The 56,843-nt window shown below is 63.6% G+C and carries 51 protein-coding genes, 1 other RNA gene and 1 pseudogene (1 of these 53 running past the window's edge); 36 read left to right on the forward strand and 17 right to left on the reverse strand.

The features are described from left to right. Window positions 1-280: 280 nt before the first annotated feature. The 3 genes from NKJ78_RS14005 to NKJ78_RS14015 form a co-directional block, all read right to left on the reverse strand. Window positions 281-1,930 carry a thiamine pyrophosphate-binding protein gene (locus NKJ78_RS14005; RefSeq protein WP_023739886.1) on the reverse strand — a complete coding sequence of 550 codons (1,650 nt, stop codon included), beginning with the start codon at window positions 1,928-1,930 and terminating at the stop codon, window positions 281-283. Further along, window positions 1,927-3,102, reverse strand: coding sequence for a CaiB/BaiF CoA transferase family protein (locus NKJ78_RS14010; protein ID WP_023739885.1), 1,176 nt, complete (start codon window positions 3,100-3,102; stop codon window positions 1,927-1,929). The genes NKJ78_RS14005 and NKJ78_RS14010 overlap by 4 nt, the downstream gene beginning before the upstream one ends. 82 nt (window positions 3,103-3,184) lie before the next feature. After that, complete coding sequence (locus tag NKJ78_RS14015) at window positions 3,185-4,117, reverse strand: alpha/beta fold hydrolase (protein WP_023739884.1); 933 nt, start codon at window positions 4,115-4,117, stop codon at window positions 3,185-3,187. 245 nt (window positions 4,118-4,362) lie between these two features. Here NKJ78_RS14015 and NKJ78_RS14020 point away from each other — a divergent pair, with 245 nt between their 5' ends. From NKJ78_RS14020 to NKJ78_RS14035, 4 genes are all read left to right on the forward strand, one after another. After that, entirely contained in the window at window positions 4,363-5,148 is a 786-nt protein-coding gene (locus tag NKJ78_RS14020; protein ID WP_198018659.1) for an alpha/beta fold hydrolase, read from the forward strand. Beyond that, window positions 5,145-5,594 (forward strand): MarR family winged helix-turn-helix transcriptional regulator, encoded by a 450-nt coding sequence (locus NKJ78_RS14025; protein ID WP_023739882.1) that lies wholly within the window; start codon window positions 5,145-5,147, stop codon window positions 5,592-5,594. The genes NKJ78_RS14020 and NKJ78_RS14025 overlap by 4 nt, the downstream gene beginning before the upstream one ends. A gap of 98 nt (window positions 5,595-5,692) precedes the next feature. Beyond that, on the forward strand, window positions 5,693-6,700 hold the full coding sequence (locus tag NKJ78_RS14030) for a ribonuclease T2 family protein (protein ID WP_023739881.1): 1,008 nt from the start codon (window positions 5,693-5,695) through the stop codon (window positions 6,698-6,700). Between the two features lie 70 nt (window positions 6,701-6,770). Beyond that, entirely contained in the window at window positions 6,771-7,385 is a 615-nt protein-coding gene (locus tag NKJ78_RS14035; RefSeq protein WP_156929749.1) for a hypothetical protein, read from the forward strand. A 5-nt stretch (window positions 7,386-7,390) separates the two neighbouring features. Here NKJ78_RS14035 and NKJ78_RS14040 read toward each other — a convergent pair whose 3' ends face one another. After that, entirely contained in the window at window positions 7,391-8,677 is a 1,287-nt protein-coding gene (locus tag NKJ78_RS14040; protein WP_023739879.1) for a GGDEF domain-containing protein, read from the reverse strand. 234 nt (window positions 8,678-8,911) lie between these two features. Between NKJ78_RS14040 and ettA the strand changes: the two genes are divergently transcribed. The 3 genes from ettA to NKJ78_RS14055 all read left to right on the forward strand — a co-directional run bounded on the left by ettA (window position 8,912) and on the right by NKJ78_RS14055 (window position 12,634). Beyond that, window positions 8,912-10,561 (forward strand): energy-dependent translational throttle protein EttA, encoded by a 1,650-nt coding sequence (gene ettA / locus NKJ78_RS14045; protein ID WP_023688009.1) that lies wholly within the window; start codon window positions 8,912-8,914, stop codon window positions 10,559-10,561. A gap of 49 nt (window positions 10,562-10,610) precedes the next feature. Continuing rightward, a complete protein-coding gene (gene tam, locus NKJ78_RS14050; protein ID WP_352562480.1) occupies window positions 10,611-11,381 on the forward strand; it encodes a trans-aconitate 2-methyltransferase in 771 nt (256 codons plus the stop codon). Window positions 11,382-11,512: 131 nt separating this feature from the next. Continuing rightward, on the forward strand, window positions 11,513-12,634 hold the full coding sequence (locus NKJ78_RS14055; RefSeq protein ID WP_023668239.1) for a beta-ketoacyl-ACP synthase III: 1,122 nt from the start codon (window positions 11,513-11,515) through the stop codon (window positions 12,632-12,634). Here NKJ78_RS14055 and NKJ78_RS14060 read toward each other — a convergent pair whose 3' ends face one another. Continuing rightward, window positions 12,635-12,784: a hypothetical protein gene (locus NKJ78_RS14060; RefSeq protein WP_245260485.1), complete on the reverse strand. Its 150-nt coding sequence runs from the start codon at window positions 12,782-12,784 to the stop codon at window positions 12,635-12,637. A gap of 68 nt (window positions 12,785-12,852) precedes the next feature. On the opposite strand from NKJ78_RS14060, the gene NKJ78_RS14065 reads away from it, so the two are divergent. Continuing rightward, window positions 12,853-13,470 (forward strand): MOSC domain-containing protein, encoded by a 618-nt coding sequence (locus NKJ78_RS14065; RefSeq protein ID WP_023739877.1) that lies wholly within the window; start codon window positions 12,853-12,855, stop codon window positions 13,468-13,470. Between the two features lie 59 nt (window positions 13,471-13,529). On the opposite strand, the gene NKJ78_RS14070 is transcribed toward NKJ78_RS14065, so the two are convergent. Together NKJ78_RS14070 and NKJ78_RS14075 are read right to left on the reverse strand one after the other, a co-directional pair. Continuing rightward, on the reverse strand, window positions 13,530-14,372 hold the full coding sequence (locus NKJ78_RS14070) for an SDR family oxidoreductase (protein ID WP_352460221.1): 843 nt from the start codon (window positions 14,370-14,372) through the stop codon (window positions 13,530-13,532). A gap of 145 nt (window positions 14,373-14,517) precedes the next feature. Continuing rightward, window positions 14,518-15,480 carry a D-amino acid aminotransferase gene (locus NKJ78_RS14075; RefSeq protein WP_023668243.1) on the reverse strand — a complete coding sequence of 321 codons (963 nt, stop codon included), beginning with the start codon at window positions 15,478-15,480 and terminating at the stop codon, window positions 14,518-14,520. Window positions 15,481-15,632: 152 nt separating this feature from the next. On the opposite strand from NKJ78_RS14075, the gene NKJ78_RS14080 reads away from it, so the two are divergent. Next, the gene (locus tag NKJ78_RS14080; RefSeq protein WP_352460222.1) at window positions 15,633-16,139 is read left to right on the forward strand and encodes a hypothetical protein; all 507 of its coding nucleotides are present in this window, start codon (window positions 15,633-15,635) and stop codon (window positions 16,137-16,139) included. 6 nt (window positions 16,140-16,145) lie between these two features. On the opposite strand, the gene NKJ78_RS14085 is transcribed toward NKJ78_RS14080, so the two are convergent. Continuing rightward, a complete protein-coding gene (locus NKJ78_RS14085; RefSeq protein ID WP_352460223.1) occupies window positions 16,146-16,460 on the reverse strand; it encodes a DUF2293 domain-containing protein in 315 nt (104 codons plus the stop codon). Then, window positions 16,457-16,963 carry a tRNA (N6-threonylcarbamoyladenosine(37)-N6)-methyltransferase TrmO gene (tsaA, locus tag NKJ78_RS14090; protein ID WP_352460224.1) on the reverse strand — a complete coding sequence of 169 codons (507 nt, stop codon included), beginning with the start codon at window positions 16,961-16,963 and terminating at the stop codon, window positions 16,457-16,459. Before tsaA ends, NKJ78_RS14085 begins: the two co-directional genes overlap by 4 nt. Before the next feature lie 167 nt (window positions 16,964-17,130). Here tsaA and NKJ78_RS14095 point away from each other — a divergent pair, with 167 nt between their 5' ends. After that, window positions 17,131-18,153: an ArsR/SmtB family transcription factor gene (locus tag NKJ78_RS14095; protein WP_352460225.1), complete on the forward strand. Its 1,023-nt coding sequence runs from the start codon at window positions 17,131-17,133 to the stop codon at window positions 18,151-18,153. Then, window positions 18,153-19,070, forward strand: a complete 918-nt coding sequence (gene metF / locus NKJ78_RS14100) for a methylenetetrahydrofolate reductase [NAD(P)H] (protein ID WP_352460226.1) — start codon at window positions 18,153-18,155, stop codon at window positions 19,068-19,070. The genes NKJ78_RS14095 and metF overlap by 1 nt, the downstream gene beginning before the upstream one ends. Window positions 19,071-19,519: 449 nt before the next feature. On the opposite strand, the gene NKJ78_RS14105 is transcribed toward metF, so the two are convergent. Continuing rightward, entirely contained in the window at window positions 19,520-20,437 is a 918-nt protein-coding gene (locus NKJ78_RS14105) for a DMT family transporter (RefSeq protein WP_023682155.1), read from the reverse strand. 211 nt (window positions 20,438-20,648) lie between these two features. Here NKJ78_RS14105 and NKJ78_RS14110 point away from each other — a divergent pair, with 211 nt between their 5' ends. Beyond that, window positions 20,649-21,869: an alanine racemase gene (locus NKJ78_RS14110; RefSeq protein WP_023668250.1), complete on the forward strand. Its 1,221-nt coding sequence runs from the start codon at window positions 20,649-20,651 to the stop codon at window positions 21,867-21,869. Window positions 21,870-22,082: 213 nt separating this feature from the next. On the opposite strand, the gene NKJ78_RS14115 is transcribed toward NKJ78_RS14110, so the two are convergent. The 3 genes from NKJ78_RS14115 to NKJ78_RS14125 are packed head-to-tail and all read right to left on the reverse strand — an operon-like array spanning window position 22,083 to window position 24,447. After that, window positions 22,083-23,312 (reverse strand): lytic murein transglycosylase, encoded by a 1,230-nt coding sequence (locus NKJ78_RS14115; protein WP_352460227.1) that lies wholly within the window; start codon window positions 23,310-23,312, stop codon window positions 22,083-22,085. Window positions 23,313-23,344: 32 nt separating this feature from the next. After that, window positions 23,345-24,142, reverse strand: a complete 798-nt coding sequence (locus NKJ78_RS14120; RefSeq protein WP_023682151.1) for a glycoside hydrolase family 25 protein — start codon at window positions 24,140-24,142, stop codon at window positions 23,345-23,347. Beyond that, window positions 24,112-24,447, reverse strand: coding sequence for a hypothetical protein (locus NKJ78_RS14125; RefSeq protein WP_352460228.1), 336 nt, complete (start codon window positions 24,445-24,447; stop codon window positions 24,112-24,114). The genes NKJ78_RS14120 and NKJ78_RS14125 overlap by 31 nt, the downstream gene beginning before the upstream one ends. Between NKJ78_RS14125 and NKJ78_RS14130 the strand changes: the two genes are divergently transcribed. Then, window positions 24,425-25,804, forward strand: a complete 1,380-nt coding sequence (locus tag NKJ78_RS14130; protein WP_352460229.1) for a serine hydrolase domain-containing protein — start codon at window positions 24,425-24,427, stop codon at window positions 25,802-25,804. The two genes, NKJ78_RS14125 and NKJ78_RS14130, sit on opposite strands and share 23 nt — an antisense overlap. A 6-nt stretch (window positions 25,805-25,810) precedes the next feature. On the opposite strand, the gene NKJ78_RS14135 is transcribed toward NKJ78_RS14130, so the two are convergent. From NKJ78_RS14135 to NKJ78_RS14145, 3 genes are all read right to left on the reverse strand, one after another. Further along, window positions 25,811-26,575 (reverse strand): class I SAM-dependent methyltransferase, encoded by a 765-nt coding sequence (locus NKJ78_RS14135; RefSeq protein WP_023817942.1) that lies wholly within the window; start codon window positions 26,573-26,575, stop codon window positions 25,811-25,813. After that, a complete protein-coding gene (locus NKJ78_RS14140; RefSeq protein ID WP_023817943.1) occupies window positions 26,572-27,819 on the reverse strand; it encodes a BtaA family protein in 1,248 nt (415 codons plus the stop codon). Before NKJ78_RS14140 ends, NKJ78_RS14135 begins: the two co-directional genes overlap by 4 nt. An 81-nt stretch (window positions 27,820-27,900) precedes the next feature. After that, complete coding sequence (locus NKJ78_RS14145; RefSeq protein WP_352460230.1) at window positions 27,901-31,860, reverse strand: hydantoinase B/oxoprolinase family protein; 3,960 nt, start codon at window positions 31,858-31,860, stop codon at window positions 27,901-27,903. 177 nt (window positions 31,861-32,037) lie between these two features. On the opposite strand from NKJ78_RS14145, the gene NKJ78_RS14150 reads away from it, so the two are divergent. From NKJ78_RS14150 to NKJ78_RS14175, 6 genes and pseudogenes are all read left to right on the forward strand, one after another. Next, the gene (locus NKJ78_RS14150) at window positions 32,038-32,235 is read left to right on the forward strand and encodes a hypothetical protein (protein WP_023729355.1); all 198 of its coding nucleotides are present in this window, start codon (window positions 32,038-32,040) and stop codon (window positions 32,233-32,235) included. Between the two features lie 207 nt (window positions 32,236-32,442). After that, entirely contained in the window at window positions 32,443-33,162 is a 720-nt protein-coding gene (locus NKJ78_RS14155) for a J domain-containing protein (protein WP_023739868.1), read from the forward strand. Then, a complete protein-coding gene (locus NKJ78_RS14160; RefSeq protein ID WP_023739867.1) occupies window positions 33,159-33,926 on the forward strand; it encodes an N-acetylmuramoyl-L-alanine amidase in 768 nt (255 codons plus the stop codon). Before NKJ78_RS14155 ends, NKJ78_RS14160 begins: the two co-directional genes overlap by 4 nt. 184 nt (window positions 33,927-34,110) lie before the next feature. Further along, window positions 34,111-34,815, forward strand: a complete 705-nt coding sequence (locus NKJ78_RS14165) for a lytic transglycosylase domain-containing protein (RefSeq protein WP_023739866.1) — start codon at window positions 34,111-34,113, stop codon at window positions 34,813-34,815. Between the two features lie 50 nt (window positions 34,816-34,865). Continuing rightward, window positions 34,866-35,262: RNase P RNA component class A (gene rnpB / locus NKJ78_RS14170), an RNA gene on the forward strand. Between the two features lie 178 nt (window positions 35,263-35,440). Next, window positions 35,441-35,800 (forward strand): annotated as a pseudogene (locus NKJ78_RS14175) (type II toxin-antitoxin system ParD family antitoxin). Window positions 35,801-35,885: 85 nt separating this feature from the next. Here the strand turns inward: NKJ78_RS14175 and NKJ78_RS14180 are convergent. Further along, complete coding sequence (locus NKJ78_RS14180) at window positions 35,886-37,001, reverse strand: cystathionine gamma-lyase (RefSeq protein ID WP_352460231.1); 1,116 nt, start codon at window positions 36,999-37,001, stop codon at window positions 35,886-35,888. 402 nt (window positions 37,002-37,403) lie between these two features. Here NKJ78_RS14180 and mraZ point away from each other — a divergent pair, with 402 nt between their 5' ends. The 17 genes from mraZ to lpxC all read left to right on the forward strand — a co-directional run. Continuing rightward, window positions 37,404-37,877, forward strand: coding sequence for a division/cell wall cluster transcriptional repressor MraZ (gene mraZ / locus NKJ78_RS14185; RefSeq protein ID WP_023682144.1), 474 nt, complete (start codon window positions 37,404-37,406; stop codon window positions 37,875-37,877). After that, window positions 37,874-38,890, forward strand: coding sequence for a 16S rRNA (cytosine(1402)-N(4))-methyltransferase RsmH (gene rsmH / locus NKJ78_RS14190; RefSeq protein WP_023714771.1), 1,017 nt, complete (start codon window positions 37,874-37,876; stop codon window positions 38,888-38,890). Before mraZ ends, rsmH begins: the two co-directional genes overlap by 4 nt. Window positions 38,891-38,894: 4 nt before the next feature. Next, window positions 38,895-39,287, forward strand: a complete 393-nt coding sequence (gene ftsL, locus NKJ78_RS14195; protein ID WP_023682142.1) for a cell division protein FtsL — start codon at window positions 38,895-38,897, stop codon at window positions 39,285-39,287. 14 nt (window positions 39,288-39,301) lie between these two features. Next, entirely contained in the window at window positions 39,302-41,026 is a 1,725-nt protein-coding gene (locus NKJ78_RS14200; protein ID WP_023682141.1) for a peptidoglycan D,D-transpeptidase FtsI family protein, read from the forward strand. 54 nt (window positions 41,027-41,080) lie between these two features. Continuing rightward, on the forward strand, window positions 41,081-42,535 hold the full coding sequence (locus NKJ78_RS14205; protein WP_023725360.1) for a UDP-N-acetylmuramoyl-L-alanyl-D-glutamate--2,6-diaminopimelate ligase: 1,455 nt from the start codon (window positions 41,081-41,083) through the stop codon (window positions 42,533-42,535). Beyond that, complete coding sequence (locus NKJ78_RS14210) at window positions 42,532-43,965, forward strand: UDP-N-acetylmuramoylalanyl-D-glutamyl-2,6-diaminopimelate--D-alanyl-D-alanine ligase (RefSeq protein ID WP_352460233.1); 1,434 nt, start codon at window positions 42,532-42,534, stop codon at window positions 43,963-43,965. Before NKJ78_RS14205 ends, NKJ78_RS14210 begins: the two co-directional genes overlap by 4 nt. An 18-nt stretch (window positions 43,966-43,983) precedes the next feature. Further along, on the forward strand, window positions 43,984-45,066 hold the full coding sequence (gene mraY, locus NKJ78_RS14215) for a phospho-N-acetylmuramoyl-pentapeptide-transferase (RefSeq protein WP_023668273.1): 1,083 nt from the start codon (window positions 43,984-43,986) through the stop codon (window positions 45,064-45,066). An 8-nt stretch (window positions 45,067-45,074) separates the two neighbouring features. Further along, window positions 45,075-46,475, forward strand: a complete 1,401-nt coding sequence (gene murD / locus NKJ78_RS14220) for a UDP-N-acetylmuramoyl-L-alanine--D-glutamate ligase (RefSeq protein WP_352460234.1) — start codon at window positions 45,075-45,077, stop codon at window positions 46,473-46,475. Beyond that, complete coding sequence (gene ftsW / locus NKJ78_RS14225) at window positions 46,475-47,626, forward strand: putative lipid II flippase FtsW (RefSeq protein ID WP_023668275.1); 1,152 nt, start codon at window positions 46,475-46,477, stop codon at window positions 47,624-47,626. Before murD ends, ftsW begins: the two co-directional genes overlap by 1 nt. 1 nt (window position 47,627) lies before the next feature. After that, window positions 47,628-48,752, forward strand: coding sequence for an undecaprenyldiphospho-muramoylpentapeptide beta-N-acetylglucosaminyltransferase (gene murG / locus NKJ78_RS14230; RefSeq protein ID WP_352562481.1), 1,125 nt, complete (start codon window positions 47,628-47,630; stop codon window positions 48,750-48,752). Next, window positions 48,752-50,158 (forward strand): UDP-N-acetylmuramate--L-alanine ligase, encoded by a 1,407-nt coding sequence (murC, locus tag NKJ78_RS14235; protein WP_023668277.1) that lies wholly within the window; start codon window positions 48,752-48,754, stop codon window positions 50,156-50,158. The genes murG and murC overlap by 1 nt, the downstream gene beginning before the upstream one ends. Then, window positions 50,155-51,120: a UDP-N-acetylmuramate dehydrogenase gene (gene murB, locus NKJ78_RS14240; protein WP_027050618.1), complete on the forward strand. Its 966-nt coding sequence runs from the start codon at window positions 50,155-50,157 to the stop codon at window positions 51,118-51,120. Before murC ends, murB begins: the two co-directional genes overlap by 4 nt. Window positions 51,121-51,422: 302 nt before the next feature. Beyond that, a complete protein-coding gene (locus NKJ78_RS14245; protein WP_023668279.1) occupies window positions 51,423-52,349 on the forward strand; it encodes a D-alanine--D-alanine ligase in 927 nt (308 codons plus the stop codon). Further along, entirely contained in the window at window positions 52,337-53,278 is a 942-nt protein-coding gene (locus NKJ78_RS14250; RefSeq protein ID WP_023725356.1) for a cell division protein FtsQ/DivIB, read from the forward strand. Before NKJ78_RS14245 ends, NKJ78_RS14250 begins: the two co-directional genes overlap by 13 nt. Next, entirely contained in the window at window positions 53,275-54,582 is a 1,308-nt protein-coding gene (gene ftsA / locus NKJ78_RS14255) for a cell division protein FtsA (RefSeq protein WP_352562482.1), read from the forward strand. The genes NKJ78_RS14250 and ftsA overlap by 4 nt, the downstream gene beginning before the upstream one ends. A 66-nt stretch (window positions 54,583-54,648) precedes the next feature. Beyond that, window positions 54,649-56,307, forward strand: a complete 1,659-nt coding sequence (gene ftsZ / locus NKJ78_RS14260) for a cell division protein FtsZ (RefSeq protein WP_023705548.1) — start codon at window positions 54,649-54,651, stop codon at window positions 56,305-56,307. A gap of 272 nt (window positions 56,308-56,579) precedes the next feature. Beyond that, a protein-coding gene (lpxC, locus tag NKJ78_RS14265) for a UDP-3-O-acyl-N-acetylglucosamine deacetylase (RefSeq protein ID WP_023668283.1) crosses the window boundary here: on the forward strand, window positions 56,580-56,843 show its 5' end (the start). The gene runs 684 nt beyond the window's last position; only the first 264 of its 948 coding nucleotides appear in the window; the start codon lies at window positions 56,580-56,582; the stop codon falls past the right edge of the window.

Genomic DNA, 56,843 nt, shown 5'->3' on the forward strand with positions numbered 1-56,843 from the left:
CGCCGACCTGACGCAGGCGCTGGCAGCGGTCTGATAGCTCGCTTGTAGATATCAGGAAAGGGGCGATCGTCTTGGCAGCGTCGGCGGGACAGCACCCCCCTCTGTCCTGCCGGACATCTCCCCCTCAAGGGGGGAGATCAGCAGCTCTGACCATAGCGCCCTGTCTGCAACGCTGCAGATTGGCGAAGGGCGACATGACATCCAATCTCCCCCCTTGAGGGGGAGATGTCCGGCAGGACAGAGGGGGGTGTGACGGAACTCGGCTTTCGCTGCTAACGTCTCAGCTCTTGTCGCGGATCTGCGTCATCGTCCGCGTCGGCGTGATCGCCTCGGGATCGAGCCTGATTTCGACGATCGCCGGCTTGCCGCTGGCGCGGGCACGCTCGAAGGCAGGGGCAAAATCTGCCGTGTTCTCGACCGTCTCGCCGTGGCCGCCATAGGCGCGGGCAAGAGCGGCAAAGTCAGGGTTCTTCAGATCGGTGGCGACGACACGGCCGGGATAGTCGCGCTCCTGGTGCATGCGGATGGTGCCGTAGATGCCGTTGTTCACGACGATAACGATGATCGGCAGGTCGTATTGCACGGCGGTAGCGAATTCCTGTCCGTTCATCAGGAAGCAGCCGTCGCCGGCAAAGGCGATCACGGTGCGGTCGGGATGGAGCGCCTTGGCGGCGACCGCAGCCGGGGTGCCGTAACCCATCGAACCGGAGGTCGGCGCGCCTTGGGTGGCGAAGCGGCGGAAGCGGTGGAAGCGGTGCACCCAGGTGGCGTAATTGCCGGCGCCGTTGGTGAAAATGGCGTCATCGGGCAAAATCTTTTCCAGATAGTTCATGATCGGCCCCATCTGGACCGGGCCGGGGCCGGTCTCAGGAGGCGTCGACCAGTCGAGGTAGGCAGCGTGTGCTTTCGCTGTCTCACCCGCCCAGGCTGGCGTGGAGGTTGGCTTGCGCTTGGCAAAAGCCTCGACGAAGGCCGAAGGCGAAGCGTTGATCGCCAGGGTCGGCCGGTAGACGCGGCCGAGTTCGCCGGCATCGGCATGGACATGGACCAGCGTCTGGTCGGGGTAAGGGCTCTTCAGCAACGTATAGTCGGAGGACGGCATCTCGCCCATGCGGCCGCCGATCAGCAGCACCAGGTCGGCCTGCTTGATGGCGGTGGCCAGCTTCGGGTTGATGCCGATGCCGACATCGCCGGCATAGTTCGGGTGCAGATGGTCGAACAGCATCTGGCGGCGGAAGGAGCAGCCGACCGGCAGCGACCAGGCCTCGGCAATGGTGCGCATACGTGCCACCGCTTCCTCGTCCCAGCGTGTGCCGCCGAGGATGACGAAGGGACGCTTGGCCTTGGCCAGAAGCTTTTCCAAAGCATCGAGTTCGGCTTCGCCGGGCCGGGTTTCGACCGGCGTGTGCGGCAAGGCCGCGGGCGCGTCGACAAGACTGGTCAGCATGTCCTCGGGCAGCGAGACGACGACGGGGCCGGGGCGGCCCGATGTCGCGACAGCAAAGGCGCGGGTGACGAGTTCGGGGATGCGCGCGGCATCGTCGATCTCCACCACCCATTTGGCGATGTCGCCGAAGAAGCGCTTGTAGTCGACCTCCTGGAAAGCCTCCCGCTCCTTGGCGTGGCTGGCGACCTGGCCGATGAACAGGATGACGGGTATCGAATCCTGCATGGCAATGTGAATGCCGGCCGACGCATTGGTGGCGCCGGGGCCGCGGGTGACGAAGCAGATGCCGGGCCGGCCGGTCAGCCGCCCCTGGCAGTCGGCCATCATGGCGGCGCCGCCTTCCTGGCGGCAGACAATGGTGCGGATGGGCGAGTCATGCAGGGCGTCCAGCACAGCGAGATAGGATTCGCCAGGCACGCAGAAGATGCGGTCGGTGCCGTTCGCCTCGAGTGCGTCGACAATCAGTTGTCCACCGGTCTTCATCGTCCAGACTTCTCCAGTTCGGCAAGAATTTCTTCGGTATGTTCGCCAAGGCGAGGCGAGGGACGCTCATAGACGAGCGGCGTGCCCGACATCACCATCGGCGCGCGCACCGAGGGCAGACGATTGCCATGGCCATCGTCGAGGTCGAGGCGCATGCCGCGTGCGATCGTCTGCGGGTCGGCAAACATCTGGCCGATGTCGTTGATCGGGCTCGCCGGCACGCTTGACGCTTCGAGCCTGGCCAGCAACGGGTCGCGATCCCAATTCTTCAGCGTCTCGATCAAGTGCTCGCGCAAGTTCACCCGGTTGGCGACGCGGGCCGGATTGGTGGCGAAATCGGGATTCGCTGAGAGATGGTCGAGACCGACGGCAGCGCAGAATTTGGCGAACTGGCCGTCATTGCCGACCGCCAGGATGATGTGGCCGTCCCTGACCGGGACAACCTCATAGGGCGCAATGTTCATATGCGCATTGCCCATCTGCACCGGCGCCTTGCCGGAGACGAGATAGTTGAGGTTCTGGTTGCCGAGTGCGGAAATCTGCGTGTCGAACAGCGCCATGTCGATATGCTGGCCTTCGCCGGTCTTTTCGGCATGGCGAAGCGCTGCCTGGATGGCGATCACAGAGTAAAGGCCGGTGAAGATGTCGGAAATAGCGACGCCGGCCTTTTGCGGCTCGCGCCCGACCTCGCCGGTGATCGACATCATGCCGGCCATGGCCTGGATGATGAAATCATAGCCGGCGCGTGGGGCGTAAGGCCCGTCCTGGCCGAAGCCGGTGATCGAGCAGTAGACGAGCTTTGGATTGATCGCCTTCAGGCTCTCGTAATCGAGCCCGTATTTCTTCAGGCCGCCGAGCTTGAAATTCTCGATCAGAATGTCGGCCGTGGCAACCAGCCGGCGCACCGTCTCGGCCCCTTCCGATGTCGAGAAATCGACGGCGATGGAACGCTTGCCGCGATTGCAGGAATGGTAATAGGCGGCCGACAGGTTCTCGCCATCATGGCTCATGACGAAGGGCGGACCCCATTTGCGGGTATCGTCGCCGCCGTCGGGGCTCTCGACCTTGATGACATCGGCGCCGAGATCGGCCAGCAATTGTCCTGCCCAGGGGCCGGCCAGGATGCGGGCGAGTTCGACGACGCGGACGCCTTTCAGCGGAGGTTCAGCCATAAATCACCAAAAACGGGTCGGAACCGCAGCCTCTATCAACCCGGGATGCCGCTGTCACGGGCCTTGCGGTAGGCCAGCGATGTCACTCTTTGAGCACGCTATCGGCCCAGGCAGCGAAATCGTCCATAACGGTGTCGCGGTTCACCTCGTTCAGGCTTTCGTGGCGGGTGTCGGCGTAAACCTTTGAAACCAGATTCGAAAAGCCCATCGCGCGCATCCGCTTGGTGAGATGATCGATGCCTTTGCCATAGTCGGAGGCCGGATCCTTCTCGCCGCCGACGATGCTGACGGGCAGGTCGCGCCTGATGCCGGCAAAGCCCGCATCCTTGCCGCCTTTCTGCGCCATCTCCACGACATCGCGCCACATCGAGATCGAGGCATCCCAGCCGCACAGCGGGTCGGCAATGTACTTGGCCACTTCAGCCTCGTCGCGCGACAGCCAGTCGAACGGCGTCTTGTGGTTGGGCACCGCCTTGCCCCAGGCCTGGAAGGTCAGTTTGGGCAAGACGCGTGAGGGAACATCGGAGCCGAGCCTGAAGCGCTCATAAGCGAGGATGGCGAGTGCAAGCTGACCAAGCAGGCCTTGTGAGAAATTGCCGTTCCAGATCGCCGCGGCGTGGACGCGCGGCGAGTGCGCCAGCAGGTAGTTGAGCGCCACCGACGCACCCATCGAATGGCCGAACAGGATGACCGGCAGGCCGGGCTGCTCCTTCGCAATCAAATCGTGGACTGCGTCGACATCGGAGATCACCTTGGCCGGGCCGCTTGTGCCGGCGAATCTGCCGAGCGGGGCATCGGGCGCCTTGGTCGCGCCATGGCCGCGATGGTCGTGGACGTAGACATGAAAGCCGCGGGTGCTGAGGTAATCGGCGAAGCGGGCATAGCGCGCGGCGTGTTCGGCCAGGCCGTGATTGACCTGGACTACCGCGCGTGGAGAGCCCCCCGCGTGCTTCACATAGAGATTGAGCGTGGCCCCGGTCGGTGAGGCCAGCGTCGTCTGCTTGTCAAATGCCATGTCTCGCTCCCTTGGCGACTGTTGGGCGACGGCGTGACCGACGTCAAGGGGATGTCGAAATCAGCCGGCGTCACTATTGACAGTGTGCTGTCAATTTGGCTATATGACAGCATGCTGTCAAATTACATCGGGAACATGAGCATGAAACCGTTTCGACCGTTTCGCGCCGCGCGTTTCTGCTGGCGAGCCTTTCATCCGCAATGCTCCTGCCCGGCATTGCTTCCAGCCAGACCAGGGAGATGACCATGAAGACCTCAACCATTGCCGGCCCGCAGGGCCAGCTTGCCGGCTACGACATCAAATCCGGCGACGGCCTGCCGATCCTGTTCGCGCATGGCGACTGCAGCCGCGCCACACAGTGGAACCGGGTGATGCAGCTCACCGCAGGTGGCCGTGAGGCGGTCGCCTTCGATTTTCGCGGCCATGGCGCATCGGCGCCTGCAGCTGATGCCGACTACGGCTATGACGGCCGTGCCGACGATATTGGTGCGGTGGCCGATGCGTTCGGCCTGAAGCGGTTTGTCCTCGTTGCACATAGCGGCGGCAGTGGGGCCGCGCTCGCCTATGCCGCCGGCCATGCCGACCGTGTTGCCGGCATCCTGCTGGTCGATCCGGCGACCGATCCGCGCGCCCTGCCCAAAGAGATTCGCGACGGGTTCGTGCGCGATCTGGCGGGGCCAAACGGTGGCGATGTCCTGAGCGCTTATTACATCTCGATCGCCGGCTCCAATGAAGATGTCCGCAAACAGGTCATCGCCGATGCGGCGGTGGTCGATCCGGCGGCTCGGGCAGGCGTCGGCAAGGCGCTGGCGGAATGGAATCCCGAGCCGACGCTCGACGCCTATCATGGGCCGATCTTCGTGCTGGCCACGGAGGCCAATGACAATGCGGCGGCCCTGTTTCGGCTGCGCATCGGAATTGGCCACAGAACCGTCGCCGGTTCCGGCCATTGGGTGATGCTTGACAAGCCGGAGGCGGTGGCTGAAGCCGTCAACACTTTCGTTTCCACCATCGAGGCCGGCCAGAAATGACAAGCAGGACCGAAGCCGGAGATGTGCTCAGCGAACTGGTGCTTGCCGTGTTCCGGCTGAATGGCGGGTTTCTCGACGCGGCCGACCGGCTGGCCGAGCCTGCCGGGTTGACGGCGGCGCGCTGGCAGGTTCTGGGCGCGGTGCTGAAGGAGCCGAAATCGGTGGCCGACATTGCCCGCGACATGGGGCTTGCCCGCCAGAGCGTGCAGCGCCTTGCCGACATTCTGGCCGCCGAAGGGCTTGCCGCCTATGCGGACAACCCGGCGCACCGCCGCGCGAAGCTCCTGGCGATGACCGATGCCGGCCGGGCCGCGATCCGGGATATCGGCACGCGCCAGCATGTCTGGGCCAACCGCATCAGCGAGGGCATCGAGGCTCGCGCGCTCGAGACAGCGCTTGATCTGCTGCGTATGTTGACGAAGCGGGTCGAGGAGGGCGGGGTCTGATCGACCGAGCGATTGTTTTTTGCGGCGGACGAAAGAAATCGTAATTCTGACATGTCACACGTTTCTAGCTTGCGCTATGAAACGCTAGGAGTGCTGGAATGCGGATATCGGCGATTTGGGGTGCGGTGTTGGTGGCGCTGGCCGGTGTCGGCATGGCGCGCGCCGATGTGAAGATGGGCGGCTCCTTCGTGGCCGATGCGGCTTGCCCGGCGACGCAGGCAATCAAAAGCGGCAAGAACCCCGGCAATATCGCGACAACGGCTGGACAGAGCTACGACCTCCTGGCCGGCAACAAGGATGCGCCGACGCATTACCTCATCCGCGTGCCGGGCGCCGATCCTGAGCGTCGCTGGGTCAAGATCAGCTGCGGTCATGTCGCCGGCGGCAGCGCAGCCGCCCAGCCGGCCGCGCCCGCCGATCAGGGCAAGCCTGCGGCTTCGGGAAAGCCCGAATATGTCTTTGCGCTGAGTTGGCAGCCGGCCTTCTGCGAAACCAAGGCAAGCAAGCCCGAATGCCAGGCGCAGACGGCGGGCGGCTTCGACGCGTCGCATTTCACCTTGCATGGGCTCTGGCCGCAGCCGAACGGCAATTTCTATTGCCAGGTGCCGACGAGCGACAAGGCCAATGATAATCCGGCCCATTGGGCCGACCTGCCGCCGGTCGATCTCGATGCCAATACGCGCGCCGAACTCGACCAGGTGATGCCTGGCACCGCCTCCAAGCTCGAGCGGCATGAATGGATCAAGCACGGCACCTGCTACGGCAAGAGCCAGCAGGAGTATTTTGCCGAGGCGCTGAACCTGATGCGGGCGGTGAATGCGTCGCCGGTGCGCGAGCTCTTCACCAGGAATGTCGGCAAGCAGCTGACTTCGGACCAGATCCGCAGCGCCTTCGACAGCGCCTTCGGCGCCGGGTCGGGCGCGCGGGTGCGTGTCTCCTGCCTGGTCGATCCGTCGAGCGGCAGGCGGCTGATCGGCGAGCTGACGCTCGGCCTGACCGGCCCGATCGGCCCCGACAGTTCGCTGAGCACTCTCATGCTCGCCTCGGCGCCGACGACCAAGGCGGGCTGTCCGAAGGGCTCGGTCGATGCGGCCGGGTTCCAGTAGGATATCCGTCTGTCGCTTGGCAGTGACGCGGTGATATGGTCTGGATGTGTTTCATTCGGCGGGGGTGGCGATGAGTGGCATGACATCAGGCGCGCTGGCGCGGCTGGCTTTCTGGGCCAGGGGAATGACAGCCATAAAAGACGGCCGCATGGAATGGCCGGGCTTTTCCTATACCGATGCCGAGTGGGCGCGCATGCGCGTGCTTGCCGCGCCGATCGGGGCAGGCCGCTACCAGCTGTTCACTTGGGTCAATGCCGCGATCTTCATCGCCATTGCCGCGCTCGGGATCGTCTGTGTCTTCCTGCCGCTGGCGACACTTTTGTTTCCGGTGCCGGCCAAGACCAGCGCGCTCAAATTCTCGGCTCTGCTGGCGGCGTGTGCCTTCCTCATAATCGGGCTCGGCTTGCCGATCTCGATGCGCCTGTCGAGCGCGTTGGCCATCTCCCGGGAGATGCGCGCCGGTCTTGTCGGCGAAGCCGGTGACGAAGCGCTGGCAGCAAAAGTGTCTTGGCAGATCAACCGCATCATGCTGGTCATGTGCGGCCTGCTGGTGCCCGGCATTCTGTTGTTCATCGCTTATGACATCGATGCCAGTCCGATCATCACCACGCTGAAATGGCTGGCCATCGCGCTGATAGCCGTTTCAGTTGCGGTCGGCGCGTTGCATCAACGCAAGCGGAGCTGACAGCGTTATCCGCTGACGCCGCCCGTGGACACTGTCCGCGTGCTGAGGTCTTCGGCATCGTCCCTCGATTCTCCGATGACGCGGTCGCGCCCGGTGGACTTGGCCTTGTAGAGACGCTCGTCGGCAAGGGCGAAGAGATCGGCAAGCGAGCCTACGGTCTCGTCGACAGTGGCGATGCCGGCGCTGACGCTGATGTCGAACCGGTTTACGCACGCCTTGACGGCCTGGCGGAGGTTTTCTCCGAGCAACCTGGCGACCGCATGCGGTTGCGAGCAAAGGATGGCGAACTCCTCGCCGCCGATCCTGAAAACCTGATCGTGCGCGCCGGCCGCCTGGGTCAGCACCTGGGCGATCGATCTCAGCACCCTGTCGCCCTCGGCATGGCCGAAGCGATCGTTGATCGACTTGAAATGGTCGACGTCGACGATCAGCAGGCTGAGCGGTTGGGCCGTGCGCAGGCTGACAGCGACCAGACGTTCGCCGTCGCTGTCAAAGCGTCCCCTGTGCAACAGGCCGGTGAGGCCGTCGCGGCCGACATGTTCGACCAGGGCTTCGTAGCGCTCGCGATAGGTCAAGGTGTCGAAGACGTCGGACAACCCACGTGGTGCCACGACCTGACGCGTTTCGAACCATCTGAGGTAGGCGACAAGCATGGCGCTGTAGGCAAAAGCGGCACCCATCTTGGCGAACCAGCCGCCGAAGAAGACCGCAATCGGCGCGCCGGCGACGAAATGCAGGGCGCTGAAAAATCCGGCCTGGTCGAAGGTGAGCACGCAGGCGACGCAAATCAGGATGCGGGAGAACGGCGCCCTGCGTAGATAACGCCCGAGCTTTTCGTAAAGCAGGATGATCAGGATGGCGTCGATGAAGAGCAGCGTCGTGCCCCACACCATCAGCCAGCCCAACTGGTCGATGAAACCGATATCGGGAAGCTTGCCGTCGGAAAGGGCTGAAATATCGTGCAGGCGCAGGATCAGGACCAGCCCGATCATCAAGGCGTTGCCGAGCAGCAGGCCATAGATCGGCTGGCGCACCGTGGCCGCATCTTCCTTCATGTAGAGCAGAAGCAGCATCACCAGCTTGCCGGAAAACAGCACCGCCGAGCCTGGCGAGACCATGCCGAAGGGCAGGGCGACGTAGAAGACGCTGGCGAGATAGGTTTCGAGGAAATGCATGGCGCCCAGCGCGCAGACGAAGACGCCGAGGCCGATGCGATCCCTGAAGCGGAACAGCGTGACCATGACGCTGAAGTAGACGACCGCTTCGGCAAGGAGCAGGAAACTGTTCAGCACTACCTTCGGTCCGATCTTTACTTTCGATCGCGACAGGCCAGCGATCGATCCTGTTTTGACGCTGAAGGGTTAACCGGGGATTTCAACGCTCCCCGCAACCGGCGGAAAACTTAACGTGCGGTGTACACCCGGCTTGAAATGGCAAAAGCGATTGCCGTTCGGCCCGGCATCGCCTACATAGCGGCCAACCTCCATTCAATCCGACATTTCGGTCAATCATCAAGGAAAGCGCGCGTGGCACGCCAGTTCATCTATCACATGGCCGGCCTCAACAAGGCCTATGGCACCAAGAAGGTGCTTGAGAATGTTCATCTCTCCTTCTATCCCGACGCCAAGATCGGCATCCTCGGCCCCAACGGCTCGGGCAAGTCGACGATCCTCAAGATCATGGCCGGGCTCGACAAGGAGTGGAACGGCGAAGCCTGGCTCGCCGAAGGCGCCACCGTCGGCTATCTCGCGCAGGAGCCGGCGCTCGATGCCAACAAGACGGTGTTCGAGAACATCATGGAAGGCGTCGCCGCCAAGACCGCCATCATCGAGCGCTACAACGAATTGATGATGAACTACTCCGACGAGACGGCTGACGAGTCGGCCAAGCTCCAGGACGAGATGGACCGGTTGAACCTGTGGGATCTCGAACAGCAGGTCGAGATGGCGATGGAAGCGCTGGGCTGCCCGCCCAAGGATTCCGAGGTCACCAAGCTTTCGGGCGGTGAGCGCCGCCGCGTCGCGCTCTGCCAGCTGCTGCTGCGTCAGCCCGACCTCTTGCTGCTCGATGAACCGACCAACCATCTCGACGCCGAGACCACGGCGTGGCTGGAAAAGCACCTGCGCGCCTATCCCGGCGCGGTGATGATCATCACCCACGATCGCTACTTCCTCGACAATGTCACCGGATGGATCCTCGAGCTCGATCGCGGCCGCGGCATCCCCTATGAGGGCAACTACACCAAATACCTCGAAGCCAAGGCCAAGCGCCTCAAGCAGGAAGGCCGCGAGGACGACGCCCGCCAGCGTGCCATCGGTCGCGAACGCGAGTGGATCCAGTCCAGCCCGAAAGCTCGCCAGACCAAGTCCAAGGCGCGTATCCAGGCGTTCCAGGACCTGCTGGATGCAGCCGACAAGCGGCGTCCGAGCGATACGCAGATCGTCATTCCGCATGGCGAACGGCTCGGCAATGTGGTGATCGAGGCGGAAGGCCTGTCGAAGGGCTTTGGCGACACGCTGTTGATCGAGGGTCTGGAATTCAAGCTGCCGCCAGGCGGCATCGTCGGCGTCATCGGCCCGAACGGCGCCGGCAAGACGACGCTGTTCCGCATGATCACCGGCCAGGAAACGCCGGATGCCGGCTCTGTCCGCATCGGCGAAACGGTGAAGCTCGGCTATGTCGATCAGAGCCGCGATGCGCTCGATCCGTCAAAGACCGTCTGGGAAGAAATCTCGGGCGGCGCCGAAGTGGTCAAGCTCGGCAAGTTCGAAGCCAACACCCGCGCCTATTGCGCATCGTTCAACTTCCGTGGCGGCGACCAGCAGCAGAAGGTCGGCAACCTCTCTGGCGGCCAGCGCAACCGCGTGCATCTGGCAAAAATGCTGAAGACCGGCGGCAATGTGCTGCTGCTCGACGAACCGACCAACGATCTCGACACCGAAACGCTGGCGGCACTCGAAGACGCGCTGGAAAACTTTGGCGGCTGCGCCGTCATCATCTCGCACGATCGTATGTTCCTCGACCGTCTGGCCACCCACATCCTCGCCTTCGAGGGCGACAGCCATGTCGAATGGTTCGAGGGCAATTTCGAGGACTACGAGCAGGACAAGATCCGTCGTCTCGGCCCCGAGGCCGTCAACCCGCACAGGATGACCTACAAGAGGCTGACGCGGTAAGGGAGCAACCGGGGCGGCGAATTTCTCAACTGATACGAGGAAAGCTTGAATGACCGACTGGTCAGCCGCCCAATATCTGAAATTCGAGGATGAGCGCACACGGCCGGCGCGCGATCTTGTTGCGCAGGTGCCGGTGGATTTCCCGCGCCGGGTGGTCGACATCGGCTGCGGCCCGGGTAATTCGACCGAGCTGCTGGTCGAGCGCTGGCCGGGCGCTGAGGTGAGCGGCTTCGACACCTCTCCCGACATGATCGAGAAGGCGAAGGCGCGCCTGCCCAGCGTCAATTTCGACCTCGCCGATGCCTCGACATGGCGGCCGGCCGAGCCGGTCAACGTCATCTTCGCCAACGCGGTATTCCAGTGGCTGCCCACCCATCCCGCTGTGTTTCAGCGGCTGATGGGCTTTCTCGCCCCCGGTGGCGCGCTCGCCGTCCAGATGCCCGACAATCTGCTTGAGCCGTCGCATCAGGTGATGCACGAGACGGCCGCCGAAATGCCGTTCGCCGCCAAGATGGCAGGTGCTGCGCGCGGACCGCTGCCGGCGGTGTCGTTCTATTATGATCTCTTGTCGCCGCTCTCCGCCCGGGTGGATATCTGGCATACGGCCTACAATCATCCGCTGACCGACGCCGAGGCGATCGTCGAATGGGTGAAGTCGACGGGGCTGAAGCCTTTCCTCGATCCGCTCGACGCCGGCGAGCGCAAGACCTTCCTCGACAGCTACACGGCCAACATCACCGAGGCCTATCCGAAGACCGCAAACGGCAAGGTGCTGCTGCGCTTTCCGCGTATCTTCATCGTCGCCAAGCGGGCCGGCTAGCACTCCCGATGACATCCGGCCACAGCCTATGGTTTAAGCCGGCGTAAACCGGTGGGGTGAGAAAAGTGTTGTGTCGCGCCCCTTCGTCGTTCACATGAGAACGACAACGCCTGCGCATGGACGGACTGGATATGCATCGCGTCATCATCAGCGGCATTGGCGTTGAAATCCCTGAAGCCAAGATCACCAATGAAGAACTGGTCGCCAGCTTCAATGCCTGGGTCGACACCGAGAATGCGCGCCGGCAAGGCACGGATGAAACGCTGCTGCAGAAATCCGACAGCGCCTTCATCGTCCATGCCTCGGGCGTCCAGACCCGCCATGTGATCGAGCGCGAAGGTATTCTCGATCCGACCCGCATGGCGCCGCGCATTCCGGCGCGGCCCGATGATGCGCTGTCGCTGCAGGCCGAGTTTGGAGTGGCCGCGGCCCGGAAGGCGCTCGACCATGCCGGCCTGAAGCCGTCCGACATCGACCTGGTGATCTGCTCGGCCTCGCACCAGCAACGGCCCTATCCGGCGATCGCCATCGAAATGCAGGAGGCGCTGGGCACCAAGGGCGCCGGCTTCGACATGGGGCTTGGTTGTTCATCGGCCGCGGCCGCCTTGCACATTGCGGCCAATCTCGTGCGGGCGGGTGCGCACAAGCGCGTGCTGGTGGTCACGCCGGAGATCATCACCGGCCATCTCAATTTCCGCGACCGGCAGACGCATTTCATCTTCGGCGATGCGTCGGTGGCGATGGTGGTCGAGGGGCTGGGCGAGGGCGAGAGGCGGCCGGGGCGTTTCGAGGTGCTGGACACGCGCACCTGGACGCAGATGTCGAACAATATCCGCACCAATCTGGGCTATCACACCCGCACCGCCCAGGACGATCCTTACATGATCAACCTCGAAGGCAACCTGATCAAACAGGTCGGCAACAAGGTGTTCAAGGAAGTCACCGTCGCCGGCCACAAATTCATTGTCGAATTCCTCGCCGAGCACGGGCTGACGCCGCAAGCCATCAGGCGCTTCTGGCTGCATCAGGCCAATGCGCGAATGAACGCCATGATCCTGAAACTGGCCTTCGGCCACGAGGTCGACCACGACCGCGCGCCGATGGTGCTGGAGCGGCTCGGCAACACCGCCGGCGCCGGCGCCATCATCGCGCTGTCGGAAAACCACGCCGACATGAAGCCCGGCGATTTCGGCGTGCTGTGCGCCTTCGGCGCCGGCTATTCGATCGGTGGCGCGCTTTTGCGGATGCTGTAATCAGGCCGGCATGAACGGCACCAGCATCGGTACGCTGCGGGCATAGTCATCATAGGCGTTGCCGAGTTCTCCGCGCAGAAAGCGTTCCTCCAGCCTTGCCTTCATGACGATGCCGATGGACGCCATCAGCCGGTTTGATCGAATCATCATCGCTTTCGACTGGACCCGAGCCCACGGCTACGGCTAATGCGACGTCATCCTGCAGAAGGAACGAAGCCATGCTGGACCTCTTCCCGGAGTCTGAGAAGCCGGTCGACATCATCCCCGCCAGGAAGCTGTCCGCCAAAGTGGCCGCTTTGTACGTCGCACCGTCAGATCACTTCCAGACGCGCCCAGTGGAAGCATGGCAACTCGGTTTCGAAGGCATCGACGGCGACTTCCACGCCGGCGCCACCCGTCGTTCCGGCGGTCGCGAACCCTGGTATCCGCGCGGCACCGAAATCCGCAACGAGCGGCAGATATCAATCGTAGCAGCGGATGAACTCGCCGTCGTTGCCGAGCGGATGGGGCTGGCCGAGATCAAGCCGGAATGGATCGGCGCCAATCTGCTGATCGAAGGCGTGCCGCATCTCTCGATGCTGCCGTCAGGCACGCTGCTGTTCTTTAGAGGTGGCGTGACGATCAAGGTCGATGCGCAGAACGGGCCTTGCCGGCTTGCTGGACGTGCGATCGCCGAAAACGCCGGGATGGCCGATCGGGAGGCCGGCGCGCTGGCCTTCCCGAAGGCGGCGAAACGGCTGCGCGGCCTCGTTGCCTGGGTCGAGAAACCGGGTCGTATGACAACAGGGGAAGAGATCTCGGTGCGCGTGCCCGAGCAGTGGATTTATCGATCGTAGTACCGAGCTAGGGCAAGGGCTGCGCCGCCGGGGCGACGCAGCCGGATTTCAAGACGCGCTCAGGCCGCCTTGCGGTTCTTCTTGGCGCCCTGCGCCTCGACGGAAACGTGGTCCCACTTTTCCCACAGCGCGATGCGGTTGGCGTATTCCTGCTTGATCATCGGCAGGCCGCCATCGCCGAAGAAGACGCGCAGCGGCGGCTCGGCCGCGTCGACGATTTCAAGCATCGCCGGTCCGGTGGCCTCGGGGTCGCCGGCGACCGAGTTGGCGCGGCGTTCCGCCATCTTGGCCCGGGCCGGCGCGTAAGCCTCGATCGCTTTGGAGACCTTGGCCGAGGCGCCGGACCAATCGGTGGAGAAGCCGCCCGGTTCGACAAGCGTCACATGGATGCCGAATTCGGCGACCTCGATGCTGAGCGACTGGCTGAAGGCTTCGAGCGCCCATTTCGAGGCATGGTAGAGGCCGAGCGACGCAAAGGCGTTGACGCCGCCGATCGACGAGATCTGGATGATGCGGCCGGAGCGCTGCGCCCGCATGATAGGCAAAGCCGCCTGGGTGACCCAGAGCGCGCCGAACACATTGGTTTCGATCTGGTCGCGGGCTTCCTGTTCGCTGACTTCCTCGATGGCACCGAAATGGCCATAGCCGGCATTGTTGATGACGACGTCGAGCCGGCCAAAGCGCTTGTGCGCCTCGGCGATGGCCGCATCGACGGCCTTCTTGTCGGTGACGTCGAGCTTGATCGCGGCGACATTATCGCCGTATTTCGCGACGAGATCGGCGAGCGTGCCGGCATCGCGCGCGGTTGCGGCGACACGGTCGCCGCGAGCGAGTGCGGCCTCGGCCCAGACTCGGCCAAAGCCTTTCGACGATCCGGTGATGAACCAAACCTTGCTTGTCATGACGTGGAATCCTTGCCCATGCGGGCCGTGAACTGGGAAGCGGAGGCTTCTCCGCTTCCGCGATATACGGTGCGTCGAGCGATTTTCCAGAGGCGAGGGGGAATCTTTTTGGTCACGACATCGTGTGGAGCAGGACCTTCGCCGGTCAGGGATAGCGCACCGGGCTCGACCAGGCCGGGTCGTCATGCTTTTGCCAGTAGAGCGCCATCAAGCGCTTTGTGATCCCGCCTATCTTGCCGTCGGCGACAGCAGCGCCGTCGATCACTGTCACCGGCATGATGCCGCCGGCGGTGGAAGTGATGAAGACTTCGTCGGCAGCCTTCAGCGCGGCAACGCTGACGTCGACGGCCGTGGTGGGAAGCGCTGCCTCGGCGCAGAGGTCGAAGACGGTGCGCCTGGTGATGCCGGGCAGCACGCCGGCGGCTGGCGTCGACAGCCTGCCGTCCTTGACGCAGAACACGTTGAAGCCGGGGCCTTCGGCGACATTGCCGTTGAAGTCGAGAATCAATGCGGTTTCGGCCCCACGGTCATAAGCGTCGTAGAGGCCGCGCACGAGGTCGAGCCAGTGGTAGTTCTTGATCGCCGGATCGATCGAGACCGGCGGAATGCGCACCTTGTCGCTAATGGCGACATGCAGGCCGCGCCGCAACTGTTCGGCATTGGCGACCGAGCCGAAGGGAACTGCGAAGGCCATGAAGCGGTTGACCGCCTGGCGCGGATCGCGGCTGAAGGTCGGCGAGGCGCCGCGTGTGCACAGCATTTCGACATAGGCGGCGCGATGGCCCGACAGCGCCACGCAATTGTGCAGAATCTCGGCCACACCATCGCGGTCGGACGGGATCGTCATGCGCAGTTTTTGCAAGCCGGCGAAGAAGCGGTCGAGATGCAGGTCGAGTCGGAAGAAGCTCCCGTCCCAGACATGCACGGTGTCGTAGGTGGCGTCGGAATGCAGAAAGCCCCAATCCAGCACCGAGATCTTGGCTTGCGACATCGGCAGATACTGACCATCGAGAAAGGCGATGCCGTCGGGATAGGAATGCGGATCGATATGGCGATCCGACAAAGCCGGCAATGGCACAATGCTACCGGCTGCTGCGCTTCGGTTCATGGCGATTGGTTCCTTCGGCTTGATGCGGCAGATTCAAGCTAGTGGTCCCCTGCAGGCGGCATAGGGCCACCCAACCATCGCTGTTTGTCCTAGGTAGCACATTCGATATGCCCTATGGTCCGGCTTGAAAATATCCGGCCGGGAGGGGCAAAATGGGCAGATCTTTTCGGACCATCAGCTTTGCAATTTTCCTCGTCTTCGTCACTGGCCATGCCTTCGCGCAATGCGCTCGCGAGGGCGAGGCGCTGTGCCAGAACGGCCAGACCTATCGTTGCGAGAAGGCGGGCAGCGAGCTGACGCCGATTTTTCAGAACGTGCCTTGCGTGGTCAACGCGGCGGGGCTCAACGGCGTCTGGACCGGCAGCGGTCATCAAAGTCCGGCCGGTGCTGCCGGCGCCGATTGGGCGATCGCAATGACAATCGGCGATGGCGCCGCATCGATCGACTATCCGTCGCTCGGCTGCGGCGGATCGTTGACCCAGATTTCTCGCGACGACAGTTCGGCGGAATACCGGGAAAACATCAGCTACGGCCGGGACAAGTGCATCGACGGTGGCGGCATCACCGTCCGATTTTTCAAAGGGAACCTGTCCTGGACCTGGGTTGGCCAGGCCGACGGCCAGCCCTACAATGCGGTTGCCGTATTGAAGCGACGGTAGCTGAAGTTATTCCTCTTCGTCCTCTGCATCGAGCAGGCGCGTGGCGCGCCAACGGGTCAGCACCATGTTTGTTTGCTCGATGACGAAGAACCGCGCCGAGTCGCGGTCATAGCCCTCGGCCAGCAGCTTCTCATAGTCGGTATGGCCGTGCCTGATATGGGCGATCGTCGCCAGCCAGACCGCGATGCCCGGCGGCAGCGTCTTCATGTGCACGGCGCCGGCCTCGGTGCGGATTTTCTCCATATCGGCATAGGGCGCCAGGGGCAGCAGTGCGGTCAGCGCCTTGGCGATGGCGCGGCGGCGGCCGGGGGGCGCGCTCATTTTTCGTCACGCCCGGCAATGGTCGCCTCGGGAAAGGCGTCGGTCGAGGCGAAATAGGGCTTGATGTCGATCACTGGCGTGCCGTCGAGCACATCGATGGCGTCGATGGCGATGCGGCCGTGGTCGATGTCGACGGCGATCAGGCCGGCGATATGCAGCCCGATTGGGTTCGGCCGGGCAGGGGAGCGCAGCGAGAAAACGCCTTTCGGCTCAGCCGCATGGCGGGGTCTCTGGACAATCAGTGCCCGCGGCGCGTGATGCAGCCAGGACAGGAGGACGATGTGGCTGGCCCGCTCCAGCGCAAGCAGGCCGTCGCGATAGGCAGGGTCGATGAGAACCGTGGCCGCCTGTCCGGTCTCGCGGGCGGCGCGCATGTTCTTCGGGCAGCTTTCGCGCGTGGTCCATGGCGAGGCGATGCGGCCGATAAACACGATATGGCCATCCGCCGGCATGTCAGCCGGGTCGGCCTGCAGGAGCTTTTCGCCGTCGCGCGTCTCGAACATGGCTTTCGCCCTAGCACAAGTTTCCAGCCGATCGTCAGGGAAAAGCGGTTCTCTCAGGCGGGGACCATGTGTGCGGCATTTTCTTGTCAGGAAGCGACATAGGCCTTGCCATGTCGTCAAAGCTGACATAAACATATGTTTATATCTTTTTCAACGAGAACGCGCCGATGCATGTTTCGCTCGAAACGATGGTTGATACGTTGAAGGCTGCGGCCGAATCGAGCCGGCTCCGCATCCTGGCGCTGCTGTCGCGCGGCGATCTCACCGTGTCCGACCTCACCGAGATCCTCAGCCAGTCGCAACCGCGGGTGTCGCGGCATTTGAAGCTGCTGCTGGAGGCCGGGTTGATCGGCCGCTACCAGGAGGGCTCCTGGGCCTTCTTTCGGCTGTCGGATACGGATTCCGCGCGCGACTTCGTCATGGGGCTGGTCTCCGGCATTCGCGGCGCCGATCCGCAGGTCGAGCGCGATCTCGAGCGGTTGGCATCGGTCAAGCGCAAGCGGCAGGACCGTGCCGCCGAGTATTTCTCCGAGAACGCCGCCAGCTGGGATCACATCCGCTCGCTGCATGTGCCGGACCGCGCCGTGGAAGCCGCACTCCTCAAGCTGGTCGGCAAGCGGCCATTCCAGTCGATGCTCGACCTCGGCACCGGTACCGGGCGGCTGCTGGAGATATTTTCGCCGCTCTACCGGCGCGGCGTCGGCATCGACATGTCGCGGGAAATGCTGACGGTGGCGCGGGCCAATCTCGACAAGGCAGGCATCGCCAATGCGCAGGTCCGCCAAGGCGACATTTTCGCGCCGCCGGTCGAGCGCGACGCCTTCGACCTCGTCACCATCCATCAGGTGCTGCACTATCTCGACGATCCGGCACGCGCCATTCGCGAGGCGGCGCGGCTGCTGCGTCCGGCGGGCCGGCTGGTGATCGTCGACTTCGCGCCGCATGCGCTGGAATTCCTGCGCGACCAGCATGCGCATGTCAGGCTGGGCTTTTCCGACCGCCAGATCTCCGAATGGTTTGCCGAGGCCGGGCTCGATCTCGAGGATGCCCAGGAATTCGAGCCGCGCGGCGGCAACGAAGCCAGGCTGACCGTCAAGCTGTGGCTCGGCCGCGACCGCCGCATGCTGATGGCCGAGCCTTCAAATGACACCCAACCCACCAAAGCGTACCCTATGGGGGAAATCGCCTGATGAACCAGTTCCGCTTTTCCCGCCGTCCCGACATCGGCGACAAGGTGCGCGTTTCCTTCGAGTTCTTCCCGCCGAAGACCGACGAGATGGAAGCCAGGCTCTGGGACACCGTCACCAGGCTGGAGCCGCTGAAGCCGAGATTCGTCTCGGTGACCTATGGCGCCGGCGGCTCGACGCGTGAACGCACGGCGCGCACGATCAAGCGCATCCTGAACGAGACGACGCTGACGCCGGCGGCTCACATGACCTGCGTCGACGCCGCCCGCCATGAGGTCGATGCCGTGGTCCGCGAATTCGCCAATATGGGCGTGAAGCGCTTCGTTGCGTTGCGCGGCGATCCGGCGGCGGGTGTCGGTACGGCCTACCGGCCGCATCCCGATGGCTATGCCAATGGCGCCGAACTTGTCGGAGCGCTGAAGGACGCCGGCGATTTCGACATCTCGGTCTCGGCCTATCCCGAAAAGCATCCGGAAAGCCCCGACTTTGCCACCGACTTCGACATGCTGAAGCGCAAGGCCGACAATGGCGCGACGCGGGCGATCACCCAGTTCTTCTTCGACAACGATCTCTACGAGCGTTATGTCGAGAAGGCGCGCCGTGCCGGCATCTACATCCCGATCGTGCCTGGCATCCTGCCGGTGCACAATTTCACCCAGGTCGCCAATTTCTCGGCACGCTGCGGCGCGCTGGTGCCGGCATGGCTGGCCGAGCGTTTCGAAGGGCTGCACAACGATCCGCAGACGCATGCGCTCGTGGCGTCTGCCGTGGCGGCCGAGCAGGTGCTCGATCTCGTCGAGCGCGGCGTCAGCGACTTCCATTTCTACACCATGAACCGGGCCGACCTGGTGTTTGCCATCTGCCATATGATCGGCATCCGCTCCCACGAAACAGAGGCAGCTGGATCCGCCGCCGCCTGAGCTTCATCGTGGTATGAAATCTGAAATGCAAAAGGCCGGGCGAAACACCCGGCCTTTCGAATTTGTGGGCTATTGCTGCTGTTCTTCCGCTCCGGCGGTTACGGAAGAACACCTATGATAAGGGCGCCAATGAAGGCAAATGCAGCACAGATCATCAATGCGTTGATTGGCCTCGTAAGTCCCATGTCATAGTCTCCTCTTCAAGAGCTATGGATGGGAGTCTAGGGGCATTTGTGCCACAGGCAAGCGGAAAATATGCTGCAATGCGACGCGATTGTGGAATTTGCGACCTGCCACCTGTCGTTAAGCGTTGAAACTCTTCGGCAAAAGCCGCTGGCAGCCTGTGAATAAATTGTGACGCGGCCGTGGCGAAAGCGAGGCATGGCAGCGCTACCAGAGCTAAAGCGCGTCGTTGTCCCAAAACCGCTGCGCACTTTTGGTCGACAGCATTAGCGCCGACCAAACAACCGCCCGTCGATCGTCACCAGGCCAAGCGCGATCAGTGCCATGCCGCAGAACTCGAACAGAGCGAGCCGCTCGCCGAGGAACAGGAGGCCGAGCAGGATGGCGCTGGCCGGGACGATGAGCGTGACCAGCGAGGCGTTGGTGGCGCCGGCCGAGGCGACGAGGTTGAAATAGAGGATGTAGGCGAAGGCAGTGGAGAGCAGCGCCAGCGCCAGCACCGCCGTCCAGACCGGCGGCGAGGCCGAGAACAGGCCGGCCGGGCCATAGGTGAGCAGCACCACCGGGATCATGATGATGGTCGACGCCGTCAATTGTCCGGTGGCGATGACCGGCGAGGGCACGCCCTTGAAGCGGCGGGCAATCATCAGCGCGACGGCGTATGACAGCGAGGCGCCGATCAGCGCGAATTTCGCCCAGACCGGGCCGCCGAGCCCGGCCAGCAGGCCGGGGCCGATCATGACAGCGGTGCCGGCGATGCCGAGCCCGATGCCGGCAAGCTTGTTCCAGGAGAGCTTTTCGTCCGCTGTCAGCGCGTTGGCGAGGATCAGCGTCCAGAACGGCGTCGTCGCATTGAGCACCGAGGCGACGCCGGCGCCAAGCGCGGTCTGGCCGGCAAAGATCAGCGAGAACGGGACGACATTGTTGGCGAGCGCCAAAAGGAAAAACAGGCCGGCATGCGGGAAGGCGAGGCGGAAGGACGGACCGCGAATGCCGAGATAGAGCTGCAGTGCGATGGCCGCGATGGCAACGCGAAACAGCACCAGCACCAGCGGGTGCATTTCGGCAACGGCGATGCGGGCAAAGAAGAACGAGCCGCCCCAGATGGCGCCGAGCAGCAGAAGCTGTCCCCAGTCCCTCAGCGTCATCGGTCCGCGCTGTACGGCTGTCGTGGCTATTGCCATCGTGAACGTCCTTCCCCGCGGCATCAATGCCAGCCACTCAGGCAGAAGGCATATCGGGTCCGGCGACAAGGGCCACCCGAAACCTGATTGCTGGCAACAGTGCTGCCAGGAGGGTGCGCCGCTGGGTCAGTGCCCGCCAGACACAGAATTGTTTTCTTTGGCCGCTAGCTTGGATTAATTGTGCGCAGCCGAGAAGTCAGGGGATTCGTCCATGCAGCGATTCGAGAATGCCCGCGAGGCGGCGCTGGCGCTTCGGCCGGACGATCCGGTCTACTGCTTTCGCCCGCAGGTGCTGAAGGCGGATGCCAAACAGTTCATGGGCATGTTTCCTGGCAAGACCGCCTACGCAGTCAAGACCAATGGCGAGCAGATCGTGCTGAAGGCGCTGGTCGAAGCCGGCGTCACCGCTTTCGATGTGGCCTCGCCCGGCGAGTTCGCCGCCGTGCGCGCCGTCTCACCCGACGCCGAGATGCTCTACATGCATCCGGTCAAGGCGCAGTCGGACATCAAGCTTGCGCTGGAAAAATACGCCATCCGCGTCATTTCGCTCGACCATGAGGACGAGATCACCAAGCTGACGCGGGTGGTGCGGGCGCTTGACATCGATCCGGGCTCCATCAGCGTGTTCGTGCGAATCCAGACCAAGGGTTCGGCGGCCTATGAACTGTCGAAGAAATTCGGCGCCGGGCCGGCCTATGCGGTGGAACTCGCCGAGCGGCTCAACCGCACCGGCTACAAGGTCGGCCTATGCTTCCATGTCGGCAGCCAGATCGAGGATCCCGACACCTATGAACGGGCGCTGGCCTCCGCCGATTGGGTGCGCAACCGGCTGACCTTCGACATTGCGGGGCTCGATGTCGGCGGCGGCTTTCCCGCCGAGTACGGCCATGACCCCAATCGCAAGCAGATCGAGATGCCGTCGCTCGGCCAGATCATGTCGCGGCTGTCGGGCGACCTCAGGGAATACCAGTTCGACCAGATCCCGTTGGTGGCCGAGCCCGGCCGGGTGATCGTGGCGCGCTGCCTCTCGCTGATCGTGCGGGTGCTGCTGCGCAAGGGCAAGCGGCTCTACATCAATGACGGCATCTGGGCGTCGCTGTCGGATTCTTGGACCGGCAAGATCACACTGCCGGCCCGCTTCATCCCCGATCCGGCGATCCGCTCGCGCAATGGCGAGGAGAAGAACATCGTGCCGTTCAAGGTCTGCGGCGCGACCTGCGATTCCGTCGACATCCTGTCGCGGCCGTTCTGGCTGCCGGAAACCGTCGACACCGGCGACTGGATCGAGATCGGCCATATCGGTGCCTATTCGCTGTCGCTGAGAACCCGCTTCAACGGCTTTTATCCCGATACCTTCGTCGAGGTGACGACACCCTTCGATGAAGGCGATGCGCCGCAGGGATTCGCGAGTTTGGAGACGATGGCGGATTAGGTTTCTTCCTTCTCCGCTTCAGCGGACGAAAAGCCAATTGCTTGGCTTTTCGAGCCTTCGACGCCCTGAGCTATGCGAAGGGCCGGGGTGGTGGCCGATCCACCTGCCGGGTCCCGCTGCTTCGCAGCGTCCCGGCGTTCGCCAGCCTTCATGCCGATGAATTCGCTCCGCGAAACCGGCTGCTCACCCCACAAGGGGAGAAGGCAAGGAGCGCTACAGTTTCCCCAAAAGCTCCGGCGTCGGCCAGCCGTCTACCGGCATGCCGAGCCGCATCTGTTCCTTGCGGATGGCTTCGCGGGTGTTGGTGCCCAGAATGCCGTCGACGGTGCCGACGTCATAGCCCCTGGCTTCGAGCTTGGTCTGCAATTCCTTCATCTGGTCGCCATTGAGACCGGTTTCGGGATTGCGCGGGTCGAACTGCTTTGCCCCGGCCAGCCGGCTGGCGAAGTTGGCGGCGGTCAGCGCGTAGGTGAAGGACTGGTTCCATTCGAGATAGACGTCGAAATTGTCGTAGGCGAGGAAGGCCGGACCTTTGCGGCCCATCGGCAGCGCCAGGCCGGCCTTCAGGCCATTGTCGATCAGCGGCGTGCCATCGGGATTGGTGACGCCCCAGGCGGCCCATTGCGACAGCGGCAGCTTGTTGGTGCGGCCGGTCTGCTCCCAAGGCATGTCCTCGGGCACGCGCACTTCCTCGATCCAGGGCTGGTCGCGTTTCCAGCCGCGCGACAGCACCTTGTTGGCCGTGGTCATGATCACGTCGGACACACTGCGCCTGAGATCGACGATGCCGTCGCCATCGCCGTCGACGCCCCGCGCGAGATAGTCGGAAGGCAGGATCTGCGTCTGGCCGATCTCGCCGGCCCAGGCGCCGGTGACGTCGGCCGGAACGACGCCGCGATCGATCAGCGTCAACAGCGGCACCAGTTGCGGCCGAAACAGCTGCGGGCGGCGGCAGTCATGCGACAGCGTCACCAAGGCGCTCAGCGTGTGGAAATCGCCCTGTACGGCGCCGAAATCGGTCTCCAGCCCCCAGAAGGCGGTGATGATCGGCGCCTGGACACCGAACTGCTGGTCGGCGCGCGCAAAGATTTCGGCGTATTTCTTCAGATTGGCCGCGCCCTGCTTCAGCCGGTAGGCCGAGATCATGCGGTTGGAGAACTGGATGAAGGTCTGTGCGAAGACGCCCTGGGCGCGGTCACGCGCCAGCACCTTGTCGTCGATGGTGGCGGCTTCCAGCGCGTCAAGGCCGACAGCGCCGACACCGGCTGCCCTGGCTTCCGCCGCCACGCCTTGCTTCCAGGTTTCGAAGTCGCCGCCGCATTCCTGCGCCCCCGCCGGCATCGCCGTAGCGCCGAGCAGCAGAGCCGCGAGCAGCCCGGAGCGCAGGCGGCTCTTCGATCGTTTCCGGCGTAAATATCCCAGTGGCTGCAGGTAGGTGCGCATGGGACGTCGAAAAGCAGGCGGCAGAGCCGGTGTCAACGGGTGTTCTGCCGCAGCCACTTTTTCCAGGCTGCCTCAGTGCCGTTGAAGACGTTGATATCGGACTTGCCGTTCATGCCGGGCACGATACCGGTTCCGGTGTATTGCCAGAAGGTGAAAGGGTGGCTGCCGTACTTCTGGCGGGGGTGGCCGGCCACCGAGCGCAGCCAGTAGGGATAGCCGCGGAAGGTCGCAAGGTCGTTATCGTCGAAGAAGTCGACCGAGGTGTAGATGATCGGCTTCTTGCCATAGTGCCGCTCGATCATCTCGAGAAAGGTGGTCATTTCGGCCCGCACCGTCGCCGAATCCGGGCGCAGCCGGCAGGTCGGCGATTGCGGGTTCCACTCCATGTCGAGCACCGGCGGCATGGCCGAGCGGTCGACGGGCACGTTCTGGATGAACCAGCGCGCCTGGGTGGCGGCAGGCGTGCAGAAATAGAAGAAATGGTAGGCCGCGCGCGGAATGCCATTGGCCTTGGTGCGCGACCAATGCTCGTTGAAATACTCGTCGAAACGGTCGCCGCCCTCGGTCGCCTTGATGAAGGCGAAGGAGATGCCGCTGGCCTTGGCCGTCGGCCAGTCGACCGAGGTCTGGTATTTGGAGACGTCGGTGCCGTGAACGGCATAGTTCCAGGGCGCGCCGCTATCCCATTCATGCGGCTTGGAATCTTCGAAACGCGGTGCGCGCACGGCAACCGTCGGGCTGCTGGATGGCGACATCGAGGGCACGAGATCGCCGGCGGTCGAGCAGGCGGCCAGCAGCGTCAACGTGATGAGGGCCGCGAAACGGCGCATCGCATTTCCCGAGCCGGAATCAGCCGGTCGCTGTTGGGTTGTCGTTGCAGGTGCCCCTCAGGCGATCGCCCCACAGCATCGCCTGATACGCTATTTTCGTGCATGTCGTTGTTCCAAAACCGCTGCGCACTTTTGGGCGACATGCACCAGTGATCGCCGATCATGGTTGATAACAGGTTGACGGCGCTCGACAAGAACACCGATTTTGCGGAAGCAATGGCGGCAAATCGATGACATAAATCGGGCCGCAAGCCACGGGCAGCGGAAAAGCAGGGACGGAAGATGCGGATCGCCGTGAAGATCATCAAATGGCTGCTCGGCCTGGTCGTGCTGGCGATAGCCGCGCTGTTTGCCTGGCTCTACATCGCTCCGCCCGACCTGATCCGCGTCGGTTCCGGCTATTCCGCCAAGATTGTCTGCTCGAATGTTTTTATCGCCGGCCGTGATCCCAATGAGGTGCTGGCCATCGACGTGCAGGCGCCCGGCCATCCGCTGCTCAGGCTGATGAAGGTGTCGGTCGACAAGAACAGGGGGACCGTCTCGGCCGGGCTGCTTGGCTTCCTCGGCAAGAGCGTTGCCGTTGCGCGCGCCGGCCTGGGTTGCGCCTCGGTTCCCGATGGCGACGTCGGCAAGGCACGGCGCACGTCAATCCCTGCCGAGGCGTCGGCGGCCACCAAGGGCGATCTGTGGCCCGAGGGAGATCGAGTCGATGCCTCGCAAAATCCCGAAATCAACAAGATCCTCGACGGTGCGGCGATGACCGGCATCGGCATGCGCGCCGTGGTGGTGGTCAAAAATGGCCGCATTGTTGCGGAGCGTTATGGCGACGGCTTTTCGGCGAAAACGCCGCTGCTCGGCTGGTCTATGACCAAGACAGTCAACGCCGCGCTCGTCGGCACGCTGGTCAAGGACGGCAAGATGGCGGTGACCAATCAGGGCCTGTTCGGCTCATGGAAGGCGGACGGGCGCGCCGCCATCAGCCTTGCCGATATGATGGCGATGTCGAGCGGGCTCGAGTTCAACGAGGATTATGGCGACGTCGCCGATGTGACGCGCATGCTCTACCTCGAACCCGATATGGCGGGCTTCGCCGAGGCCAAGCCGCTGACCGGCGACGTCGGCAAGGTCTTTTCCTATTCGAGCGGCACGGCGGTGATGCTGTCGAGGCTGTGGCAGGATGCTATCGGCGACAAGGACAAGGCGCTGATGTGGCCAAGGACAGCGCTGTTCGGGCCGCTCGGCATGCAAAGCGCGGTGCTCGAAACCGACGAGGAGGGTACCTTTGTCGGCTCATCCTACCTCTATGCCACGGGGCATGACTGGGCGCGGTTCGGCCAATTCCTGCTGCAGGGCGGCGTCTGGAACGGCAACCAGATCCTGCCGGCCGGTTTCGTCGACTGGATGCGCGAACCGGCACCGGCCTCGAAAGTCTACGGCAAGGGGCAACTTTGGATCGAAGCCCCGGGGGACGAAGGAAATCCCGGCGCCGGCGTCGCCGCCGGACTGCCCAACGATACCTACTGGATGGAGGGCCATGACGGCCAGACGGTCGCCATCATCCCGTCGGAGCAACTGGTGGTGGTGCGGCTGGGGTTGACGCCGGCCAAGCTCGGCTACCGGCCGCAGGTGATGGTCGGCGCGCTGATGAAGGCACTGCGCTAGCTCCCTTTACCCTCCCCTTGATGGGGAGGGTCGGCGCGTAGCGCCGGGGCGGGGTGCCTGGCCACCCGCGCCTTCGGCGCGACCTCCCCCATCGAGGGGGAGGTAAGAGTGCGCGATCTTGACGACCGCCAGCCAGGTATAGCCGCGGTAAAGCGTGCGGAAACGGAAGCTTGCGCCGGTTCGCCGAGATTCCGATTCCAAGACTTCGCGCAATGACTCACGTGGCGTGACATGGAATTTCTTGAGCCAGCCGCGCAGCAATGTCCGGAACCAGTTGGGCAAGCCTTCCTGCTGGCCGAAATCGACGACATGCAGCGAGCCGCCGGGCGCGAGTGCCGCAAGGGCTGCTGAAACCGTCTTTTCCCAACCGGGGATCATCGACAGCGAATAGGACACGAAGATGCGGTCCAAGCGCTCGACGCCGAACAGCGTCTTGGCGTCGAAATCGGTGGCGTCGCCGCGCGCCAGCACGACGCGGCCGGACAGGCCTTCGCGGCCGATCGCCTTACCGGCGGTCTCCAGCATCTCGGCCGAGATGTCGAGGCCGTAGAGGCGGGCGTCGGGATAGTGGCGGGCTACAAGCGCGATGTTGCGGCCGGTGCCGCAACCGAGTTCGAGCACTCTGCCATTCGCCGGCACATCCAGCCCGACTATCATCTGGTCGCGGCCAAGCAGATAGTATTTGCGGGTCAGGTCGTAGATGTGGCGCTGCCAGCGGTAGACGCCGTCCATCAGTTCGGCATGGTCGGCCGGCAGCCCGCTCGCGCTCATGCCGCGCGCTTCACATAGAGGTGGAAGCCGCCATAAATCGCAGAGCGGTCGCGGGCCGAACAGTCGCGCGAGGCCTCGTCCTCGTAGGTCCACTGGTCGAGCAGGGAGGTCGCGACGCGGCCCGGCAGCAGGCTGGGCTCGGCGGCGGTACGGAAGATGACTCGGGCGCCGACCGAGGCGGTGCGGGTGATCTCCGACCAAAGGGCATTGAGCTGGTCGTCCGTCATCCAGTCCTGCGCGTCGAGCAGGACGAAACGGTCGACGGTGCTTGCGTCCTTGCCGGCCAGAAATTCGATCAGATTGGCGTGGTGGATGCCGACGCGATCGACATTGTTGCGGATCGCCTTGTAGTTGGCCTCTTCTAGATAGGCGGGCAGGGCGGCCTCACCCGGATTGGGATAGCGACGGGCGAAGGCTTGCCAAGCGAAGTAGTTGTTCTTCAGCGGAAAATCGCAAGCGAGCTTTTCCAGCCGGGCCTTCAGCACGCTGGCCATCGAACCATCGCCCGAGGTGATCAGCGAATCGTACTGCGCCGGCGGAATGCCGAGGCCGAACAGCGAAGCCTTGCGCGAGGTAGCCCAGCGCAACAGCTTCTTGTCGAAGACCCGCGCCAGCTCTTCGTTGAAGAAGCGGCGCTGGTCGGCGAGGCTCTTCGACGCCATGATACCGGCGGGATCGACGCCGAAGAATTTGGCGATGCGGTGGCCCATGGCGATGAACAGGCCGAGCAGGCCGGTCTGGTAGAAATTGCGGTCGAAGACGGTGATGCGCCGGCGGCCGCGCCAGCTGCGACGCTCCCAATAGTGGCGGCTGACCGGGTCGAGATGCGGCGCGATGAAGCGGTCATAGGCTTGCGAATTGTGGTTGGTGTCGGCGGCGCCGAAGAAACGGAACAGATCGCCCTGCGAGGGCAGATGCCGCACCGCCTCCAGCTTCATCCGGTTCAAGGCGATGTGGGCGGCGTTGAGGTCGACCGCATCGACGCGTTCAGGCGAGCGGGTGAGGTAGGCGAGGATGTTGCAGCCGCCCGACGCTATGGTGACGACGCGGTGGCCCTGGCCAAGCTGCATGGCCTCCATGTCGACTTCAGGGTCTTCCCAGATCTGCGGATAGACAAGGCCGGAAAACAGCAGCGCGAACAGCCGCTCCGAGATGCCGGCCTTCGACAGCGGGCGGTTCTGGTAGACGGCCTTTCCAACTTCCTTGCCGCGGCGAAAAACGAGATCCGAGGAGACGTCCGTCATGGCAAAGTGATTCCCCATTGCTTTGCCGCAAACGGGTAACTCAGGGGCATGACAGGCGGGTGACAGCCTGTTGACGCGAGTTCAGGCCTTGCCAAATCCCCCCGGTGTCGGCGTCGTCAGGATAACGGCGTCGCCGGCGTCGAGCACGGTCTGGTCGCAGGCCTTCAGCGTCTCGACGCTGCCGTCGTTGCGGCGGACCTTGGTCGAGCCGACCTCGCCGTCACTGCCGCCATCGAGGCCTTGCGGCGGGCGGTTGCGGTGCGAGGACAGGATGGCGCATTCCATCTTTTCGAGGAAACGGATGGTGCGCCTGGTGCCGTCACCGGCATCCCATTTGCCTTTGCCGCCGGAGCCCTCGCGAATGTGGAAATCCTCAAGCAAAACGGGAAAGCGCAGTTCCAGCACCTCAGGGTCGGTGAGGCGCGAATTGGTCATGTGGGTGTGGACGCCGGATGTGCCGGCAAAGCCACGGCCGGAGTTCATCTGTCCGGCCGGCGAACCGGAGCAGATGGTCTCGTAATACTGGTACTGCTTGTTGCCGAAGGTCAGGTTGTTCATCGTGCCTTGCGCATTGGCCATGGCACCCATGGCGCCGAACAGGGCGTTGGTGACATGCTGCGAGGTCTCGACATTGCCGGCGACGACAGCGGCGGGGTAGGCCGGCTTCAGCATCGAGCCGTCGGGGATGATGATGTTGATCGGCCGCAGGCAGCCGGCATTCATCGGGATCATGTCCTCGACCATGACACGGAAGGCATAGAGCACGGCTGCGCGGGCGACGGGCTCGGGCGCATTGAAATTGTTCTTCTCGACCTTCGAGGTGCCGGTGAAGTCCACGGTCGCCTCGCGCTTTTGCCGATCGATGGTAATCTTCACCTTGATCACCTGGCCGGTGTCGGTCGGGTATTCGTACTCGGAACTATCGGGCAGCCGCTCCAGCACGCGGCGCACGCTTTCGGCGGCGTTGTCCTGGACATGGCCCATATAGGCTTCGACGACATCGAGGCCGAAATGGCCGACCATCTTGCGTAATTCCGCCACGCCCTTTTCGTTCGCGGCGATCTGCGCCTTGAGATCGGCGATGTTCTGGTGCGGATTGCGGGCGGGGTAGGGGTGGTCGGTGAGCAGCGTTTGCAACTCCGTCTCGCGGAATTTTCCACGATCGACAACCCGGAAATTGTCGAACAGCACGCCTTCCTCGTCGACCGTGGTGGCAAGCGGCGTCATCGAGCCGGGGGCAGTGCCGCCGATATCGGCATGATGGCCGCGTGAGGCTACGTAGAAGATTACTTCCTCCCCCCTTGAGGGGGAGGTGGCGGCGGAGCCGCCGGAGGGGGTCGTTGCGGCAGTGCTCGACGCTCTTGTGGTGCCTTCTGAGAGGACCCCACCCGGCCGCTGCGCGGCCACCCTCCCCTCAAGGGGGAGGGAAAACACCGGCGTCACCACGGTGATATCAGGCAAATGCGTGCCGCCATTATAGGGGGCGTTCAGCGCAAAGACGTCGCCGGGATGGATGTCGCCGGAGTTCAGCCGGATAATGGTTTCGACCGAGCGGTCCATGGAGCCGAGATGCACCGGCATGTGCGGCGCGTTGGCGACCAGCGCGCCATGGCGGTCGAAGACGGCGCAGGAAAAGTCCAGCCTTTCCTTGATGTTGACGGAATAGGCGGTGTTCTGCAGGGTGACGCCCATCTGCTCGGCGATCGACATGAAGAGGTTGTTGAAGACCTCCAGCATCACCGGATCGGCTTCGGTGCCGAGGGCAGCCGTGCGCACTTTCCGTTCCGTGCGGCGGATGACGACGTGATTGACATCAGTGATTTCGGCCTGCCAGCCCGGCTCGACGACGATGGTCTGGTTCGGCTCGATGATCAAAGCGGGGCCCGGGACCAGATTGGATGGGCGCAGGTTTTCGCGGCGATGGATGCCGGCTTCATGCCAACGTCCCTCGGTATAGATGCGCCGCGTTCCGGACGCACCGGCTTCAACCCTTGCCGGTCCGGCGGGCGCAACGGCTTCGGCCGTGGTCTCGACGATCTCGGCGCCTTCCACGCCAACGGTCTCGACGATCATCGGCTTGTCGTCATAGACGAACCCGAACTGCGCCTTGTGGGCCACTTCGAAATCGCGCCTGGCCTGGAAGATCGAGTCGCCTTCGAAATTCACCGGCAGCGTGGTGTCCGTGCCGTCATAGCGGATGTGCAGCACCGGCTTTGCCGCAATCTTGTCCTCGGCGATGCCTTGCGCTGCCAATTCGGCGATGACGGCTTTTTTCAACGTGCCGATGAGGCTGCCGATCTCGGTCCTGGATTCTTCGGCAAGCGGCTTCAGGAGTGCCTGCTGGCGTGACGCGAAAACCGACGACAGGCCGATACCATAGGCTGAGAGCAGACCGGAGAAGGGGTGGATCAGTACCGCCTCCATGCCGAGCGCGTCGGCAACCAGGCAGGCATGCTGGCCGCCGGCGCCGCCAAAACAGTTCAAGAGATATTCGGTGACATCGTAGCCGCGCTGCACGGAGATCTTCTTGATGGCGTTTGCCATGTTTTCCACTGCGATTGTGACGAAGCCTTCGGCGACGGCTTCCGGCGTGCGGCCATCGCCGATTTCGGCGGCGAGCGCAGCGAATTTTTTATGCACGGCGGCGACGTCCAGCGGCTGGTCCTGGCCGGGTCCGAAAATCGCCGGGAAGAAATCGGGCTGCAGCTTGCCCAGCATGACATTGGCGTCGGTGACGGCCAGCGGGCCGCCGCGCCGGTAGGCGGCGGGGCCGGGATTGGCGCCGGCGGAATCCGGCCCGGCGCGGAAACGGCCGGCTTCGTAGTGCAGGATCGAGCCGCCGCCGGCAGCGACGGTATGGATGCGCATCATCGGCGCGCGGATGCGCACGCCGGCGACCTCGGTGTCGAAGGCGCGCTCATACTCGCCGTCAAAATGGGCGACATCGGTGGAGGTGCCGCCCATATCGAAGCCGATGACTTTCTCGAAACCGGCGAGTTTCGCCGTTTCGACCATGCCGACGACACCGCCGGCCGGGCCGGACAGCAGCGCGTCCTTGCCCTGAAACATGTCGGCGGCGGTGAGCCCGCCCGACGACATCATGAACATCAGGCGAGGGTTTTCCCTCCCCCTCGAGGGGAGGGTGGCGGCGGAGCCGCCGGGTGGGGTTGGATCGACCGGGCTCAGCGCATTGGCGGTGCCTTCCGAGAGGACCCCCTCTGGCCGCTTTGCGGACTGCCCTTCGCTATGGCTCCGGGCGTTCGTCGCTGAAAAAGCCAAATCGTTGGCTTTTTCTCGGCCTTTGGCCGACCGCTCCTCACCCTCCAGAAGTGGGGAGATTGGCGTCGCGCCCAGTTCTCCCGCTACTCTTTGCACATAGCGCGACAGGATCGGCGACAGATAGGCATCGACTACGGTGGTGTCGCCGCGGCCGACCAGTTTGATCAGTGGCGAGACTTCATGGCTGACCGAGACTTGGCTGAACCCGATCTTGCGGCAGACTTTCGCCACCGCCTTCTCGTGGTCGGGATATTTCCAGGCATGCATGAAGACGATGGCCACCGCATCGATGCCGTCGGCCTTCGCCTGTTCGATGGCGGGCCGGCAGGCGGCGATGTCGAGCAAGCGCTCGACCTCGCCATTGGCGCGCACACGCTCGTCGATCTCGATGACTCGCTCGTAGAGCTGTTCGGGAAGGATGATCTCCTTGGCGAAGATGTCTGGTCGCGCCTGATAGGCGATCTTCAGCGCATCGCGAAAGCCCTTGGTGATGAGCAAAAGCACACGGTCGCCCTTGCGCTCCAGCAGCGCATTCGTGGCAACGGTGGTACCCATCTTGACGTCACCGACCAGGCCCGGAGGAATAGCGGTGCCGGATTTCAGCCCCAGAAGCTCGCGGATGCCGGCTATGGCGGCGTCGGGATAGGCTTCGGGATTTTCCGACAGGAATTTCCTGGGATGCAAACCGCCTTGCGGATCACGTCCGATCACGTCGGTGAAGGTGCCGCCGCGGTCGATCCAAAAATCCCATTTCTTGTCCACGCAGAACTCCGGCATTTCATTTGGGTCCAGACTGTTAGTTCGGCATCGCCCGGCCCGCAATCGGTAGTGCGCGGATGTTACATCAGGAAACGCAACGTTACGAAACTCATGGCCGTTTGATGCATTTTGCCTTCGACCGTTCACCGCAACGTGAGCGTGTGTTGAAGGAGAGATGTCATGAAAAAGCTCATTCTTGCTTCCGTTTCCGCCCTGGCCCTGTTCGGCGTTGCCGCCTGCAGCGACAGCGCTACGGATAACACCACCACCCAGAGCACCAATCCGCCAGCCGCCGAGCCCATGAAGCCGGCGACGCCGGATGCACCGAAGCCTGCAGAACCGGCTCCGGCAACACCTGCTCCTGCCCCCGCGCAGTAGCAGCAGTCCCGGTCACTTTGACGTGACGAGAGAGGAGGCCGGCTTCGCGCCGGCCTTCCTGCGTTTAGGTCGATTCGGGGCTCAAGGGCCTTGAACCGGCTCTTTCCTACGGTTTGGGATCTGGCGCGTCGTTGCTTGCGTAAATCGATCCACTCTGCGGCGCTGTCTTGGCTTGATAGCAATGGCCGGCGGCCCTAATAAGCGCTCATGTCAATTTGGGATCGCCTCGGCGACTTCATCAACCGCGTTTCATCTTCAGCCACGTCCGGTGTAGCCGATGTGGTCGAGGCCGTGCGCACGGTTTTCTCCGGTGACGCCGATCTGCGCCGGCGCGTCGCCTTCTCTGTGGCAATGATTGCGCTGTCAGCCAAGATGGCCAAGGCCGATGGCATCGTCACCCAGGACGAGGTTCGCGCGTTCCAGGAAATATTTGAGGTGCCGCGAGAACAGACCCGCAATGTGGCGCGGCTTTACGATCTGGCCAAGCGCGACGTCGCCGGGTTCGAGACCTATGCCGAGAGTATGGCGCAGATGTGCGGCTCGGGCCATTCGAACTGCGTCATGCTGGAAGACATACTCGACGGTCTGTTCCACATCGCCAAGGCGGACGGGCTGGTGCATGAGCGCGAAGGCGTTTTCCTGCACCGTATTGCCGAGATTTTTCGCATCGACGAGGTGCACTACGAAGCCATCCTGGCCAGGCACGTCAATCTCGGGGCCGGCGATCCCTATATCGTGCTCGGCATTGAGCGCGGCAAGCCGTTCGAGGAGGTCAGGAAGCGGTACCGCAAGCTGGTCTCCGACAATCATCCGGACCGCCTGATCGCGCGCGGCCTGCCGCAGGAATTCATCAAGATTGCAACGACCAGGGTCGCGGCTATCAACGCGGCCTATGAAATGATCGAGCGGGGCCTCAGGCACGCATGACCGGCTTCTCGCCCGACGAGCCAAGCGCGGAGGTCAGGGTATCGCCGAATTTCGGCCCGCGGCGCGAAACGCTCAGGCCCGATATGATCGTGCTGCACTATACCGGCATGGCGACGGGTGCTGCCGCGGAAGCCTGGTTGTGCAACCCCAAAAGCGAAGTCTCGTCGCACTACCTCGTCCATGAGGATGGCCGCATCATCCAGATGGTGCGCGAAAGCGACCGCGCCTGGCATGCCGGTGCAAGTTCCTGGTTCGGTCGTCGCGACATCAACTCCTGTTCGGTCGGCATCGAAATCGTCAATCCCGGCCATTCGCTCGGCTATTCGGCCTTTCCCAAGCGGCAGGTGGAAGCGGTGATCGGGCTTTGCCTTGGTATCATCGAACGCCATTCCATTACGGCGCAAAGGGTGCTTGCCCATTCCGACATCGCGCCGGGGCGCAAGATCGACCCGGGCGAGAAATTCCCCTGGAATGCGCTGTTTGCGGCCGGGGTCGGCCATCTCGTGCCTGCGGCGCCGGTCCGGCGCGGCGCGGTGCTGAAAGCCGGCGATACCGGCGCCGAGGTCGAGACACTGCAGTCGATGCTGGCGCTCTATGGCTATGGCGTTGAGATATCAGGTGTCTTCGACCGCCAGACCGAAATCGTCGTCGAAGCTTTTCAGCGGCATTTCCGACCGCGCCTGGTGGATGGTGTCGCCGACGGCTCTACGTCTAGCACGCTGCAAAGCCTGCTGACTTCCCTTACGTCAGTTGCCTCTAAATAATCTTTTTCTGATATTCAAGTTACAGCCTGTCACTGAAAGTGAATTGCCTCGCCTTGTTCGACACAAATTCCGCCCTCAAAGGCGGTTCGTGCAAGTTATCGGACCTCCAGCCCCCCGGATGCTCCGATATTGATTAGGCGTTGCTGCGTGAAGATCTTCGCGCGGCCAAACAGAACGGGACCACATGCAGAAATTGACCGTTGTAACGGCAGCTATTGCTGCCGGCGTAATGACTTTTGCCTTCAGCACGGCCGATGCCGCACCACTGAGCCAGAGGGCGGACCAGGGCTTCATCGCCGCACCCGCCAAAGCCACCATGACGAAGGCAAACCCAACAGCAAAAAGGGCAATCACCGCGAAAGGGCGCAAAGCAGCCGTGGTGAAAGCCAGAAAAGCCACGGCCAAGAGGCATTTTAAGCGCAACAGGAAGAGCGTCGACCTGACGACGACCGCATCGATCCGCCCAAGCACCGCTGCGGAGTCGACTGCGGCAGCCGCGCTTGGCGGCCAGTATTCGGCAATCATTGCCCGCTATGCTGCGGCCGAAGGCGTGCCGGTGTCGCTGGCCCAGGCGGTCATCAAGATCGAGAGCAACTACCGGCCGAACATCGTCGGCAGCGCGGGTGAAATCGGCCTGATGCAGATCAAGCCGGCAACGGCGCGGATGATGGGGTATAGCGGCTCCGCCAAGGGTCTGTTCGATCCCGACACCAACATCAAATACGGCATGAAGTACCTTGCCATGGCGCGCAATCTCGGCGGCGGCACCACCTGCGGCACGATCCTGAAATACAATGCCGGCCATGCCGCGACGAGGATGAACCCGGTGTCGGCGGCCTATTGCGGCAAGGTCAAGGTGCAGTTGGCGGCATTGGGATCGCCGGCATAAGTCTGCTTTTTCATTTGCGTTTTGGAACGTGAACCCCTTTATACGCTCTGCCAGCTGGCCGGGCGGCCGCACCCGCAAAGCCGAAAGGCTGCGGGTGAGGAAAGTCCGGGCTCCATGGAAACACGGTGCCGGTTAATGGCCGGCGGGGGCGACCCCAGGGAAAGTGCCACAGAAAGCAAACCGCCACGATTTATCGGGGCAAGGGTGAAAGGGTGGGGTAAGAGCCCACCGCGCGACTGGCAACAGGAGCGGCACGGTAAACCCCACCGGGAGCAAGACCGAATAGGGACGGTGCGAGGGGAAACCTTCAGGGCTGTTTCCGGCTCACCGTCCGGGTAGGTTGCGTGAGGCGCATGGCAACATGCGCCCAAGATGAATGGCCGCCACGTTCTCGCCCCGAAAGGGGCGAGGGCCATACAAAACCCGGCTTACAGGCCAGCTGGCAATTTCTCCCCATATCGCGATTAATCCTTTGGGATCAGCAGTCTGCGCCTTCGGGCGCAGCTGACGATTCAGGTGCTTGAGCGATTGAATCAACTGCACCGGGTGGGTCGAGACAAACGCATTCTTGAAGCTGGTACGATTAATCGTACCATGATCGTCGTGGTTTGATCAGGAGCACGCCATGGGTCATGTCGACAAACGCAGCATCACGCTTTCGCCGGAACTGGCGGGGGCGGTCGACGACGTCGTGGCCGCCGGCGAATATGCCTCGGCCAGCGAAGTGATCCGTGACGCACTGCGGCAATGAAAAGACCGCCGCGATCTTCTCGGCTACACGGTCGAGGAATTGCGCAGGCTGATTCAGGAGGGGATCGACAGCGGACCGGGACGATTTGCGTCGATGGACGAGATCAAAGCCGAAGCACGTAAGGACAGGTTGTCTGACGACCTTGAGAGCGGGAGGATAGACGGACATCTGTTCATGAAGCGCTTGCAAGCCAAATATGCCGCAGTGACTGAGGCAAGGGACTCGAAGAAGTGAGATCGCTTCAGAGGTTGACGCTGCCCCTCATCCCCCTGCCGGGACCTTCTCCCCGTACAGTGACGGGGAGAAGGGGCAAGCCGCCTCAGATGCCGATCTTGTCCAGCGATGCCTCGATCGCCTGCCAGAGTTCTTCCACCGGCTCGCAGCCCACCGACAGGCGCACGAAGCCGGGCGGAACCGAATCTCCTCGCTTGGCCCGCCGCTCGGCGGAGGTGTGGACACCCCCGAACGACGTTGCCGCCTGCATCAGCGTGCAGTTGTTGATGAAATCCTCGGCCTTCTCCTGGGAAGCGAGTTCGAAGGACACGAGGAAGCCGAAGCGCTCCATCTGCGCCCGGGCCAGGTTGTGCGACGGGTCGCCCTCCAGCCCGGGGTAGCGCAAGCCGCTAACGGCGCGATGGTCTTTCAGGCGCTTCACGATCACCTCGGCAGAAGAACACATGCGGTCGAAGCGTACGTCCAGCGTCTCCAGGCCGCGATGCACCAGCCAAGCCTCGAACGGGCCGGGAATGCCGCCCGCGGTCTCGCGCCAGCCGGTGACGGCCGCGATGATATCTGGATTGCGACTGGCGACATGGCCGAACAGCACGTCGGAATGCCCGTTGGCCGCCTTGGTGTCGGCAGCAACGACGATGTCGGCGCCGAGATCGAGCGGACGCTGGCCGAACGGCGTCATCGTGGTGTTGTCGACGACGACGATCGCGCCCGCTTGGTGCGCGGCCTCGGTGACGGCTGTGATGTCGCAAATGTCCAATCGCGGATTTGACGGGGTTTCAACGGAGACAAGGCGGTAGCCCTCGAACCCGCCATCGAGAAAGGTCGATGTCGGCCGCAGATCATAGGCGACGCCGAAGGGCTTGAGGAAACGGTCGGCCAGCGCGCGTGTGGCATGGTAGCCGTCCGAAGGCAAAAGCACGCGGTCGCCGGATTTCAACAGGCCGAAAAACACCGCCGAGATTGCCGCCATTCCAGAGGGGAAGCCGACGCATGGCGCGTCTTCGAGATGCGCCAGCATGTGCTCGACCGCATCCCAGGTGGCGTTGCTGTAACGGCCGTACTGACTGTAGCCGGCGCCGTCGCCCGGGTTGTGGAAAATAGCGGCCATGGTCAGCGGCAATGGGATGGGGTCGCCTTTGGCAAGTCCGTCGCGACGCAGATGGGCAAGGGAGGCCGCGCGGAACCTGGCTGTTTCGGACATGGATTTCTGACCTTGTTGCTCAGCGAAAAGACTGACGACGCTATTCGCGGCAGTGATGCGCGGCAAGCCGCTTCCGCTTGGGCCAGCCCGCTCTAAACGGTTCGTTAGGCTTAATGGGAGATAAAGACGGGAGTGTTGTCAGAGCTGCTCTCACCGGTTGTGGCGCGCGCGTTTGTGAAGCCTGTTCCCGTTGACGCCCATAGTGCCCCATGATATCCCATTTCGATACCAAAGCCTTCGTTCCGCGTCAGGGTAAAGCGTACGCCAATCGGGCAGCCGCGGCGGCTGTGCGTTTGCGGGGTTTTGCCGCTGGGATCGAAGCGGATTTTCGGCAGGGGACGCGCTTCGGCGCGGACGAAAACATGGAGAGGGGTGCGGCGGCGGAAGCGGCTGCAGCGTGTCATGGACCGGTTTCTGTCAAGCGCGGTGAACAGGATCGATGCGAAGGGGCGGGTCTCCGTTCCGGCGCATTTCCGCGCGGTCGTGCAGAAACGCGGCTATTCGGAACTCTATGCGCTGCGCGGCCTGGACGTGCCTGCGATGGATGTCGGCGGGCTCGATCTGCTCGACCGCTACGAGCAGCGCATCGCGCTGGAAGACCCTTTTTTGCAGACGGCGGACGATATGTCGTTCTTCTGCCATGGCGACGGGACGTTCCTGAAGCTCGATCAGGATGGCCGCATCACGATGAGCGATTTCATCCGCGAGCATACGGGCATCACGAGCGAAGTGGCCTTTGTCGGCCGTGGCAATTTCTTTCAAGTTTGGGAGCCGGGACGGCTGGCCGCCTATGGGGCGCAGGCGCGCGCTCGGCTTTTGCAGCTTCGGCAGGGGACGAAGGCTCACGAGGCCAAGGCTGGGGAGCGGCCGGAATGATGGCGGATCACGGCGATGATCTTAGCGCCGTTGGCGGACCGGTCCGCCACATTCCGGTCCTCCTCGCCGAAGTGCTGGAGGCGCTCTCACCCAAAGCCGGCGATGTGATCGTCGACGGCACGTTTGGCGCCGGCGGCTACACCAAGGCGATCCTGGCGAGCGGCGCCTCGGTGGTGGCGATCGATCGCGATCCCGATGCGATTGCCGCCGGGCGCGGCCTGGAACAGCAATCCGGCGGCAGGCTAAGGCTGGTGCAGGCGCCATTTTCGACGCTGGACGAGCAGGTCGAAAGCGCCGACGGCGTTGTCCTCGACATCGGCATTTCCTCCATGCAGGTCGACCAGCCCGAGCGCGGCTTTTCGTTCCGCACCGACGGGCCGCTCGACATGCGCATGGCGCAGGCGGGCTTGAGTGCTGCCGACGTCGTCAATTCGTTCAAGATAGGCGACCTTGCCCGCATCTTCGGCTTCCTCGGCGAAGAGCGGAATGCCGGCCGCATTGCCCGCATGATCGAGTCACGCCGCGAAAAACGTCCGTTCGAGCGCACGCTCGATCTCGCCGACGCCATCGAAACGCATATCGGCCGCGCGCCGAAGGACAAGATTCATCCGGCCACCCGCGTCTTCCAGGCGCTGCGCATTTTCGTCAATGACGAGCTGGGCGAATTGGCCAAAGCCCTAATGGCATCCGAGCGGGTATTGAAGCCCGGCGGGCGGCTTGCGGTGGTGACGTTCCATTCGCTGGAAGACCGCATCGTCAAGCGCTTCATCGCCGACCGCGCCGACGTCGCCACCGGCTCACGTCATTTGCCCGAGGCGCACGCGCGCACTGCGACCTTCCGCAAGGCTGGTGGCGGCGTGACGGCAGGCGATGCCGAGGTCGCTGCCAATCCGCGGGCGCGCTCGGCCAGGCTGCGTACCGCCATCCGCACCGAGGCGCCGGCGCGCGCCGGTGATCTCACCATTTTCGGCCTTCCAAAGCTTCCCGGCATCCAGGCGCCGCGAGAGAGGTGAATACGTGTTTCGAACCAGCGACATAGTCCTGATCGCCGTCATGGTCTCGGCCGCGGCCCTGACCTACAAGGCCAAGCGCGAGGCCGAGGAACAGCTGGCTTCGGTGCAGAAGATCGAGGCGCAGATCCGCTATGAGGAGGACACGATCGACCTGCTCAAGGCCGACTGGAGCCTGCTGACCCAGCCGTCGCGCCTGCAGAAGCTGGCTGAAATCTACAAATCGCAGCTCGCACTCGAGCCGGTCAATGCGCGGCAGATCGTCGGGCTCGACGACCTGCCGGCAAAACCGCTCAACATCGAGGACCTGTCGTCGCAACGGCTTGGCGGCATGGCCGACAATTCCGGCAAAGGACCAGCCGACAAGGATCCCGTGGTCACCGGAGCCATCGTCCAATGATCGCTGGATTTCCAATGCGCGCCAAACTTCCGTCGGTCGGCAAATTGCTGAAGCGCCGCGCACGGACCGGCGAGGACGGCTCCATCGTGGTCGAAGGCGCGCGCAAGGCGACCGGCGGCAAGGCCAAGACCCGCATCGTGATGACGATGGCGGTGTTCTTCGGCATTTATTCGACCATCGCCGGGCGGCTGGTCTATCTCGGTTTCCAGTCCCCCGACATGTCGAATGGGCCGCAAAGCCGGGTGACGGCGTCGCGTCCCGACATCGTCGACCGCAACGGCGAGGTGCTGGCGACCGACATCAAGACGGCATCGCTGTTTGCCGAGCCGCGCCGCATCGTCGATGCCGACGAGGCGATCGAAAAGCTGTCGACCATTCTGCCAGATATCGACCCCGAGCAGACCTATCACAAGCTGAAAAGCGGCGCCGGCTTCGTCTGGCTGCAGCGGCAGCTGACGCCCAAGCAGCAGGCCGACATCATGCAGCTCGGCATTCCCGGAATCGGCTTTCGCACCGAAAAGCGCCGCTTCTATCCTGCCGGCGTGACCTCGTCCTACATTGTCGGCCTCACCAACATCGACAATCAGGGCATCTCCGGCATGGAGAAGTACATTGACGAGCAGGGCCTGAGCGACCTGCAGGCCTCAGGCTTGGCGATCGCCAAGGATCTGAAGCCGGTTCAGCTGTCGATCGACCTGCGCGTCCAGCATGTGGTGCGCGACGAGATTGCCGCCGGCCTCGAGCGCTATCGCGCCATGGGCGCCGGCGCCGTCGTGCTCAACATCAAGACCGGCGAAGTGGTGGCGATGGCCTCGGTGCCGGATTTCGATCCGAACAATCCCTTCAATGCGCAGGACAAGGACCGCCTGAACCGCATGTCGGCCGGCCTCTACGAGATGGGCTCGACCTTCAAGAGCTTTACCTCGGCCATGGCGCTCGATTCCGGCAAGGCGAACATGAACAGCCGTTTCGACGCCTCGCATCCGATCCGGGTCGGCCATCAGGCCATTCACGATTTCCACGGCAAGAACCGCGTGCTGTCATTGCCGGAGGTGTTCCTTTACTCCTCCAACATCGGATCGGCCCGTGAGGCCGAAATGGTCGGCATCGAGGGGCACCGCGAATTCCTGCATCGCCTTGGCCTTCTGGACAGGATGCAGACCGAACTGCCTGAAGTCGCCCGCCCGACCGAACCGAAGGTCTGGAAGCAGGTCAACTCCTTCACCATCGCCTTCGGCCATGGCGTGTCGACGACGCCGCTGCAGGCGGCCGTCGGCTGCGCGGCGCTGATGCAGGGCTACCTGATCCCGCCGACTTTCCTGGTCCGCAGCGAGCAGGATGCCATGGCGGTGGCCAAGAGAGTGGTCAGCGAAAAGACTGTGGAGGGCATGCGCTACCTCTACACGCTCAATGCCGAGAAGGGCTCGGCCAGAAACGCCAGGGCCCCCGGCTACCGCGTTGGCGGCAAGACCGGAACCGCCGAGAAGGTGATCAATGGCCGCTACTCGAAGGAACTGAATTTCAACACCTTCGTCGCCGCCTTCCCGATGGACGATCCGCAGTATCTGGTGTTTACGATCGCTGACGCTCCGCACCCGGAAAAGCCCGGAATGACCGACGTCGCCGCCAACAATGCGGGTGTCATGGCCGGAAACATCATCAGGCGGGCAGCCGCCATGCTTGGCGTGAAGCCAGATTTCAGCCATGAAAATGGCGCAACGCTGGTTTCCTATCAGTGATTCTTAGGGCGCGCCGGCAACTGCGCGCCATTTTGTTGAGATAAACGGGGTTCGATGCACCTGAGAGATTTAGCCGGTATCCTGCCTGTCGAGGGAACATCTTCCCGCGATGTGGAGGTAACCGGGATTTCGTCGGATTCCCGCACGGTCAAGACCGGCGTGGTCTTTTTCGCGCTCGCCGGCAGCAAGGCGGATGGTTCGGCCTATGCCGCCGATGCGGCAAAGCGCGGCGCAGCGGCGGTTGTCGTTGGCAACGCCAGCGCCGTTTCCGGCCTGTCCGTCCCGGTGCTCAGCGTCGACGACCCACGCCTGGCGCTGGCGCTGAGCGCGGCACGTTTCTTCGGCAGCCAGCCGGAGACCATGGTCGCGGTTACCGGCACCGCAGGCAAGACCTCGGTCGCCGCCTTCATCCGGCAGATCTGGGAGCAGGCCGGCTTTGCCGCCGCGTCCATTGGCACCACCGGCGTGGTGGCGCCGGGCCGCAACGACTACGGTTCGTTGACCACACCCGATCCAGTGGCTTTGCACCAGTTGCTCAAGGAATTGGCGGAGGCCGGCGTCACCCACGCCTCGATGGAGGCTTCCAGCCATGGTCTCGACCAGCGCCGCCTTGATGGCGTCAAGCTCGCCGCGGGCGGTTTCACCAATCTCGGCCGCGACCATATGGACTATCATCCGACGGTCGAGGACTACCATCGCGCCAAATTGCGGCTGTTCGACACGCTGCTGCCGAAAGGCGCGCCGGCGGTCATCTTTGCCGACGATCCGTGGTCGGCGCCGACCATCCAGGCTGCGCAGGCCGCCGGGCTCAAGGTGCTGACGGTCGGCCGCCATGGCGATTTCCTGCGCCTGAAGCGGGTCGAGCACGAGCGCCACCGCCAGCGCGCCGAGGTCGAAGCCGACGGCGTGCTCTACGAGATCGACCTGCCGCTCGCAGGTGACTTCCAGATCGCCAATGCCCTGGTTTCGGCCGGGCTGGCCATTTCCACTGGAACGCCGGTCGCCAAAGCTTTGATGGCATTGGAGAAACTTCAGGGGGCACCGGGACGGCTCGACCTTGTCGGCGCCACCGCCAATGGCGCGCCCGTCTATGTCGACTATGCCCACAAGCCGGATGCGCTGGAAAATGTGCTGGCCGCCGTGCGCCCGTTCACCACCGGTCGCGTCATCGTCGTGTTCGGCTGCGGCGGCGACCGCGACCGGGGCAAGCGGCCGATCATGGGCGAAATCGCCACGCGGCTGGCCGATGTCGTCATCGTCACCGACGACAATCCGCGCTCGGAAGTGCCGGAAACGATCCGTGCCGCGATCCTGGCAGCCGCGCCCCGCGCGATTGAAATCGGCGACCGCCGCAAGGCGATCCACGAAGCGGTCGCCATGCTCAAAGCGGGCGATACGCTGATCGTTGCCGGGAAGGGCCATGAAGAGGGCCAGACCATCGGCGCCGAGACGTTTCCCTTCTCCGACCACGAGGAAGTCCGCTCGGCGCTGCGGGAGCGGGCCGCATGAGCGTGCTCTGGACTTCCGAGGCGCTGGTCGACGCCATGGGCGGTCGGCCGCTCGGGCCGATGCCGGAGGGAATTTCGGGGATCTCGATCGACAGCCGCAGCCTGCAGCCGGGCGACGCCTTCTTCGCCATCAAGGGCGAGGCGATGGACGGCCATGACTTCGCGACCGCGGCGATCAAGGCCGGCGCCGGCGTGCTGATCGTCGCCGAGGGCAAGTTGCCGTCGCTTGGGCGGCTGACGGCGCCGATGATCGTCGTGCAGGATGTGCTGGCAGCACTGGAGAAACTCGGTGTTGCCGCCCGCGCCCGTTCCAGCGCAAAAATCATCGCGGTGACCGGATCGGCCGGCAAGACCACCACCAAGGAGGCGCTGCGTCATGTGCTGTCGGCCGTCGGCACGGTGCATGCTTCGGCGCAGTCCTTCAACAATCATTGGGGCGTGCCGCTGACGCTGGCGCGCATGCCCGGCGATTGCGACTATGCGGTGTTCGAGATCGGCATGAACCATCCCGGCGAGATCCGGCCGTTGGTCAAGATGGTCCGGCCGCATGTCGCCATCGTCACGATGATTGCCGCGGCGCATCTCGGCTTCTTTAGAAATCTCGACGAGATCGCCAAGGCCAAGGCCGAGATTTTCGAAGGCATCGAGCCCGGCGGTGCGGCCTTGCTCAACCGCGACGATGCGCGCTGGAAGCTGCTCGACAAGATGGCGCGAGCCGCCGGCGTCGAACATGTCTTTGGCTTCGGCGAGAATGCACGGTCGACCTACAAGCTGACCAAATGCGAGCTGCATGCCGATCATTCCGACATCACCGCCAGGATCGGCGGGCAGGATGTGACGGCGCGCATCGGCGCGCCCGGCCGCCACATGGTACAGAACGTCCTGGCGGTGCTCGGCGCCGCGCATTTGGTTGAAGCCGACATCGGCAAGGTGGCCTTGGCACTGGCCGATCTGTCGGCCGAGCGTGGCCGTGGGAAGCGCCATATGCTTCGCCACCCCAAGGGACCGATCACACTGATCGACGAGAGCTACAACGCCAATCCGGCCTCGATGGCTGCTGCCATGGCGCTGCTCAACGCGACGCCTGTCACGGGCGAGGGCCGGCGCATCGCCGTGCTCGGCGACATGCTCGAGCTCGGCGACCATTCGGCCAAGCTCCATGCAGCCCTTGCCGAGTTGATCGTCGGCACCGGCACAAACACGGTCTTTCTCGGCGGCCCGGAAATGCGGGCGCTGGCAGACATCCTGCCCGACGAGATCAAAACGGAATACCGCGCCGGCGCCGAGGAATTGAAGCCGCTGCTGTTGTCGACGCTGAAGGCCGGCGACGTGGTGATGATCAAATCGTCGAAAGGCATCGGCTTTTCAAAGCTGGTCGAGGCCTTGCTCGGCAAATATCCGGCGGAAGCCGCAGGCACGAAACAGAACTAGTCCGGGGGACGGAATCGTATGTTTACATTGCTCGTCGATTTTGCGGACAAGGTCTCGGTCTTCAATGTCTTCCGCTACATAACTTTCCGCACCGGCGGTGCGCTGATCACCTCGGCGCTGATCGTCTTCATCTTCGGGCCGACCATCATCAATTCGCTTAGGCTGCGGCAAGGCAAGGGCCAGCCGATCCGCGCCGATGGCCCGCAGACGCATTTCAAGAAGGCCGGCACGCCGACGATGGGCGGGCTGATGATCCTGTGCGGCATCGTCGGCTCGTCGCTTCTATGGGCGAACCTCTCCTCGATCTATGTCTGGGTGGTGCTCTTGGTGACGCTGGGCTTCGGTTCGATCGGCTTTTACGACGACTATCTCAAGGTAACCAAGCAGTCGCATCTCGGCTTTTCCGGCAAGGCGCGGCTGGCGTTGGAATTCGTCATCGCCGGCATCGCCGCCTGGGCGATCATGCATAATGGCCAGGCGCCGTTCTCGTCGTCGCTGACCTTCCCCTTCGCCAAGGAATTCATCATCAATCTCGGCTGGTTCTTCGTGCCGTTCTCCTGCTTCGTCATTGTCGGCGCCGGCAATGCGGTGAATTTGACCGATGGCCTCGACGGGCTGGCGATCGTGCCGATCATGATTGCTGCGGCATCCTTTGGCGTCATCGCCTACCTCTCCGGCAATGCGGTGTTCGCCGAATATCTGCAGATCCATTTCGTGCCCGGCACCGGCGAACTGGCTGTCGTGCTTGGCGCCGTCATCGGCGCCGGCCTCGGCTTCCTCTGGTTCAACGCGCCACCGGCGGCGATCTTCATGGGCGACACCGGTTCGCTGGCCATGGGCGGCCTGATCGGTACGGTCGCGGTTGCCACCAAGCACGAGATCGTGCTGGTCATCGTCGGCGGATTGTTTGTCGTGGAAATCCTGTCGGTCATCATTCAGGTCGGCTACTTCAAGATGACCGGCAAGCGCGTGTTCCTGATGGCGCCGATCCATCATCATTTCGAAAAGCTCGGCTGGACCGAAAGCCAGGTGGTGATCCGCTTCTGGATCATCGCCGTCATCCTGGCGCTGGTCGGCCTGTCGACCCTCAAGCTGAGATAGGAACCCGCTTGATCCCCGCCGCATCCTTTTCGGGCAAACGCGTTTCGCTCTTCGGGCTCGGTGGCTCGGGGATCGCCACGGCGCGCGCGCTGATCGAGGGCGGCGCCGACGTGCTCGCCTGGGACGACAATCCCGATAGCGTCGCCAAGGCCGCTGGCCAAAGCATTGCGACCGCCGATCTGCGCGGCGCCGACTGGTCGAAATTCTCGGCCTTCGTGCTCTCGCCCGGCGTGCCGCTGACGCATCCCAAGCCGCACTGGACGGTGGAGTTGGCGCGTGGCTCCGGCGTCGAGGTGATCGGCGATATCGAATTGTTCTGCCGCGAGCGGATTGCGCGCGCGCCTGATGCGCCGTTCATCGCTATCACCGGCACCAACGGCAAGTCGACGACCACGGCGCTGACCGCGCATATCCTCAAATCGGCAGGGCGCGACACGCAGATGGGCGGCAATATCGGCCGGGCCATCATGACGCTCGATCCACCGCAGGCTGACCGGGACTATGTCGTCGAGTGTTCGTCCTACCAGATCGATCTCGCGCCCTCGATCAACCCGACGGCCGGCATCCTGCTCAACCTGACGCCCGACCATCTCGACCGCCACGGCACCATGCAGCACTACGCTTCGATCAAGGAGCGGGTGGTCGCCGGCAGCGAGACAGCCATTGTCGGCGTCGACGATAGCTGGTGCGCGCAGATCGCCGACCGGCTGGAGAGGGCGGGCCGACAGGTGATCCGCATCTCCAAGCGGCTGCCGCTGACCGACGGTTATTTCGCCGATGGCTCCGATCTGATGGAAGCCGTGCATGGCCGTTACAGCCGCGTCGCCTTCCTCGAAGGCATCGGTTCGTTGCGCGGCCAGCACAATGCGCAGAACGCGCTTGCCGCCGTCGCCGCCTGCCTCAGGGTCGGCTTGAGCCTCGGCGAGATCCAGGCGGGACTGGAAAGCTTTCCCGGGTTGGCGCATCGCATGGAGCAGGTCGGCCGCAAGGATCATGTGCTGTTCGTCAACGATTCCAAGGCGACCAATGCCGATGCGGCGGCACCGGCGCTGTCGAGTTTTTCGCGCATTTACTGGATCGCCGGCGGACTGCCCAAGGAAGGCGGCATCGAGCCGCTGCGCGGTTTCTTCCCGCGCGTCGCCAAGGCCTATCTGATCGGCGAGGCGGCGCCCGCATTCTCGGCGACGCTCGGCGAAGCCGTGCCCTATGAAATCTCGGGCACCCTGGCCGCCGCGGTCGACCATGCCGCGAAAGACGCGGCCAAGGATGACAGCGGCGAGGCCGTGGTGCTGCTGTCGCCGGCCTGCGCCAGTTTCGACCAGTTCAAGAATTTCGAAGTTCGCGGCGAAGCCTTCAGGCAAGCTGCGAATGCTATCGAGGGCGTGAAACCCATCGGAGGGGCACGATAATGCAAAGCCGTCTCGACAAAAGCCCGGTTGCAACCTGGTGGTGGACGATCGATCGCTGGTTCCTGGCGGCGTTCCTGTCGCTGATGGGGCTTGGCATCGTCTTGTCCTTTGCGGCAAGCCCGGCGGTGGCCGAACGCATCGGCCTCGACAGTTTCCACTTTGCCACCAGGCAGATCATCTTCACCGTGCCGGCGCTCGGCGTGATGCTGGCAGTGTCCTTCCTGGAATCGCGGCAGATCCGGCGCATGGCGCTGATCATCCTGGGGATCATGCTGGTGCTGATGGTCGCCGTGCTCTATATCGGCGTCGAGGTGAAAGGCGCGCGGCGCTGGGTGTCGTTTGTCGGCATGTCGATCCAGCCGTCGGAATTTCTGAAACCCGCCTTCGTCATCGTCTGCGCCTGGTTGTTCGCCGAACACAAGCGCCAGCCCGACATCCCCGGCAATTTGTTTGCCATGCTGCTGCTGATCCTGGTCATCTCGCTCCTGGTGGCCCAGCCCGATCTCGGCCAGACCATGCTGGTGACCGGCACCTGGGGCGTCATGTTCTTCATGGCCGGCCTGCCCTGGCTATGGATCATCGCGCTTGGCGCCACCGGCGCCGGCGGCCTGTTTGCCGCCTACACTGTGTTCCCGCACGTTGCCGCCCGCATCGACAAATTCCTGACCGGCGAAGGCGACACGTTCCAGGTCGACATGGGCCGCGAGGCGCTGATCAACGGCCACTGGTTCGGCGTCGGGCCGGGCGAGGGCACGGTCAAGCGGGTCATTCCCGACGCGCATGCCGATTTCGTGTTTTCGGTCGCCGGCGAAGAGTTCGGGTTGATCATGTGCTTCTTCATTATGTCGATCTTCGCCTTCATCGTGCTGCGCGGCTTGAGCACGGCATTGAAGGAACATGATGATTTCACCCGCTATGCCGTCGGCGGTCTGGTCACCGTGTTCGGCCTGCAGTCGGTCATCAACATGTGCGTCAACCTGCAGCTGATGCCGGCCAAGGGCATGACGCTGCCTTTCATCTCCTATGGCGGCTCCTCGCAGATCGCCATTGCCATCTCGATGGGCATGGTGCTGGCGCTGACGCGCAAGCGACCGGAAAAGCGCAAGCAGATGGGCTTTGCCCTGTCGCAGCGCGCCCTGCCGGCGGAGTGATATGGCGCGGGGTGTCATCCTTCTCGCGGCTGGCGGAACCGGCGGACATCTGTTTCCGGCCGAGGCGCTGGCGCATGAGCTGATCGAGCGCGGCTGGGGCGTGCATCTGGCGACGGACGACCGCGCCGAGCGCTTTGCCGGCCATTTCCCGGCCGCCGCCATCCATCCGATCCAGTCGGCGACGATGGGCTCGAAAAACCCCGTCGCTCTGCTCGGAGCGTTCTGGAAGATCTGGCGCGGCGTGCGCCAGGCCTCCGCCGTCATCGCCAGGATCAAGCCTGATGCGGTCGTCGGCTTTGGCGGTTATCCGACCTTGCCACCGCTCTATGCGGCGACGCTGCGCAAGCTGCCGACGCTGATCCATGAGCAGAACGCAGTCATGGGCCGCGCCAACCGGGCGCTGTCCGGGCGCGTCGATGCCATTGCCGGCGGCTTCCTGCCGCAAGATGAAAGTGCCACAGGCGCCAAGACGGTGACGACAGGCAATCCGGTCAGGCCGCCAATCCTGGAGGCGGCCAAGACGCCCTACACCGCATCCAAAGGGGCGGATCCGTTCAGGCTCCTGGTGTTCGGCGGCAGCCAGGGCGCGCAGTTCTTTTCCGACGCCATGCCGACGGCGATCGCACTTCTGCCGGAGGCGCAGCGCAAGCGGCTGGTGATCACCCAGCAGGCCCGCGCCGACGACGTGGCGCGGGTGAAGGCCGGCTATGCGGCACTCGGCGTCCATGTCGAGGTCTCGCCCTTCTTCACCGATATGGCACAGCGCTTGGGCGCGGCGCATCTGGTGATCTCGCGCTCCGGCGCCTCGACGGTTTCGGAGATCGCCGTCATCGGCCGGCCGGCGCTGCTGGTGCCTTATCCCTATGCGCTGGATCACGATCAGGCGGCGAACGCAGCCGCCCTTGCCGCGGCGGGCGGCGGCGAGGTGCATCCGCAATCGTCACTGTCGCCGGAGCGCATCGCGGCTCTCATTGGCGGGCTGATGGACACTCCCGAGCGGCTGACGGCCATGGCTGCCGGAGCGAAGTCGGCTGGCCGGCCGAACGCGGCACGGTTGCTCGCTGATCTCACAGAGGCTATTGCGTCCAGAAAAACCGTTTCGGATTTCAGGAAAGGGACGCATTGATGAAGATGCCGCAGACCATCGGCCTTGTGCATTTCATCGGCATTGGCGGGATCGGCATGAGCGGCATCGCCGAGGTTCTGCACAATCTCGGCTACAAGGTGCAGGGTTCGGACCAGGCCGACAGCGCCAATGTCCAGCGGCTGCGCGACAAGGGCATCGAATGCTTTGTCGGCCACAAGGCCGAGAATATCGGCGCGGCCGAAGTGGTGGTCGTCTCCACCGCGATCAAGAAATCCAATCCCGAGCTGAAGGCCGCGCGGGAGAAGTTGCTCCCAATTGTCCGCCGGGCCGAGATGCTGGCCGAACTGATGCGCTTCCGCCAGGCGGTCGCGATCGGTGGCACGCATGGCAAGACCACAACCACGTCGATGGTGGCGACGCTGCTCGATGCCGGCGGGCTCGACCCGACGGTGATCAATGGCGGCATCATCAATGCCTATGGCACCAATGCCCGTATGGGCGATGGCGAGTGGATGGTGGTCGAAGCCGACGAAAGCGACGGCACCTTCCTCAAGCTGCCGGCCGAGATCGCCGTCGTCACCAACATCGATCCCGAGCATCTGGACCATTATGGCAGTTTCGACAAGGTGCGCGAGGCCTTCCGGCAATTCGTCGAGAACGTGCCGTTCTACGGTTTTGGCGTGATGTGCACCGACCATCCGGAAGTACAGGCGCTGGTCAGCCGCATCGAGGACCGCCGCGTCATCACCTATGGCGAGAACGCGCAGGCCGATGTGCGTTTCACCAACCACCGCATGGCCGGTGCCGTCTCGGCATTCGACGTGGTGATCCGCGACCGCAAGACCGGCGGCCAGACGACGATATCGGATCTGCGGCTGCCGATGCCCGGCCGCCACAACGTCTCCAACGCCACCGCCGCAATTGCGGTCGCGCATGAACTCGGCCTGTCGGCCGAAGCGATTAAGAAAGGGCTGTCGTCCTTTGCCGGCGTCAAGCGGCGCTTCACCCACACCGGCTCGTGGAACGGCGTCGACATCTTCGACGATTACGGCCACCACCCGGTCGAGATCACGGCGGTGTTGAAAGCGGCGCGCAGCGCCACCAAGGGCCGCGTCATCGCCATTGCGCAGCCGCACCGCTTCACCCGGCTGCACGATCTGTTCGACGAATTTTCGGTCTGTTTCAACGATGCCGACACGGTGATGGTGGCGCCGGTCTATGCGGCGGGCGAGGAGCCGATCGACGGCGTGACCTCGGAGGCGCTGGTGTCGCGCATCCGCTCCGGGGGCCATCGCGATGCGCGCTACGTCGAAACCCCTGCCGCGATTTCGCCCGTCATCCGCGCGTTGGCGAAACCGGGCGACTTCGTCATCTTCCTGGGCGCCGGCAACATCACCCAATGGGCCTATGCGCTGCCTGGGGAACTCGGCGGTACCGTCTCATGATGCGCGGCCAGGACCTGCTCGACAAACTTGGCGACCGGCTTGCCGGCCTGCGCGGCCGCATCACGCCCAATGCCGAGATGGACAAGATCACCTGGTTCCGCGCCGGCGGTCTGGCGGACGCCCTGTTCCAGCCGGCCGACGAGGAGGATCTGGCTGCCTTCCTGCGCGCCGTGCCGGAGGACATCCCGCTCACCATCGTCGGTGTCGGCTCCAACCTCCTGGTGCGCGACGGCGGCATTCCAGGTTTCGTCATCAGGCTTTCGGCCAAGGGCTTTGGCGAGGCCGAGGTGGTTTCGCCGACCGTCATCAAGGCCGGTGCTGCGACGCCCGACAAGCGCGTCGCGGCCGTCGCTTATGAGGCCGGTATTGGCGGCTTTCATTTCTATCACGGCATTCCCGGCGCAATCGGCGGGGCGCTGAGGATGAATGCCGGCGCCAATGGCGTCGAGACGCGGGAACGTGTCGTCGAGGTTCGGGCGCTCGACCGCAAGGGCAATCTCCACACCCTCAGCAATGAAGACATGGGCTATGCCTATCGTCACTCGGCCGCACCTGCCGGGCTGATCTTCACCTCCGCCGTTTTCGAAGGTGTTCTGGAAGACCAGGAGGCGATCAAGGCGGCTATGGACGCCGTCCAGACGCATCGCGAGACGGTGCAGCCGATCCGCGAGAAGACCGGCGGCTCGACCTTCAAGAATCCGGAAGGCACCTCGGCCTGGAAGGAAATCGACAAGGCCGGCTGCCGCGGGCTGATGATCGGCGGCGCGCAGATGTCGCCGATGCACTGCAACTTCATGATCAACACCGGAACAGCGACCGGATACGACCTCGAATATCTCGGCGAGACGGTGCGCGCCCGCGTGCTTGAAAATTCAGGCATCCGCCTGCAGTGGGAAATCAAGCGGCTCGGCAATTTCCGCCCCGGCCATGCCGTGCAGGAATTCCTCGGACAGCTTCTTTAGCGCAAGCTGAAGTTCATGTGATGCTTGAACTTCAAACGGTCTGAAACAACAGCGCCACCGTTGCTCCAAAGACTCACAACACGCTTTTTCCGGCCGTTTTCGCGGAAAGTGAATCTGTCGGAATCATAAGCACTTGCCAGCGAATCAACTCTCTGATTCTCTGCCTTAAAGCGTTTCCTGATTTGAGTCGTTCGACGCGTCGACCGCGTTTTCCGTCTGGGGGGCTACCTGCCGGGAGACTCGGACTCAATCTGGTCGCTGAATGCGTGGTTGCGGGCCCGCCGTGAGAGGGATGACGGGATATGAAGAACAAGCATGTGGCTGTCCTCCTGGGCGGATTCTCGTCCGAGCGGCCCGTGTCTCTGTCTTCGGGAAAGGCGTGTGCGGATGCGCTTGAGAATGAAGGCTACCAGGTTACCCGCGTCGATGTTGCGCGCGATGTCGGCGCCGTGCTCACCGAACTCAAGCCCGATGTCGTCTTCAACGCACTGCACGGCCCGTTCGGTGAAGACGGCACCATCCAGGGCATCCTCGAATATCTGGCCATTCCCTACACCCATTCGGGCGTGCTCGCCTCGGCGCTCGCCATGAACAAGGAGCAAGCCAAGAAGGTCGCCAAGGCTGCCGGCATCGCGGTGGCGGAATCGAAGGTTGCCAGCCGCTTTGCCATCCAGAACAAGCATCCGATGAAGCCGCCCTACGTGGTCAAGCCGGTCAATGAAGGCTCAAGCTTCGGCGTCGTCATCGTGCATGAAGGGCAGTCGCATCCGCCGCAGGTCATCGGCTCGTCCGAATGGAAATATGGCGAGACCGTCATGGTCGAGCGCTACATCCATGGGCGCGAGTTGACCTGCGCCGTCATGGGCGACGTGGCGCTCGGCGTCTGCGAGATCATTCCGACCGGCCATTCCTTCTACGACTATGATTCAAAATACGTCGCCGGCGGATCAAAACACGAAATCCCTGCTAAAATTTCATCAAATATTTACCAAAAAATACAGACACTGGCGCTCAAGGCACATCTGGCTATCGGCTGCCGGGGCGTTTCCCGATCGGACTTCCGCTATGACGACCGTCACTCCGAAAACGGCGAGATTGTCTGGCTCGAGATCAACACTCAGCCGGGCATGACGCCGACGTCTTTGGTGCCTGAAATCGCCGCCCAGGCCGGGCACTCGTTTGGCGAATTGTTGAGTTGGATGGTGGAGGACGCTTCGTGTCTGCGTTGAAATGGGGACAGGACAAGGGCAGGGGCGGCGCCGGGCCGGCGCTGTTCGGCATGCCGTTGTCGTTCGACCATTTCGTGCTGCCGCGCGTGCTGCGCCGGCCGGTGCGCGTGCTGGCGCGCCTGGGCGGCGGCGACTTCGTCGCGCCGCGCTTTTCCGCGGCCATCCTGTCGGCTTCGCTCATTGCATCAAGCAGCCTCTATGGCGCCATTCTCGGCGGTCATGCCGACGACATCGTCCAGAGCATCACCGCCCGGACCGGCTTTGCCGTCGACCAGATCAAGGTGGTCGGCAACCGCCAGACTTCGGAGATCGACATACTGGACCGGCTCGAGCTCGACGGCTGGACGTCACTGATCGGCTTCGATGCCGAGGCCGCGCGTGAACGTATTGATACCTTGCCCTGGGTCGAAGTGGCGGCGGTGCGCAAGGTCTATCCACATACGCTGGAAGTGCGTGTCGAGGAGCGCGAGCCCTTCGCGCTCTGGCAGCAGGGCGCGGAGCTTTCGGTCATCGAACGCTCCGGCGCGGTGATCGCGCCGTTCTCCGGCGGCAAGCAGGCGCTGCTGCCGCTGATCATCGGCACCGGCGCACCGGCCAAGGCGCCCGACTTCGTGGCCAAGATCAAGAAATTTCCCGAGCTCGCGGCTCGGGTCAAAGGCTATATCCGCATCGGCGAACGGCGTTGGGACCTGAAGCTGGAAAACGGCATCACGATCAAGCTGCCCGAGGATGGCGAGGATCAGGCGATTGCCGACCTGGTTCGGATGGACCACGATAACGGGCTTCTGACGCGGGACATCGCCGCCGTCGACATGCGCATCTCCGATCGCCTGGTGGTGCAGCTGACGCCGGAAGCGGCGACGCAGCGCCAGGCCGCGCTCAATGAAAAGCCGCAAAATCTGAAGCGCAAGTCGGGGACGAAGATATGAGCTGGCTTGGCGGCAACAGCGATGCCTCTTCGCGGCGTTCCGGCACGCTCACCGTGCTGGATGTCGGCTCGAGCAAGGTTTGCTGCGTGGTGGCGAAACTGAAGCCGCGCGAGGACGGCAAGCTGTTGCGCGGCCGCTCGCACCGCATCCAGGTGATCGGCATCGGCCACCAGAAATCGCAAGGCGTGAAGTCGGGCGTGGTCGTCGATCTCGACCGCGCGGAGCACGCCATTCGCCTGTCCGTCGACGCCGCCGAACGCATGGCGGGACTGACCGTGGATTCGCTGATCGTCAACATGACGGCCGGCCGGCTGAAGAGCGAAACCTATTCGGCCACCATCAATCTCGGTGGCCATCAGGCCGACGAAGCCGACATCAAGCGCGTGCTTGCCGCCGGCGCCAAGCAGGCGCTCAAGGCCGAACGCGACGTGATCCATTCGCTGCCCGTCGGCTTTTCGCTGGACGCCGAGCGCGGCGTGCGCGATCCGCGCGGCATGGTCGGCGACCAACTCGGCGTCGATATGCATGTGCTGACGGGCGATGCCGCGCCGCTGCGCAATCTGGAGCTCTGCATCAACCGCTCGCATCTTTCGGTCGAGCGCATGGTGGCGACGCCCTATGCCAGCGGGCTTGCGGCCCTGGTCGACGACGAACTGGAAATGGGTGCGGCCTGCATCGACATGGGCGGCGGCACGACGACCATCTCGGTGTTTTCGGAAGGCAAATTCGTCCACGCCGATGCCATTGCCATCGGCGGCAATCATGTGACGCTCGATATGGCCAAGGGCCTGTCGACCTCGCTCGACGCCGCGGAGCGGCTGAAGGTGATGCATGGTTCGGCGCTGCCTGGCAGTGCCGACGATCGCGACCTGGTCTCGATCCAGCCGATCGGCGAAGACGGCGAGATGCCGCTGCAGATCCCGCGCTCGGTGATGACGCGCGTCATCCGCGCCCGCATCGACGAGACGCTGGAACTGTTGCGCGACCGGCTGAACAAGTCGGGCTACGGCAATGCCGTGGGAAAACGCGTCGTGCTGACCGGCGGCGCCAGCCAGCTTGCGGGTCTCCCCGAGGCGGCGCGCCGCATTCTGGGACGCAATGTGCGCATCGGACGCCCGCTCGGCGTGGCGGGCCTGCCGGAAGCTGCCAAGGGGCCGGCTTTCTCGACGGCGGTCGGGCTGCTGATCTATCCGCAGATGGCGAGGTTCGAGAGCCATCCGGCGAAAGGAATTTCCGGTCTCAGGATGACCGGGACGGGCGGAAAACTGCATCGCATGAGTCAGTGGTTGAGAGACAGTTTCTAATTGACGGGGACAGCCCCATAGGCGGCCGCGGCGGCGAAGCGGCGGGAAAGGCAAAGGACGGAGACAATGACGATCAATCTGCAAAAGCCGGACATCACCGAGCTCAAGCCGCGGATCACCGTATTCGGTGTCGGCGGCGGCGGCGGCAATGCCGTCAACAACATGATCACCGCGGGCTTGCGCGGTGTCGAGTTCGTCGTGGCCAACACCGATGCACAGGCGCTGACCATGTCGAAGGCCGAGCGGCTGATCCAGCTCGGCGCGCATGTCACCGAGGGGCTCGGCGCCGGCTCGCAGCCTGAAGTGGGCCGTGCGGCGGCGGAAGAGTGCATCGATGAGATCATCGATCATCTCTCCAACACCCATATGTGCTTCGTCACCGCCGGTATGGGTGGCGGCACCGGAACCGGTGCGGCTCCCGTGGTTGCCCGCGCGGCGCGCGAACGGGGTATCCTCACCGTCGGCGTCGTCACCAAGCCGTTCCATTTCGAAGGCCAGCGCCGCATGAAGACGGCGGATCTCGGCATCGAGGAGCTGCAGAAATGTGTCGATACCCTGATCGTCATCCCCAACCAGAACCTGTTCCGGCTGGCCAATGACAAGACCACCTTTGCCGACGCCTTCGCCATGGCCGACCAGGTGCTCTACTCCGGTGTTGCCTGCATCACCGACCTGATGGTCAAGGAAGGTCTGATCAATCTCGACTTCGCCGACGTGCGTTCGGTGATGCGCGAAATGGGCAAGGCGATGATGGGCACCGGCGAAGCTTCGGGCGAGGGCCGCGCGATGGCCGCCGCCGAGGCGGCGATCGCCAATCCGTTGCTCGACGAGACCTCGATGAGGGGCGCCAAGGGCCTGCTGATCTCGATCACCGGCGGCCGCGACCTAACCCTGTTCGAAGTCGACGAGGCCGCGACCCGCATCCGCGAGGAAGTCGATCAGGACGCCAACATCATCCTCGGCGCCACCTTCGACGAGGAACTCGAAGGCGTCATCCGCGTCTCGGTGGTCGCCACCGGCATCGACAAATCGGCAGCTGAAATTGCCGCGGCGCCGATCTCGATCCGGGCCGTGCCGCCGCAGCAGAAGCCGGTCAGCCGCCCAGCGGCTCCGGGGGCGGAAGGCCGTCCGGCACCGGTCCAGCAGCAGACCTATGAGCAGCGCGCGGCCGATCCGGTGGCCGAGGCGATCCAGCTTGCCGAGGCCAATGCGGCGGCAATGGCTCGTCCGGCGCCGATGGCCCAGGCGGAAGATTTCCGCCCGCAGAGCAAGATCTTCCAGGCCCCGCCTGCCCAGCCGCAGCCTGTCGTGCAGCAGGTGATGCAACCGGCGCCGATGCGGGAAATGCCGCAGCCGGTGGCTGCCGCACCGCAGCGCATGCCGCGGGTGGAGGATTTTCCGCCTGTGGTGCGGGCCGAGGTGGAAGCCAAGGGCCGTCCGGCCGACCATGAAAACAGCGGGCCGATGGGGCTGCTCAAGCGGCTGACCAACGGGCTGACGCGCCGCGAAGAAGAGCCGGCCCGGTTGCAGCCGGCACAGCCGCGCGAACCGAAACTGCGCCAGGCGGCGCCGGAAATGCGCCGCCTTGCCAGCCAGGATCCGCAGCTTTACGCGCCGCGCCGCGGCCAGCTCGACGATCAGGGCCGGTTGACGCCGCAGACCAGGTCGACCCAGGAAGACGACCAGCTGGAGATACCGGCTTTCCTGCGCCGCCAGGCCAACTGAGCCGTTAACGGTATGTAACACTTGTTAACAGGCAGACGAGAGATTGTCTGCCTGTTGACGTTTAAAGGGGTTTAATAACAAGGCGTTACGATGTGACGCTCAAGGTCTGTCGCGGTTACACAGAGTAAGAAACCGTGATTTGGAGTCTCCCTGACAGACCATTATCTTTGCCGCAGCACTTTCGGTGTGCTGGGATTCGGGGAAGTGGCCCTGCCTGCCGATAAAAAAAGAGCCGCGCCTTTTGGGTTAAAGCGGACTTAGGCGTTTGGGCTATGGGGTTTGTCTTGCAAGACTATCAGACGACACTGAAATCGCGTGCAACGCTGACCGGTACCGGCGTTCACAGCGGCAAACCGGTCACCGTCAATTTCCTCCCTGCGGACGCCGACACCGGCGTGCTCTTCCACCTTTCGAACGGAAGCGAGAGCCGCGAGTTCCGCGCGCTGGTTGCTGAAGTCGGCGCGACCGATCTCTGCACCATGCTCGGCGATCCGGCAGGCGAGCATATCGCCACCGTCGAACATCTGATGGCGACG

It is taken from the genome of Mesorhizobium sp. M0037 (assembly GCF_040323635.1).
GTDB lineage: Bacteria > Pseudomonadota > Alphaproteobacteria > Rhizobiales > Rhizobiaceae > Mesorhizobium.

Bases quoted from the DNA above. Each gene is read 5' to 3' on its own strand.
- murB (WP_027050618.1), top strand. From the start codon at position 50,155: ATGATGCGCGGCCAGGACCTGCTCGACAAACTTGGCGACCGGCTTGCC.
- NKJ78_RS14025 (WP_023739882.1), top strand. From the start codon at position 5,145: ATGACAAGCAGGACCGAAGCCGGAGATGTGCTCAGCGAACTGGTGCTT.
- NKJ78_RS14010 (WP_023739885.1), bottom strand. From the start codon at position 3,102: ATGGCTGAACCTCCGCTGAAAGGCGTCCGCGTCGTCGAACTCGCCCGC.
- ftsW (WP_023668275.1), top strand. From the start codon at position 46,475: ATGCAAAGCCGTCTCGACAAAAGCCCGGTTGCAACCTGGTGGTGGACG.
- murC (WP_023668277.1), top strand. From the start codon at position 48,752: ATGAAGATGCCGCAGACCATCGGCCTTGTGCATTTCATCGGCATTGGC.
- NKJ78_RS14005 (WP_023739886.1), bottom strand. From the start codon at position 1,930: ATGAAGACCGGTGGACAACTGATTGTCGACGCACTCGAGGCGAACGGC.
- NKJ78_RS14070 (WP_352460221.1), bottom strand. From the start codon at position 14,372: ATGACAAGCAAGGTTTGGTTCATCACCGGATCGTCGAAAGGCTTTGGC.
- NKJ78_RS14080 (WP_352460222.1), top strand. From the start codon at position 15,633: ATGGGCAGATCTTTTCGGACCATCAGCTTTGCAATTTTCCTCGTCTTC.
- NKJ78_RS14085 (WP_352460223.1), bottom strand. From the start codon at position 16,460: ATGAGCGCGCCCCCCGGCCGCCGCCGCGCCATCGCCAAGGCGCTGACC.
- NKJ78_RS14140 (WP_023817943.1), bottom strand. From the start codon at position 27,819: ATGACGGACGTCTCCTCGGATCTCGTTTTTCGCCGCGGCAAGGAAGTT.
- murG (WP_352562481.1), top strand. From the start codon at position 47,628: ATGGCGCGGGGTGTCATCCTTCTCGCGGCTGGCGGAACCGGCGGACAT.
- NKJ78_RS14020 (WP_198018659.1), top strand. From the start codon at position 4,363: ATGAAGACCTCAACCATTGCCGGCCCGCAGGGCCAGCTTGCCGGCTAC.
- NKJ78_RS14030 (WP_023739881.1), top strand. From the start codon at position 5,693: ATGCGGATATCGGCGATTTGGGGTGCGGTGTTGGTGGCGCTGGCCGGT.
- tsaA (WP_352460224.1), bottom strand. From the start codon at position 16,963: ATGTTCGAGACGCGCGACGGCGAAAAGCTCCTGCAGGCCGACCCGGCT.
- metF (WP_352460226.1), top strand. From the start codon at position 18,153: ATGAACCAGTTCCGCTTTTCCCGCCGTCCCGACATCGGCGACAAGGTG.
- NKJ78_RS14150 (WP_023729355.1), top strand. From the start codon at position 32,038: ATGAAAAAGCTCATTCTTGCTTCCGTTTCCGCCCTGGCCCTGTTCGGC.
- NKJ78_RS14205 (WP_023725360.1), top strand. From the start codon at position 41,081: ATGCACCTGAGAGATTTAGCCGGTATCCTGCCTGTCGAGGGAACATCT.
- NKJ78_RS14105 (WP_023682155.1), bottom strand. From the start codon at position 20,437: ATGGCAATAGCCACGACAGCCGTACAGCGCGGACCGATGACGCTGAGG.
- NKJ78_RS14125 (WP_352460228.1), bottom strand. From the start codon at position 24,447: ATGATCTTCACGGCGATCCGCATCTTCCGTCCCTGCTTTTCCGCTGCC.
- NKJ78_RS14110 (WP_023668250.1), top strand. From the start codon at position 20,649: ATGCAGCGATTCGAGAATGCCCGCGAGGCGGCGCTGGCGCTTCGGCCG.
- NKJ78_RS14035 (WP_156929749.1), top strand. From the start codon at position 6,771: ATGAGTGGCATGACATCAGGCGCGCTGGCGCGGCTGGCTTTCTGGGCC.
- NKJ78_RS14060 (WP_245260485.1), bottom strand. From the start codon at position 12,784: ATGATGATTCGATCAAACCGGCTGATGGCGTCCATCGGCATCGTCATG.
- ftsZ (WP_023705548.1), top strand. From the start codon at position 54,649: ATGACGATCAATCTGCAAAAGCCGGACATCACCGAGCTCAAGCCGCGG.
- NKJ78_RS14075 (WP_023668243.1), bottom strand. From the start codon at position 15,480: ATGAACCGAAGCGCAGCAGCCGGTAGCATTGTGCCATTGCCGGCTTTG.
- NKJ78_RS14095 (WP_352460225.1), top strand. From the start codon at position 17,131: ATGCATGTTTCGCTCGAAACGATGGTTGATACGTTGAAGGCTGCGGCC.
- NKJ78_RS14180 (WP_352460231.1), bottom strand. From the start codon at position 37,001: ATGTCCGAAACAGCCAGGTTCCGCGCGGCCTCCCTTGCCCATCTGCGT.
- mraZ (WP_023682144.1), top strand. From the start codon at position 37,404: ATGGACCGGTTTCTGTCAAGCGCGGTGAACAGGATCGATGCGAAGGGG.
- tam (WP_352562480.1), top strand. From the start codon at position 10,611: ATGACCGACTGGTCAGCCGCCCAATATCTGAAATTCGAGGATGAGCGC.
- NKJ78_RS14055 (WP_023668239.1), top strand. From the start codon at position 11,513: ATGCATCGCGTCATCATCAGCGGCATTGGCGTTGAAATCCCTGAAGCC.
- NKJ78_RS14015 (WP_023739884.1), bottom strand. From the start codon at position 4,117: ATGGCATTTGACAAGCAGACGACGCTGGCCTCACCGACCGGGGCCACG.
- NKJ78_RS14245 (WP_023668279.1), top strand. From the start codon at position 51,423: ATGAAGAACAAGCATGTGGCTGTCCTCCTGGGCGGATTCTCGTCCGAG.
- mraY (WP_023668273.1), top strand. From the start codon at position 43,984: ATGTTTACATTGCTCGTCGATTTTGCGGACAAGGTCTCGGTCTTCAAT.
- NKJ78_RS14135 (WP_023817942.1), bottom strand. From the start codon at position 26,575: ATGAGCGCGAGCGGGCTGCCGGCCGACCATGCCGAACTGATGGACGGC.
- NKJ78_RS14120 (WP_023682151.1), bottom strand. From the start codon at position 24,142: ATGCGCCGTTTCGCGGCCCTCATCACGTTGACGCTGCTGGCCGCCTGC.
- NKJ78_RS14155 (WP_023739868.1), top strand. From the start codon at position 32,443: ATGTCAATTTGGGATCGCCTCGGCGACTTCATCAACCGCGTTTCATCT.
- NKJ78_RS14065 (WP_023739877.1), top strand. From the start codon at position 12,853: ATGCTGGACCTCTTCCCGGAGTCTGAGAAGCCGGTCGACATCATCCCC.
- NKJ78_RS14130 (WP_352460229.1), top strand. From the start codon at position 24,425: ATGCGGATCGCCGTGAAGATCATCAAATGGCTGCTCGGCCTGGTCGTG.
- ftsA (WP_352562482.1), top strand. From the start codon at position 53,275: ATGAGCTGGCTTGGCGGCAACAGCGATGCCTCTTCGCGGCGTTCCGGC.
- rsmH (WP_023714771.1), top strand. From the start codon at position 37,874: ATGATGGCGGATCACGGCGATGATCTTAGCGCCGTTGGCGGACCGGTC.
- NKJ78_RS14165 (WP_023739866.1), top strand. From the start codon at position 34,111: ATGCAGAAATTGACCGTTGTAACGGCAGCTATTGCTGCCGGCGTAATG.
- NKJ78_RS14210 (WP_352460233.1), top strand. From the start codon at position 42,532: ATGAGCGTGCTCTGGACTTCCGAGGCGCTGGTCGACGCCATGGGCGGT.
- NKJ78_RS14200 (WP_023682141.1), top strand. From the start codon at position 39,302: ATGCGCGCCAAACTTCCGTCGGTCGGCAAATTGCTGAAGCGCCGCGCA.
- NKJ78_RS14160 (WP_023739867.1), top strand. From the start codon at position 33,159: ATGACCGGCTTCTCGCCCGACGAGCCAAGCGCGGAGGTCAGGGTATCG.
- NKJ78_RS14115 (WP_352460227.1), bottom strand. From the start codon at position 23,312: ATGCGCACCTACCTGCAGCCACTGGGATATTTACGCCGGAAACGATCG.